Origin of the sequence: Saccharibacillus qingshengii (genome assembly GCF_013185195.1) — a bacterium.
Taxonomy (GTDB): domain Bacteria; phylum Bacillota; class Bacilli; order Paenibacillales; family Paenibacillaceae; genus Saccharibacillus; species Saccharibacillus qingshengii.
Window position 1 is genome coordinate 1 of the sequence record NZ_JAAZWC010000009.1, and the last position, 57,671, is coordinate 57,671.

Consider the following 57,671-nt stretch of genomic DNA (forward strand, 5'->3'; position numbering starts at 1 on the left):
TTCTACACGAATCCGGCCATGAGCCCTTTTTGTATTCAGTTCGAGGTGTTGCACTTCATTTTACAATCCGTCACAAATAAAAGATTTTTTCTTCTCCTATACACGTCACTTCCTTGATTGATTAGCACAATGTCCTGCCGTAACGAGATATAAAGCTCCAGTAGGTGGCAAAGAAGAGTATGAAAGAACAGTAGTTTAAGCAGATGGGCCAGACGGTGAAGAAGTTGGCAGCATAATTAAGGGGTTAAAGAAAAAGTCAAAAAACCGATTTCAAAGACATTAATGTCAAAGAAAGCGGTTTTTTGAGGAAAAATTTAAGGTTGAATTTCTTCTGCTTTCAGACTTAAAAAAGCTCCATGCTCAGGGTTATATCCTTCAGCACTAAATCCGGCGTTTATTATTATTTCTCCATTTTGCTTGAAAAATTGCTTGATCTGAGTTTGAGATGATTGAAGAATGATAGTTTGAGTTTGCCACTCATTTGATTTTAATAAACTCCTTTCTTCTACAGTAGAAACACCGATAGGGCCGCCGATTTGCTTGCCATCAATTTTTAATTCGGCAGTGAAAAGGGGATCTCCATGACTGATTGTAATTTCCTGCTCTTCTCCTGTATATCGAATACTCGCTTCTAAGTCAAAAGTGTTGCTTGTATCTTCGAGTCGTGCAACAATTAATCGTATTTCAAAGTTACTGTCCGCTATTTGTTTAGTAGCCGTGATCTCGTTTTTGCCCTCAACGACCGAGTCAGGGGCACTATTTATAGAAGAACAAGCAGTTAGTAATAAAACAAAAAAAAGTAAGAAAAAAAATCGGTTTTTCACTTGTACACCTCAGATTAAAAAAACATTTTATACCCACAAAAAAACAGAGAGAATAGAAAAGCCTTACGAGAAATTTGGAATTGTTTACAAGGCAAGTAACAAGGTAACTTCAAACGAAATTAATTTAGTAGTAAGGAAAATTTTCTTTAGGGAGTGTACAAGGTCAACCTTAAACCGTTCATTGCTCTTTCAGCATGAGTATATAGCATATAATTAGTTGGGAAACCATCCCTTGCACCTACAATTCCTTTAAGGGCATTCCCATAAAAAACTGTACCTCCGCTATCTCCTTCTTCACAAACTGTGCTGGATTGAAAATAACTTCTTTGGAGTGCTGTATAGTAAACATCTTTTGCAAGTAAAGTTCCTGTAGTAGTTCCTGTAGTCCTTCCAGATTTACTGACTACTTCTCCGCTATAACTAGAGGATAAAGCTTGTACCATGTTTAAGCGTTCAGAAGTTCCTGGATTCGGACCCGAAGTTTCATACACAGTATTGCTCGGATTGAAGTTACTTGTATTGATACGAATAGCTCCGGTATCTGCATAGTATCCCATATAAGTTAAAGCCATAGGACCAAGTAATTTGCCTCCTTGATAATAATTAGTTCCTTGACTCGCACAATGTCCTGCTGTAATAAGATATAAAACTCCAGTAGAAGGGGACTTAGCAACTGCCCCAGCAGAACAAGCACTGCCGGTAGGAGATGCTTCATTTATCTCATGACCACCCATTATAAATCCTGTATAAGTGTTTCTTGCAGTCAGAGTAGCCCCGCCTAAATCTTCATCAAACTTTAAGGGGAAATTCGAAAAAAAAGATTGAATATAATTTTTTTGTTGTTCGGTCGCTTCAGGGATTGACACTACAATCTTTTGATTTACAAAATCGCTAAACACTTTTGTGATCTTTATACCTTCTTCTTCAAAGGAAGGTATCTTCTCGATCACCAAGCTTGCATAGGATTGGAGTTCTTCTTCAGAATATTGTACGGCTTTAAATTCAATTTCTTCAGGCTGAATTAAATCTCCACTTTTAAGTGTAGAAACATTTACCTGTGCAAGCAGATCGTCTTCGACATTCTCGTTTGTTTGAAAAACGTCTTCAGGGTTTGATTTAATTGTATTTTGTTCTTTATAGGTCACAATAATTTTGTGTTCAGGATCTTGCTGAATGTAAATACCCGCATAGGAGCCGCCAAGTTCAGAATTTTGAAGAGATTTTTCGAATTCTGGCAAAAAATCTTTTTCGACTTGAATTCTTCGATCCATTTCGGCTTCCTCGCTTTCTGTCAGCAGAACGCCATATTTTTCAATAGAAGATTCATTAGTCAGTTGAATAAAAGATTGAGGCTGATCCGGAAAACCAAACTCTTTTCTGAATTTTTGATTTAGGTCTTCTTGAGAAATGGATGAAGCGTCTTCTGCGTAAGTATAATTCTGTAAAGTGACCGAAGGGATTAGGAGCGCCAACAAAGTTAAACAAGTGAAAGCTTTGATAAGACAATTCTTTTCAATTTTATCATTGTAACCTCCGTGTTTATTGATTTTAATTTTATTTTCTTTCGGACTGTTCATCTTTTAAGAAGAAAATCGCTTAAAAAGACTCATGACAAACTTTTCATTATTTTAATATTTTTTTGTAAAACCTCCCTTTTTGGAAAAATTATCACATGAAAACAGTACCATATTTTTTTTTTTGAAAAGCATATTAGCAAACTGAGAATTTGGCGCCGTGATACAGGTTTATGTGGCTTAAAAAGTAAGAATCGGAACTGCAGCGGAATAGGGGAAAGCCGCTTTCACAGGCATCATGCCTGCGGAAGCGGCTTTTTGGTTGTTTGCGGAACAGGGAGTGAGGAAGGCTTGATCTTATCGCGGGATTTCTTCGGCTTTTAGGCTCAGGAAGCTTGCGTTCTCAAGTTCTTCATCTGAAGAATCGAAGTAGGCATGCAGCGTAATCTTCCCGTCTTTTTTATAAAATTGTTTGATCTGTGTCCGTGAAGACTGGATTGCGAGATTTTCGGTTATCCACTCTTTTGCTTTTAATGGAGTGGAAAGCCCGACCGCAGAGATGGATATCGGTCCGCCGATTTGCTCGCCGTCTATGCTTAAAGTAGCAGCAAATAAAGGATCGCCATGGCTGATTATGACTTCCGGCTGATCCCCCGTATAGCGTATGCCGGCTTCCAGCGTAAAAGTATTATCTTCTTCTTCGATCCGGTCGACGACCAAGCGAAGCTCGAAGTCGCTCTCCTTGATCTGCTTGACGGCGGTGAACTTGTCGTTGTCTTCGGTAACCGAATCCGGCGTACTGTCGGTAGAGCAGGCGGACAGAAGCAGAAGCAGCAGGACGGTCGGCAAAACGATGCGCTTTTTCATCAAATGCCTCCTTATGTTGGGCCAAGCGTTACTTCATAGACGCTTCCAAACGCCAAAGGTTGAGCCAATCCGCGAAGAATTCAAGGAAAAGTTCTCATCTGCCCGAAAAAATCGGTCAACCAGCGAATCAGCTCCCGCTGCGCGCCGGTAAGGAACCGGTCCGCGTAATAAGTCAGTTCCAGATGCCGTACCGGTTCTTCTCCGGACAGGGGAACGGCGACGATCTCCGGGTAGCCTTCGCCGTTTTGCCCGATCAGTCCGGCCGGCTGCACCGTCGCGCCGATCCCGGCGGACACGAGCTGCAGCAGCGAGACGGCCGAGTCGGTCTCCATCACCGTCGACAACTCGAATCCCTGTTTGCGGCAGGTCTCGTCGACCAGATCGCGGCCTACATACCCTTTGGGATACATGACCAGCGGGTGACTGCGCAGATCCGCAAGCGTAATCCGCTTTCTTCGGGCCAGTTTGCTGTCTGCGCGGACGAACAGGCAGTACGGCTCCGATCCGAGCGGAATACGGGTGAGCCGATCGTCTGCCGGTCCCTGGAGTCCGATGCCCAGATCGACCTTGTGACCAAGCACTTCTTCATGCGCAAAAATGGTCGAGATCACCTGAAGGCGCGTGTCGGGATATTTGGTCTTGAACCGAACGAACAGCGGCACGAGGCGGAAATCGAGGTCCGAAGGCAGCGCCGCGAGGCGAATCTCGCCCTGACTGCCCGAGCGGAGTTCGGTTGCCGCCGTTTGGATGTCCATTTCCGCCTGCAGCATCTTGGTGCCATAGTGCTTCAGCATTTTTCCGGCCTCGGTCGCGACGACTTTTTTGCCGATCCGATCGAACAAAGGGATACCGATCTCCGCTTCCAGAACGCGGATCTGCTGGCTTAACGTAGGTTGGGAGATGCCCAGTTCTTCGGCCGCCCGGGTGAAATGCAGCTGCTCGTACACGGCCAGAAAATAGCGAATGCTGCGCGTATCCATGTTCGGAAATCGCCCCTATCATAGTTTTTAACTATCATTCTAATAAGAATAATAGAATTGATCAATGATAGAGGCCTGCCTATACTGAAATCGATCCGAATAAATAGGGAGGTGAGACGATGAAGAACTTTTATACGCTGCTGGCAATCGGGATTGCCGCTCTGAACCTTAGACCTTTGATGACATCCGTCGCTCCCCTGTTGGGCACGATTCAGCGGGAGCTTGGAATGAGCGGGGCGGCGGCCAGTTTGCTCACGACAATCCCCGTTCTCTGTATGGGGTTGTTCGCGCCGCTTGCGGCCAAGATCGGCGACCGCCTCGGGTTGGAGCGAACGATCTGGGCTTCTCTCCTGCTGATTGCCGCCATGACCGGCCTTCGGGGCGCGGGGAGCTCTGTCGCTCTGCTGGTCGTAACGGCGGTCGTCGGAGGGATCGGGATCAGTCTGGCCGGGCCGCTGCTGTCCGCTTTTATCAAAAAGAGTTTCCCCCAAAGGCCTGCCGTTGTCAGTGTCTATTCCGCTTCGATGACGGTCGGGGCGGCACTGGCCTCGTCATTGTCCGTGCCGGTGTATGAGCGGAGCGGAGGGCACCTGAATACGGCGTTGGCCTGCTGGGCGGTTCTGGGCTTTGCGGCGGCGGCGCTCTGGTGGAGCTTTGCCCGGCGAGGTGCGCCCTCGAAAGGACGGGCGCGCTCCGTACTGCCTCTGCGCAATCGCAAAGCGATCCGGCTGACCTTGTTTTTTGGCTTGATGGCCGGAATCTTCTACTCGGTGACCGCCTGGATTGCCCCGATTGCGATCGATTTCGGCTATCGGCCGGATCAGGCTGCGGTATTCCTGAGCCTCTTTACGATCATCCAGATTCCGGTATCCTTGATCGCGCCGGGCTTGGTATCGCGATTAGGCAGCCCGAGACCGGTATTGATCGGCTGCGGATTGTTGGAACTGGCGGGCATCGGCATGCTGCTGCTCGGACTGCCGATACTTCCGGCGGTCATCGCACTCGGAATCGGAGCCGGGGGACTGTTCCCGCTGGCCCTGATGCTGCCGATCGCGGAAGCGCGCACACCCGAAGAAGCCGGAGGCTGGTCGGCTATGACGCAGGGCGGCGGTTATATCCTCGGGGCAATGGGTCCGCTCTCGATCGGTGCTCTGCACGATGCTTCGGGAAGCTTTACGGCAGCGCTGGCGGTTCTGATGGTTGCGATTGCGGCGATGATCGCCGTGCAGTGGGGACTGGGCGGAAGCAGAAGTTAAAAGGCGGCGGATTTCGCTTTCTTCCACTTCCGGACTTTCCCTCGAAAAGACCCGAACGGCGCGGCCGAGTTGATATGAATCCACCGGGCCATCGGCCAGTTGGGGTTCTCTCCGGTCCAGCGCCGTTTTCCTTGGACCAACAGCTCTTCGTCGCTTAATCCGTCGATCCACGCCAGCCACTGCGCTTCCGCCTGGGCGAACCTTGTTCGCAGTTCCGCCAGCGAGTAGGTTTCGTACTGCCGGTAAAAGTCCGCGTACATCTCGCCGAGCCGGTTCCATTTGTATCCGGGCGCAGGCATTGTCGGGACGCCGCCGGCGAGTTCTTCCGCTTCCCAGCTTTGTATCAGCGCCAGCCATCCCAGCTGATAAGCCAGAATCTCGGCCGGCGTCCGGTCGACATCCGGCAGCCGCAGATCTTTGTCCGATTCGGCGATTTCGTCGTATTCGGCATCCAGTTTGAGATAAGCGGTATGGATAGCGGCGGTCAGCGCTTCTTTTGACACGTATACGTAACTTGGCATAGAGGCCCTCCTTTTTCTTCCATCTTTCTTCATTATAGGCCGGCAAAATGGACAGCGCCTTGTCCGTTTTGCGAACGGAATAACGGCTGTGTTGACAGCGGATTCGGAAAAGGATTAAGATATATATAAAGCTTAATCGTAATAATTACGATTAAATAACTTATGAGAGCGAGCGTGAATTCATCCATGAGCCAATTCCCTACCCAGCAGACCGACAAAGACTCCCGTATCCCCGTCACCGTCCTCAGCGGTTATCTGGGTTCCGGCAAGACGACGCTGCTCAACCATGTGCTCAACAACCGGACCGGGCTCCGAGTCGCCGTGATCGTCAACGATATGAGCGAAGTGAATATCGATGCGGATCTGATCCGGGGAGGCGGCGGACTGTCGCGGATCGACGAGAAATTAGTCGAGATGTCGAACGGCTGCATCTGCTGCACGCTGCGCGAAGATCTGCTGACGGAAGTGGAGCGGCTGGCGGAAGAAGGATGCTTCGACTATATCCTGATCGAATCGACGGGCATCGGCGAGCCGGTGCCGGTCGCGCAGACATTCAGCTACGTGGACGAGGAGAACGGCATCGATCTGACCCAGCTGACCCGTCTCGATACGATGGTAACGGTCGTCAATGCGGCCGAGTTCTGGAACGACTACCAATCGCGCGAGAAACTGCGGGACCGCGGGCAGGAAGTCGAGGCGGAGGATGAGCGGAGCATCGTCGACCTGCTGGTCGAACAGGTGGAGTTCTGCGACGTGCTGATTCTCAACAAATGCGATCTGGTCGAACCGGAAGAGCTGGACCGACTGGAACAGGTGCTGCGCAGCCTTCAGCCGACGGCGAAGTTCATTCGCTCGGTTAACGGGCAGGTCGATCCGGCGGAGATTCTGAACACGGGACGCTTCGACTTCGAGCGGGCGAGCGAATCTGCGGGCTGGATTCAGGAGTTGATGAAGGAAGAACATACGCCGGAGACGGAAGAGTACGGCATCCATTCCTTTGTCTTTAAAAGAAAAGTACCGTTCCATCCCGAACGCTTCGGCCGCTGGCTGGGACGTTGGCCGGAAGCGGTCGTACGTTCCAAAGGCATCGTCTGGATGGCGTTCGACAACCGCAAAGCGTATTCGTTCAGCCAGGCCGGAAGCTCGAAAGAATTCACGAGCGCAGGCATGTGGGTCTCGGCGCTGACGCCGGAGGAGCGGGAGTTCTATTTCGGCGAAGGCGAATCGCTGGAGAATTCCCCGGATTGGGACGACCGCTGGGGCGACCGTGTGACGAAGCTTGTGCTGATCGGCATCGGCATGGACCGGGAAGCGATCGAACGATCGCTGGATGCGGCGCTGTTGACGGACGAAGAGCTGGAGCAGGATTGGAGCCGGCTCCCGAATCCGTTTAAGCCGGTTACGGCTTAGGCGGTTCAGAAGGTCTTGGCTCCCGGATGTTCAATTCCCTCGCTTGGTGTTAATGAAGGGAAGAGACTTAAGCGGCGGGGAGCGAAGAGCCATGAACGGATACCGATTCGTTAGCGACTGGATGCTGGAGACGAGTGCGGAAGAATTGTGGAAACTGATCGAGGAACCGGAACGGGCGGATTGGTGGCGGGGCTGTTCGATCTGCAAGCTGAAATCGGGTACTTCCGGCGACGGGATCGGGGACGAATATCTGACCGTGATCCGGACGCGGATGCTGTACAAGCTGTCTTTTACCGCGCGGATTGTGGAGAAGCGCAGTCCGCATCTGATCGAGCTGTGCGCGGACGGTCATCTGGAAGGCAGCGGACGGCTGGAGTTCGAACAGATCGGCGCCTGCACCCGCGTCCGCTACACGTGGGAAGTACGGACGAAGAAACGCTGGATGAATATGTGGGCGCCTTTTTTTCGTCCGGCGTTCGTTTGGAACCATAACCGGGTGATGGCGGACTGCCTCGAAGGGCTGACGCAGCGTCTGGGCATTCGATCGGTGCAGCCCGGAATGGCGGAATAAGTGACGGGAGAACCTTTTCTCGCCAAAAACAAAAAAAGAGCCGGAACAGGTGCATATCCGCACTTGTTCCGGCTCTTTCCGTTACTCTGCCGCCATACTTGACGTTAAGCTCGCCGCCACGATCTCCGGCAGTTCGGCTTTGTACGCTATGTAAGCTTCCTTGCTGATCTGGCTGTCGGCCAGCCTCTGTTCCAACTGCTGTTCCAGCTCCCGCACCTGCAGGGCGATCAGCTGCTCTTCGCTGCCTCCGCCGAGTGCGGCAATTTCGCCCAGCGACAATCCTTCGTACATCCGATTGTACACCTGCTGCTCATCCTGCGCGCCAAGCGCGTACAGGAAAGCGTCTTTGCTGCCGACGGTTTCGTCGCTCGAGGCCGGAGGCGTATCGCGATAGACGGCTTCCGCTTCGACTTTGCCGCCGCCGAGGCTGCTGCCGAGCGTGATACCGAGAGCCAGGGTGCCGACGATCCAGATCCGTTTGAGATTGATACGATGCTTGGCAGGCAGTTCGGATTTTTTTAATGTTTTCATGGAGTTGCCTCGCTTTCTTGAATGGGTTGCGGCATAGATGCCGCTATATGGAAGTCGTCCGTCTATGTGCGGTGTGTGAGGTGTTTGAAGCTTCCGTCTATCCTTACTATAACCGCCGAATATTAACCCAAGCTTAACGGGAGGTAATTTTTTGCACAGACGATAGCAAAAAAAAGAAAGTTTCTGCGGCGGACAGCGGGGTACTAATAAGAAGAAGAGGAGGGATGGTTATGTATCCGGACCTGCAAGGAAAAACGGTGATCGTGACCGGAGCCGCATCGGGCCTCGGCAAATCGATCGCTCTGCGGCTTGGCCGCGAGAAAGCGAACATCGTCATCAACTACCACAGCAACAGCGAAGGCATTGAAGACATGGTGCGGGAGATCGAACAGGCGGGCGGCCGAGCCATTACCGTTCAGGCCAGTTCCTCGGAAGAGGAAGGCGTCAAAAAACTGATCCAGGCCGCGCACGATACGTTCGGCGGACTCGACATCATGATCAACAACGCCGGCAAGGAAAACGAAGTCGAATCGCACAAACTCTCGCTCGACGACTGGAATCAGGTCATCAATCTCAATCTGACCGGCTATTTCCTCGGCAGCCGCGAAGCGATCGCCTATATGCTCGAACACGGCATCAAAGGCACGGTCATCAACATGTCCAGCGTGCACGAGATCATTCCATGGCCGCACTTCGTGCATTACGCGGCCAGCAAAGGCGGGGTCAAGATGATGACCGAGACGCTTGCGCTGGAGTACGCGCCGCACGGCATCCGGGTGAATTCGATCGGACCCGGTGCTATCAACACGCCGATCAACAAGAAGAAATTCGAAGATCCCGAGCAGAAAAAGCAGGTCGAGAGCATGATTCCGATGGGTTATGTAGGCGAACCCGAAGAAATTGCCGCCGTTGCGGCCTGGCTCTCGTCGTCGGAATCCAGCTACGTGACGGGTATCACGCTGTTTGCCGACGGAGGCATGACCAAGTATCCTTCTTTCCAAGGCGGAAAAGGGTAACGATCGAACAGTACCGGGTATGAATGAGGGGGAAGCGGAAGGGGTCTTGAACAGGGCAGCCCTTCCGCTTCTTTTTATTCGCAAACCGCGAAGGAGGAGTAGGCAATGAATCCGAAATGGTGGAAAGAAAGCGTCGTTTACGAAATCTATATCAAAAGCTTCATGGACACGAACGGCGACGGGGTCGGCGATCTGGCCGGCATTTTCTCGAAACTCGACTACCTGCAGGAACTCGGCGTAGATGTGCTGTGGCTGGCTCCGATCTTTGATTCGCCCGATCATGAAGGCGGTTACGATATTCGCGATTACCGGGCAGTCATGGACAAATTCGGCACGATGGAAGACTTCGAACGGCTGCTGGAAGACGCGCATGCACGCGGCATGAAGATCATGCTGGAGATGCCGCTGAACCATACGTCCAACGAACATCCGTGGTTCCGGGAATCGCGTGCCTCCAAGAAGAACGACAAGCGCAACTATTATATCTGGCGCGAAGGCCGCGGTTCCGGGTTCCCGAACAACTGGGGCTCCTACTTCGGCGGTTCGGTCTGGGAGTTCGAACCGGAAACGGAAGAATACTATATGCATCTGTACAGCCACCGCCAGCCCAATCTGAATTGGGAAAACGAGCGGGTGCGCGAAGAAGCGTATCAAATCGTCAAATGGTGGGCGGACAAAGGCGTGGACGGCTTCCATTTCAACTCGATCGCCCATGTGGTCAAGACCGAAGGGCATGACGATGAAGAGACGGGGAATTCGCAGCATCTGCCGGTCGAGCGGGCCTATCAGATGTTCTCGAGTCTGGACAAAGTGAACGGAATCGTAAAAAGACTGCATGACGAAATCGGTGCGGAGTACGATATCGTCGCGATCGGCGAAGCGGCGGGGCTCGATCCGGCGCAGACGCTCGATTCGATCGGCGACGAGCCGGGCAAAGCGAATATGGTACTCAACTCCGACCATCTGCTGCTCAGCCATTCGTCGCAGGGCATCGGGCGCTGGACGAACAAATCGTGGACCCTGCTCGATATCAAGAACGCGATCAGCCATTGGCAGACCGTGCTGCACGGGCAGGGATGGAACGCCAACAATCTGGCGGACCATGACCAGCCGCGTTCCGTGTGCCGTTTCGGCCATACGGGCGAATACCGCGAGCTGTCCGCGAAGATGCTGGCGACGCTGCTGATGACGCTCGAAGGCACGCCTTTGATCTATCAGGGCGAAGAACTCGGCATGACCGGCGGCGTATTCCATACGGCGGAAGACTTCCGCGACGAAGAAACGCTGAACTTCCTGGATCATGCGCGCAAGAGCGGCATGGACGAAGAAGAAGCGCTCAAGATCGCAAGGCGCAATACGCGCGATGCGGGCCGTACGCCGATGCAGTGGGACGCTTCTGCCGGAGCCGGCTTTACGACCGGCGAGCCGTGGATGGGCATCGCGCCGGATTACGAACAGGTCAACGCCGAAGCGGCCCTGGCCGATCCGGATTCGGTCTTCCACTACTACAAGAAACTGATCGAGCTGCGCAAAGTCAGCCGGACCCTGCTCTACGGCGAATACCGCCTGCTGCTGCCGCTCGATACGGACATCTATGCGTTCACGCGCACATTCGAAGACGAGACGCTGATGGTTGTGCTGAATTTCTTCTCCGGCACGCCGACGTTCAAATGTCCGGAACGCCTGTGCGAACGTCCGCGCGAATTCATCTTCGGCAATTACGAGCCGGGCGTGACGCAGGGAAGCGACTTCGAACTGCGGCCTTACGAGGCGGCGATTTATCGGTTGGGATAGAAGCATGCCAGAGATCGATAGGAATGACAAACAGGGCTGCCCCGAATAGCTGGGGCAGCCCTTGACGTGCGCGTTTCGAATCTTTTTACTTGTCCAAGCCCAGCAGGGTACGCCAAGCGGCTTCGATCTTCTTCGCGCCGGCTTCGGCCGACTGCTGACCGGTCAGGATCTGCACGAGGTTAGGCGTGAAGTCTGTGAACATCTGCGCGCCTTCCGGAATCAGCGGTCGCGGTTTGGCAGCATCGAGCTGAACTTTGAAGCCCTGCACGATCGGGTCGGACATGAGCTGCTCGTCTTGATAAGCGCTGTTGCGCGAAGGCAGCGATTTGAGTTCTTTCGTATGCAGAAGCTGCGATTCCGTGCTCGTGAGATACCGAATCAACGCATAGCTTTCTTTTGGGTGCTTGCTGTACTTGGAGATGACCAGACTGTGGCCTCCCGCCGGCGAGCCGGTATCGCCTTTCGGCCCTGTCGGAATGACCGCGATGCCCAGATTCGAAGCGTCTTTGAACTGGGCTCCCGCCAGCAGGTCGGAGACTGCCCAAGGACCGTTGATCATAAAGGCCGAACGACCTTCCTTGAAGTCGGACATCATGACGTTGTAACTGTCCGAGAAATCCGGATAAGGCTGCGCGGCCCCGTCTACGATCAGATTCCGCATGAATTTCAGCGCTTCGACCGAGGCCGGCTGAGCGATTTCGACCTGCCGATCGTCCGTCATGGTTCCTCCGCCGAACGCCCAGATATAAGGCAGGGCATAGAAAGAGTTATCGGATACGTAAATGCCGTAGCGATTCGCCGTTTTCAACGCTTTTGACATCGTTTTTAATTCTTCCATCGTCTTCGGCGGTTGGGCAAACCCGTTTTCCTGCAGAAGCTTCTTGTTGTACAGGAGCGCCAGAGATTCCATGACCGTCGGCAGGCCGTACAGATGGCTTTCGAATTCGTCGGAACGAAGCGCCGAAGGCACGAAATCTTTCCGGTCTTCCGCGGAAATCATATTTTCGATCGGATACAGCAGCCCCAGGCTTGCCAGTTCGGGTACCCAAGAATTGTCCGAACGGAAAAGGTCCACCGGCTGGTCGCCCAGCAAAGCGGTCTTGAAGCTGTCGGAAGAAAACGATACGGCTTTCACGTTGACTTTGATATTCGGATTCTCCGACTCGAACATCTTGATTCTGGATTGCACGAGCTCCGCTTCCTTGCCGTCGTAAGAACTGTAGAAGGTGAGTTCCACCGGAGCGCTGCCGGAACCTGCGGACAGATTGGAACAAGCGCTGAGCAGCAGCAGGGCTGCCAGCAGAAACGATAATTTTCTCATATAAAGTCTCCTCGGAATGTTGAAATAGGCGGCTTTGCGGACGAAAGTTCGCCCATCACAAACTGAACTGGCCGATCAGCGACTTCAGCTCGTCCGACAGATCAGCCAACGAGGTGGCGGAATCGGCGATCTCTTCCATCGAAGCGCGCTGCTGCTCGGTCGAAGCGGCCACGCTTTGCGTGCCCGCGGTCGTTTCCCGCGAGATATCCGCGATCAGCGAGGTGCCCGACACGGCTTGTTCCGCGTCCGTCAGCATGCTCACGGTAGAGTCGGTCACTTCCCGTACATCCGTTTTGACTTTTTCGATCATGCCGATAATGTCTTCGAACGAGTCGCCGGCGACTTCGATCAGATCGATGCCTTTGCGAACCTCCTGGGTTCCGTATTCCATCTCCGTGGCAGCCGAGCCGGTCGCCTGCTGAATGCCCAGAACCAGACCGTGAATCTGGTCGGCGGACAGACGCGACTGTTCGGCGAGCTTGCGGACTTCGTTCGCCACGATAGAGAATCCGCGGCCCTGTTCGCCGGCGCGGGCGGCCTCGATCGCGGCATTGAGCGCCAGCAGGTTGGTCTGGCTGGAGATCTCTGTAATCAGCTGCGTGGCTTCGCCGATCTGCGCGACCTGCCGTCTCAGCCCGTCGACCACTTCGCCCAGGCGTTGGTTGCTGTTTTCGATGACTCGCACCTGACGGATCGCGTTGGTGAGATCGCTTTTTCCCTGCTCGGCGGACGAAAAAGTGGTCTCGACCGTTTCCATCACGGCTTCGCTGTTTCTCGCGATGTTCTGCACTTGATTCGAGATCCCCGTAATGACGGACAGGTTATGTTCGACCTGATTGGCTTGACGCTCGGTGCCTTCCGTAATGTTCTGCATCACGTCCGCGATCTGCTTGGTCGCCGAACTGGTCTGTTCCGCGCCGGCCTGAAGCTGCACGGAAGACGCCGCTACCATATGCGAGACCTGATCGGCACTGCTCAAGACGGAACGCAGCGAGTCGGTCATCGCGGAGAAAGCCCGGGTCAGATCGGCCAATTCGTCGTTGCCCCGAACCGCCAAAGACGTTTCGCGCAGATCGCCTTTCGTCGCCGAATCGGCAACCCGGATCAGCGGGCGAATACGGGAGATCAAGTAATTCGACAGCAGGTAAGCGATCAGCACGGACAAGAGTACCGCCAAGCCGACCAGTACGTAGCTTGCGATCCGTATTTGCAGACGGGCTTCCTGAATTTCCTGTTCGTAACTTTCGATTTTCGCCTGCTGCTCTTCGACGAAAGACAACAGGGAAAACGCCACGGGATCGAACGACTGCTGCGTGTATTTTTGCTGGGCTTCGGCTTTTTGCCCGCTGTCCGCCAGCGCCATCAAAGCCTGTTTATCCGCGACGGTAGCCGACCACAGCGTATTGAACTTTTCGATTTGCTCGATGCCGGCCGGATCGACGGTCGCTTCTTTCAGCCGTTTCAATTCGGTGTCCAGAAAAGAAACCGTCTCGTCGAAACGCGACTTGAAGCCGCTTTTCAAATGGTCCGGCGCCAGCAGGTAATGCGCGCCTTCGTCGTTGGCGGTTCGCGCGAACAAATTCAGCCGCTGCACGGTCTCCATCCGTTTATTGGTCGCTTGGATCTCGTCGTTCAACCGGGTAATGCGCTGGTTCATCAAGTTCGTAATGCCGACCGTGGCCACGAAAAGAATGATGATTGAAGAAAAACTAAGAAGCAGTCTGTTGCGAAGCGATAACTTCAAAATCGAACCCCCCCATTAACTGTATATAGATCAGTATTTGCCGATTAGGCCAAAGCCCTTCTATAGTTATCGGATACTTTTCTGCTATTTTGTATAGGGAAAACGTTTGCACATATATTTAATATAAATATTAATGATTCACATAAGAATTGACTTGTACGGACATGCGTGATACATTGGGTGCGTAAAGGTTCTTCCGCCCGTACAACCGGGTAGCGGCGCAGGAAACGGCCCGTCCGGATTTGCGGTTCGACAACTAGGTTTTGTCAACGTGATAAGTAAGATTGCGTGCCCTCGAACGGACCTGAAGCGTGTACGCTTGAGAGCACGCAATCCTTTGATGAAGAGTTGACAAAACCTTAAATGTAAGCGTTCTATCGGGATGGGCCTTCATCATATTTTTGCAGAAGGAAAGGATGAATGAACCGCATGACAGCATCTAACCTGAAAGCCAGAATGATCGTCGACAAGTCGTTCCGCATCTCCGAGATCGACGAACGGATCTACGGATCGTTTATCGAGCACCTCGGACGCGCCGTGTACGGAGGCATCTACGAGCCTGGACATCCGACATCCGACGAGTACGGGTTCCGCGGCGACGTGAAACAGCTGATCCGCGACCTGAGAGTGCCGATCGTCCGTTATCCGGGCGGCAACTTCGTCTCGGGCTACGATTGGGAAGACGGCGTGGGACCGGTCGAAGACCGTCCGCAACGCCTCGAACTGGCATGGCGCACGCTTGAGCCGAACTATGTGGGAACGAACGAGTTCATGCGCTGGGCCAAAGACGCCGGCACCGACGTGATGATGGCCGTCAACCTCGGAACGCGGGGGATCGATGACGCGCGCAATCTGGTCGAATACTGCAACCATCCGGGCGGCAGCCGCTACAGCGACCTGCGCAAAAGCCACGGGTTCGCGGAGCCGCACAAGATCAAAATGTGGTGTCTCGGCAACGAAATGGACGGACCGTGGCAGATCGGGCATAAGACGGCGGAAGAGTACGGACGCCTGGCGCTTGAGACCGGCAAAGCGATGCGGCTGATCGATCCGGACATCGAACTGGTCTCCTGCGGCAGCTCCAGCACCGGCATGCCGACTTTCCCGTCGTGGGAAGCGGACACGCTGGACCATACGTACGAAGTAGCAGACTTCGTCTCGCTGCACCAGTACTATGGCAACCGCGATAACGATTCGGCGAACTATCTGGCGCGCGGGATGGACATGGACCACTTTATCCATACGGTCATCTCGACGACGGACTTTATCAAAGCGAAGAAACGCAGCAAAAAAACGATGAAGCTCAGCTTCGACGAATGGAACGTGTGGTACCACTCCAACGAAGCGGACGCGCAGATCGACCGCAATCCGTGGAGCGTGGCACCGCCGCAGCTCGAAGACGTCTACAACTTCGAAGACGCGCTGCTCGTCGGCAGCATGCTGATGACGTTCCTGCGCCGCGCGGACCGCGTGAAGTCGGCCTGCATGGCCCAGCTCGTCAACGTTATCGCGCCGATCATGACGGAGAACGGCGGACGTTCGTGGAAACAAACCATCTATTATCCGTACCTGCATGCTTCCGTCTACGGCCGCGGCGTCTCGCTCAAGCCGGTCGTGGATTCGCCGAAATACGATGCGCAGGATTACACGGATGTACCGTATCTGGACACCGCCGTTGTGCATAACGAAGAAGAAGACACGCTCACGATCTTCGCGCTCAACCGTCACCTGACCGAAGCGCTCGATCTGACGTGCGACGTGCGCAGCTTTGAAGGTTATGCGATCGAAGAACATATCGTGCTCGAGAACGACGACCTCAAAGCCGTCAACACGGCCGACAGCGAGAAGGTCGCTCCGCATAACCGCGGCGCTTCCGAGCTCAAAGACGGCATCGTAAGCGGACGTCTGGCCAAAGCGTCGTGGAACGTGATTCGTCTGCGCAAGCGCGGCTGATTGCTTGAAGCAGGGTAGGAAGCAGGGAACATGCCGGCAATCGTTTCGGAAAATGCGAAGCGCTGCGGGCATATTCCCGTTGGCCTGCACGGGTAAATGTTCTACGGCTCACATTTTCAGATTCCCCGCTTATTTGGCTCGACAGGAGCGGCTGAACTGTTTTTACAAAAAGGAAAAAAGGCACAAAAAGGTACACGTAGGCGCAAGGCTCTTACACTTGCTCCCATCAAACGATTAAAGGTACGTACAAGTTAACATAATATCCTTTAGAGGATCGCCGAGGAGGTTTTTTTATGACAAAAGCATCGGTAATCGTGAACGCCGACGTGACGCTTGGCAAGATCGACCGCAATATTTACGGACAGTTTGCGGAGCATCTGGGGCGCTGTATCTACGAAGGCATGTGGGTCGGGGAAGATTCACAGACGCCCAATATCGACGGAATCCGCAAAGACGTGCTGCAGGCGCTCAAGAATCTCAGCATTCCGGTTCTGCGCTGGCCGGGGGGCTGCTTCGCCGACGAATATCATTGGAAAGACGGCGTAGGCCCGCGCGAAGGACGCGCCCGGATGGTCAATACGCACTGGGGCGGCGTGGTGGAGAACAATCATTTTGGCACGCATGAGTTTTTCCGGCTGTGCGAGCTGCTGGAGACGGAACCGTATATCTGCGGGAACGTGGGCAGTGGATCCGTGCAGGAGATGAGCGAATGGGTCGAGTACATGACGTTCGACGGCGAATCCCCGATGGCGAAATGGCGTCAGGAGAACGGGCAGGAGAAGCCGTGGAAACTGAAATATTTCGGCGTCGGCAACGAAAACTGGGGCTGCGGCGGCAATATGCGCGCGGAGTATTACGCCGACGAATACCGCCGCTACCAGACGTATTCGCGCAACTACGGCGACAACAAGCTGTTCAAGATCGCGGGCGGGCCGAACGTCGACGATTACCATTGGACGGAAGTGCTGATGCGCGAAGCGGGCCGCCACATGGACGGGCTCAGCCTGCATTATTACACGATGGAAGGCAGCTGGGAAGAGAAGAAATCGGCACTCGGCTTCGACGAGAACGGCTGGTTCGAAGTGATGAAGAAGTCGCTGCACATGGACGAGCTTATCACCCGCCACACGACGATCATGGACAAATACGATCCGGAGAAAAGAGTGGCGCTGATCGTGGACGAGTGGGGCACGTGGTTCCTGAGCGAGCCGGGCACCAATCCGGGCTTCCTGTACCAGCAAAATTCGCTGCGCGACGCGCTGGTCGCCGGATTGCACCTGCATATTTTCCACAACCATCACGAACGCGTCAAAATGACGAATATCGCGCAGATGGTCAACGTGCTGCAGGCGATGATCCTGACCGAAGGCGACAAAATGCTGCTCACGCCGACGTATCACGTGTTCGAAATGTTCAAAGTGCATCAGGATGCCGACGTGCTGCAGATGGCCGTGGAGACACCGGATTACGAGCTGAACGGCGATTCGATCCCGCAGGTCAGCGTATCCGCTTCGCGCAAAGACGGCGATGTGCATATCAGCTTGTGCAACGTCAGTCCGACGGCAGGCAGCAGCCTGACGCTTGACCTGCGCGGCATCGGAGCGGAAGGCGCCGTAAGCGGGCGCGTCCTGACGGCAGGGCGCATGGACGCGCACAATACGTTCGAGCATCCGGACACGATCGCGCCGCAGGCGTTCGAGAACTTCAAGCGCGAAGGCAGCAGCCTCAATGTGGAACTGCCGCCGATGTCGGTTACGGTACTGACGATCAAAGGCTGAACGGACGATTCAAGCGCGGGGAATCCAAGGCGTGCGATGCAGCAGGAAGGCCGGCGACGAAAGCGCCGGCCTTCGGGCGTTAACGCGCAGCGCCAACGTTTACTCGCTTGATGCGAAAGAACGTACGGTGCGAGGGAACCCGCAGCATAGGGAGGAGCGATCGCAATGAAGCACCATGCTTACGCGCAGACACCGCCGCTCGGCTGGAACAGCTGGGACTGCTACGGCGCGAGCGTCACGGAAGAAGAGGTGCGCGGCAACGCGGACTATATGGCGGAACATCTCAAAGCCCACGGCTGGGAATACGTCGTCGTCGATATTCAATGGTACGAACCGGGCGCGTATTCTTCGCGCTACCGGCCGTTCGTGCCGCTCGAAATAGACGAGTATTCCCGTCTGATGCCGGCGGCGAACCGGTTTCCTTCTGCGGAAGGCGGCAGGGGATTCCGCGAGCTGGCGGACTACGTGCACGGGCTCGGCCTTAAGTTCGGCATCCATATCATGCGCGGCATTCCGCGTCAGGCGGTGCATGCCGATACGAAGATTCTCGGCACGGACGTCACCGCCCGGCAGATCGCGCATCCCAATTCGATCTGTCCGTGGAACACGGACATGTACGGCGTCGATCCGGCCCAAGAAGGCGCACAAGCGTATTACGATTCGTTGTTCGCGCTCTATGCGCAGTGGGGCGTCGACTATGTCAAAGTGGATGATATCGCCGACTCGCGGCTGTACGGCTACCATGAAGGCGAAGTCGAACTGATCCGCCGCGCGATCGACGGATGCGGCCGCGACATGGTGCTGAGCCTGTCGCCGGGACCGGCGCACGTGGACCGGGCCGAGCATTTGATCGGGCATGCCAATCTGTGGCGGATGACCGACGATTATTGGGACCATTGGTTCCTGCTGCGCGGCATGTTCGAGCGCTGCGAAGCGTGGGCGCCGTACGTCGGTCCGGGACATTTCCCGGACTGTGACATGCTGCCGCTCGGACGGATCGGCATTCGCAGCGTCGACGGCGGGGACGAAGACCGCCTGACGCGCTTTACGAAGGACGAGCAGGTCACGATGATGACCCTGTGGAGCCTGTTCCGCTCGCCGCTCATGTTCGGCGGCGAACTGCGCAGCAACGACGAGTGGACCCTGTCGCTGCTCACCAACGACGAAGTGCTGGCCGTCTCGCGGGACGGCCATGAACCGCGCCCGCTGCCGCGGCGCGCCGGAGATCCGGACGGTGTCCGGATCTGGTTCTCAAGCCGCCCGGATGGCGGCTTGAACGTGGGCCTGTTCAATCTCGGCGACGAACCCGCCGAGATCGTATTGGCCCCGGGCGAGATCGTGTCCGCGCCGGATGCGCGCGTCCGCGATCTGTGGGCGCGGCAGGATCTGGCCGCGCCGGAAGGGCTGCTGCGGGCGCAGCTCCCGCCGCACGGCAGCCGCCTGCTGGCGGTGACGGCGCCGCAGTAGCGCCGCCGGATATCGCAGCCTTGGCCGCGTGCCTGCTGCGGCGGGACTTCCAAACCCGTAGGCCCGCTCTTCCCGCTGCCTACGGCTGCGGCGCGGAATGCCCGAAAGCACAGTTCCAACCTTCCGACCGCCCCCGGGCGGGCGGAAGGCTTTTTCGTCGTGCTTTTTTTTCTGCGCCACCGCCTTTTTTTATTCAAAATTGTTCGTTTTCCTTTTAAGTGCGAGCCCTGCCGGGTAAATGTTTCACACTGCCTATATTCTTTTTGAAAGCAGCTTCATATTTTTCCGTAACCTTGGATTCCGATTCACGCCTATACCCACACTCGACACTCAGAAAGGGGAATCCTCCCAATGCTGCAACAATCCGTACGACGCGAACAAGAATATCCGCAGCAGTCCTCCGCGCAGCACGAACCGTGGAAAGAAAAAGTCGTGTATCAAATATTCCCCCGCAGCTTCCAGGATTCGAACGGAGACGGAAGCGGCGATCTGCCGGGCATCGTCTCCCGCCTGGACTATATTCGCTCGATCGGGGTCGATACGATCTGGCTGAGTCCGGTCTATGAGTCGCCGCGTGTCGATCAGGGCTACGATATCCGCAACCACCGCGAGATCGATCCCCTGATGGGCACGATGGAAGACTGGGAAGAACTGCTGCGGGAGATGCATGCGCGCGGCATGGACCTGTGGATGGATCTGGTACTGAACCATACCTCCGATCAGCATCGCTGGTTCCGGCAGTCCCGCAGCTCCACAGACAATCCGTACCGCGATTACTATATCTGGCGTCCGGCCGAGCCAGGCGGCGAACCGCCGAACAACTGGACCTCCTACCTCGGCGGCAGCGCCTGGGAATACGACGAAGCGACGGGCGAATATTATTTGCGCCTGTACAACAAGCGGCAGCCCGACCTCAACTGGGACAATCCCAAAGTGCGCGAGGAGATCCAGGGATTGGTCCGCTACTGGCTGGACAAAGGCGTGGACGGCTTCCGGCTGGACGCGATCAATGTCGTCTCCAAAGACCACCGGCTGCCCGACACGGACGAGAGCAAGCTCGAAGGCAGCGGCTACAAGCATTTCAAGAACGATCCCCATGTGCACCAATATCTGCGGGAGCTGAACGAGAAAGGTTTTTCGCATAAGGAAGGCACGGTCACGGTGGGCGAAGCTTCGATGGTCTCGATGGAAGATGTGGCGCGCTACACCGACCCCGATCGCAAGGAATTGAGCATGATCTTCATGATGGAGTCGCCGAGCATCGGGACCGATCCGAACGACTCGTTCAAGGAGCGGGAATGGAAGCTGCCGGAGCTCAAAGAGATCGTGGCGAGATGGGAAAAAGAACTGCTGAACCGGGGTTGGTTCGGATTGTTCGCGAGCAACCACGATCATCCGCGCATGGTGTCAAGCTTCGGCCATGACGGAAAGTACCGCGTCGAATCGGCCAAGATGCTCGCCACGCTCGTGCATACGCTGTGGGGCACGCCGTTCATTTACCAGGGCGAGGAGATCGGCATGACGAATTCTCCGTTCGAATCGGTGGATCAGCTGGACGATCAGATGGCGCTGCATTATTACGACTCCCGGACGAAGCGCGGCGAAGATGCCAAGGAAGTGGAGAGCCGCGTGCTGGCCGGTACCCGGGATCACGCGCGGACGCCGATGCAGTGGACCGACGAAGAACAGGCGGGCTTCACAAGCGGGGAGGCCAAGCCGTGGATGCCGGTCAATCCCAACTACCGCGGGATCAACGTGCAGGCGCAGGAGAACGACCCGGATTCCATTCTCAACTATTACCGCAAGCTGATTGCCTTGCGCCGCGAGCATGCCGACGTGATCGTCCACGGCGAATACGCGTCGCTGCTGGAAGAACATGAGCAGGTGTTTGCCTACGTGCGCCGGAACGAACAGAGACAAGGCCTGATGCTGCTGAATTTTTCGGAAAAAGAAGCGGAGTTCGAACTGCCCGAAGATATCGGCGTCTGCCTGGAATCGGCGTATCGGCTGCTCGGCAATTATCCGGCGGAGGAGGGAGCCGAAGAGGCGGACATGGGAAAAGACAGCCTTTCGCGCACAAAAGGCAATGTCGTTCCGCATGTGCTGCGTCCGTACGAAGCGCTCATTATCGGCGGGTTGAAGCCGGCTCCGTAATGAAGAGAAGCCTTTTTTTGCGAATCCCGACGCGCATGGATGTACCGCGGGCGGATTAATGATATAATTAGCATCGGAATTCAGGAGATAAGTTCAGAGGAGGCATTCAACCATGGCAAAGGTATTGATTTTCGGTCATAAGAATCCGGATACGGACACGATCGCTTCGGCAATCGCGTACGCGGAATTGAAAAAGCAGCTCGGCGTGGACGCAGAAGCGGTCCGTCTGGGCGAAGTGAACGGCGAGACGGCTTACGCGCTGAAGCATTTCGGCATCGAAGCTCCGCGCCTTGTAGAGACGGTAGCGGATCAGTCCGAAGGCGTTATTCTGGTCGACCATAACGAAAGCCAGCAGAGCGCGGCGGATATCGCGGACGCTCATGTGCTTGAAGTTATCGACCACCACCGCATCGCGAACTTCGAGACGGCTCACCCGCTTTACTACCGCGCCGAACCGGTTGGCTGCACCGCGACAATCCTGAACAAATTGTACAAAGAGAACGGCGTCGAGATCCGCAAAGAGATCGCGGGCCTGATGCTGTCCGCGATCGTATCGGACTCCCTGCTGTTCAAATCGCCGACCTGCACCGAGCAGGACGTGGCGGCTGCCAAGGAACTGGCGGCAATCGCCGGCGTGGACGTTGACGTATACGGCCTCGACATGCTCAAAGCCGGCGCGGACCTGAGCGGCAAAACGGCGCAGGATCTGATCTCCATCGATGCCAAGGAATTCACAATGGGCGGCAGCAAAGTCGAAATCGCGCAGATCAACGCGGTCGACGTGGACGAAGTGCTGCTGCAGCAGGCTGAACTCGAAGCCGCGCTCAAGGAGAAGATCGTCGACAAAGGACTGTCCCTGTTCGTTCTGGCGATCACGGATATCCTCAACAATGACTCCGTCGCGATCGCGCTCGGCAGCAAGACCGATGCCGTGGAGCGCGCCTACGGCGTGACGCTCGAGAACAACAAAGCGCTGCTCAAAGGCGTCGTCTCCCGCAAATCGCAGATCGTACCGGTACTGACGAAAGCTTTCGAAGAAGCGTAAATCTCGATTAACCCTTGTCTATCCGATTGGCAAAGAGCGGCGTGCCACACGCCGCTCTTTGCTTTTTTTTATAACGGACAGCCTGCAGTTGATTTGAACGCCTCCACCTTCCCCCGGCTGCCTGGTCTGTGTCGATTCCGCTTTTCCCGCAACCGCTCATCGCCTATACTGAACAAAGCAAGAACCATACGCAGACAGCGGCCGTGCGCACTCGGGAAACGGTTGACGAACGAATAAACAAATGAATGGACGACGAATGAAAGAATCGAGGAGATTGCTTATGCTGGGGTTTGAACGCCGGGAGAAGATTATCGAATTTTTGCGCCGGGATCAAAAGGTTTTTGTAGCCGCCTTGAGCTCGCTGTTCGAGGTAACGGAGGAGACGATCCGGCGCGATCTGGAGAAGCTGGAGAAGGAAGGCATCGTCACGCGTACCTACGGCGGAGCCGTACTCAATATTCACACCAACGAAGATTTGTCGTATCAGACCCGCCATACGACGAATCTGCCGGAGAAGAACGAGATTGCCCGCAAACTGGCCCGGCTCGTCTCCGACGGGGATACGCTGATGGCCGATCCAAGCTCGACGGCATTCGAAGCGCTGCGGGAACTCGGGAATACCAAGAAAAATCTGACGGTCATCACCAATTCCAGTATTATTTTCGCGGAATATGTCAAGCTTGGCCATACGGTGATTTCGACCGGAGGTACGCTGCGTCCGCATTCCAATTCGCTGGTCGGTGCCGTAGCGAACGAAACGGCGTCGAAATATGTGGTGGATACGGCGCTGTTCAGCTGCAAAGGCCTATCGGCCGAATACGGCGTGACCGATTCGAACGAGCCGGAGAGCGAGTTGAAGAAAGTCATGCTGAAGCAGGCGCGCAGAACGGTGCTGCTGGCCGACCATACGAAGTTCGACAAGGTGGCATTCGTGAAGCTGTTCGATCTGAGCGCTGTCGATTATCTCGTCACCGACCGCCGTCCTTCGGATGAATGGATGGAGCGTCTGGAGCGAAGCGGCGTCGAAGTGATCTACTGATCCGAAGCGCGTGCCGTCCTCTAGGGCGCCGGGAGCAAAGGTTAAAGCGCCTGGCTCCGCATGCAAAAAGGCCGCCCGTGTCGTCGCAAGACGCCGGGCGGCCTTTGAAGCTTAAAGCTTGGAGTGTGAAGGTCACACCCTGAAGTATTCAGGAACCCAGTTTGCGTTCCTCCAGACCGAGGCTGTAGAATTCTTCGGCCGCCACCGGTCTGCCGTAGTAGAAACCTTGGGCGGTGAAACATTGGAGCGTACGCAGCAGTTCGATCTGATCTTCGTGTTCGATGCCTTCCGCAATGATGCGCAGACCCAACTGCCGGGCCATGGTGACAATCATCTCGACGATCGCCAGGCTGTTGGAATGGGTAGCAATTCCTTTGATGAACGAACGGTCGATCTTGAGACAATCGATCGGCAGCAGATGCAGATAGCTCAGCGAACTGTAGCCCGTGCCGAAATCGTCCAGACTGACCGAAATCCCAGCCTGCTTGAAGCGCCCGAGAATAGAGATAACCTGCTCCTCGTTGTGCATCATGGCGCTCTCGGTTACTTCCAGTTCGAGCAGCCGGCTGTCGAACTTCAACTCTTCCAGCGTGGAGAGTACGCTCTCGACGATATCGGTCTGCATCAGATGAATCTGGGAGATATTCACGGCTACCGGAATCGGAGCCTTGCCTTCGCGAATCCACTGCTGCATCTGCAGACAGGCGGTGCGCAGCACCCAGCGCTCGAGCGGGACAATCAGCCCGCTTTCTTCGGCGAGGGAGATGAACTTCAGCGGAGGAACCATGCCGAGCTTCGGATGGTTCCAGCGTACCAGAGCTTCCAAACCGACCAGAATGCCGGTGCGGATATCCACTTTCGGTTGATAGAACAAGACCAGTTCGCCCTGTTCGATCGCCGCCTGGAGATCCCGCTCGAGAATCAGGCGTTCGCGGTTCTCGATAGCGCGGCTGTGGTCGAAGAAAGCGAAGCGACCGCCTCCGCGGCTCTGGGCATCGAAGCGGGCCAGATCGGCATGCTTGAACAGCGCTTCGCCGTCCTGCCCGTCTGCGGGGAACACGGCTATGCCTATACTTGTGGTCAAGGTGACCATCTGCTGACCGATCCGGAACGGAAGTGAGAAGCCATCGCCGATCTGCTGCGCGGCAGACACCGGATCGAATCCGTGAGGCAGAACCGCCATGAATTCGTCCGCTGTCGAACGGGCCAGCATGCTTTCTTCGGGCAGGACGTTCTTCAGTTTCTGCGCCGCATGCCGAATCACTTTGTCGCCGAACTCGTGACCGAACAAGTCGTTCACCTTCTTGAAGCGGTCAAAATCGATAAAGAATAAGTGAAAAGAGAATTTCGTGTCGCCGCGGGTCAATTCGTCGACGTACTCGCGCATGTATTTGCGGTTGTTCAAGCCGGTCAGCTCGTCGTGATACGCAAGGTGACGGATCTTTTCCTGAATTCTTTTGCTGTCGGTAATGTTCTTGGCGATACTGTACGCACCGGTGAAACGTCCGTCGATCAGAATCGGCAGTGAAGTCAGAATCAAATGCGTCGATTCTCGTTCCGGAATGCGGAACTCCACTTCGATCTCGTCCGAAGTGCCTCCCATCACCTTTTCGTAATGGGCCAGAATCTTGTCCTGCTGTTCGTGCGTGGACCATTCCGTCAGCATATGCAGAGCCGTTCCGTCCGGAAGCCGGTCGATCATCTCCTGGGCGCGGCTGTTCATATCCAGAATGCGCCCTCCTTCATCCAGTGCCAGAACCGCATCCGGATTATAGGCGAATAGAGACTTGTAATGGGTTTCTTTCTCGTGCATTTCCCGGTACCGGTTCTCCGAGTCTTCTTCGCGGTAGCGGTCGGTCAGAATCACAAGACCCGCCGCTACGGCAAACAGCAGCAGGTAGGGAGCCAAATTGTCGGGAAGACCAGGTCCGAATTCAAGATCGATCGGCATGGCCGACAGAGTCATGACGGCCGGAATAATCGTCGTGGCGACAGCCGAGAAGAGCAGCCCGGCTGGCGGAAAACGTTCGAAAACCCGCCCGGTTCTGCGCGTGACCAGCATAGCGAGACGAATAAGCGGGAAAAGCGCGGAAAAAAGGCCGATGGCGGCTGCCAAAAGCACTTCTGCGCGCAGATCGACACTTCCGAAGATCAGGTAGACGTTCGAGTAATTGAAAGCCAGAATCATCAGGGTCAGCACGGCGGCGCTGCCGGACAGATGAAGCGATCCTTTCCACCCTCCCGCATCGCTCGCCAGACGGAGCGCCAGCAGGCAGATCAGAAGGCCGGCTGCCGAAGGAAACATCAGATGCAGCACTTCATAGACCGCAAATTCTGTCGGAAGCACGGACAGCGTGCCGAACAATACCGTTCCGCCAAAGCAGGCGCCCATAATCAACAGGCGGGGAAGACGTTCCCGGCTGAGCAGGCCGCGCAGGGAATGGATGCCTCCGACAGTCAATACAGCAATCATGAGACAGGCGGCAATCGAGCACACAAGTCCCGCCGCCGCGAAATATTCGTTTAGGATAATCGGTTTGGCATAGGAGTTCATTGTTATTCAACTCACTTTGTTTATAGGTTCCTTCTTTTCTATATCGACGAGAAGGCCGCGAACCGATAGACCGAACCCCTTTGCGGCCAAATCTTTTTTCGACGAAATCCGACAATCAAAAAGGGTTTGGATTCGAAAAAAATAAATGTATACTATTGGTAAATGACCGCGCGCGGAAAATCGGCAGTATTTGGGCCGCCGAAGCGGAATATGCGGCAGAACGAGGGGAACTGAAATGAGCAAGCAGCCGGAACAGCAACATACACTCTTCGAACGAATCTATAGGCAGTCTCCGGTCGGTATCGCCGTGCTCGTGGTGGGCAGCGGGCGTCTGCTGTACGCGAATGCCAAATTTGGCCGGATTCTCGGCTTGCGGTCCGAAGATTTGCAGGATGCCGAGTTCATCGGACTGCTGCAGAGCGACGCGGCGCCGGAGTCGGAGCGAGCGGATGCGGAACTTCGCGCGGCGATCGCGGATCCGCAGGCATCGCAGGAGTTCGAACGGTTGTACAGACGGCCGGACGGCAGCTCGGTTTGGATTTCTTTTCATATGGCCGTACTGGAACCGGAACCCGGCGACGTCGAGGCGAAGATTCTGCTTCATTCGCTTGATATGACCAATGAGCATAAAGATCGGGAACGGCTGATGGAGAGCAGCGACGCCTATCGCGTCCTTACGGAGAGTACGAGAGAACTGGTCACGCAGACGACGATGGACGGGATCCTGCTGTATGCTTCCCCGTCCGTGAAGACGCTGATCGGGTACGCGCCGGAAGAGATGATCGGTCGGCACCGGTCTGAATTCTATCATCCGGAAGAGCTGCAGGCGACTTCGAATCTGTCGATCGAAGATGCACAGGGCCAGATTTTCATGCGCCGGATCCGGCATAAGGATGGACGCTATCTCTGGTTCGAGACGATGTTCCGGGTGCTGCGCGGGCGCGTGGGAGAATCCGATACGATCATGGGCGTAGGCCGGGATGTCACGACGCGCAAGATGTACGAGGACATGCTCGACGAAGTGCAGCGCATTGCGCATATCGGCTCCTGGGAATGGAATCTGGCGGAAGGACGCCTGCATTATTCCGAGGAAACGATGCGCATTTTCGGCAACGAAGTCGTACAAGACGAGAGCTATCCCCATTCCCTGCTGCAAATCATTCATCCCTCGGACCGGGCCTTTGTGGAGAATTATGTGACCGATATGCTGGCAGGCAAAGCCGGACCGATCATCAAGTACCGGATTGTCCTGTCCGACCGGACGGTCAAGACGATTCAGGTTCGGCACGAGCTGTGGCACAGTACGAACGGGGAAGTGCTGCGGCTGATCGGAATGACCCAGGATGTGACCAAGCAGTCGATCATCGAGAACCTGATCCGCGAGAGCGAGCAGCGCTACAAATCGCTGTTCGATTATAATCCGTCCGGGGTCTACGCGTACGATCTGGAAGGTCGCTATGTCACGGTGAATGCCAGCCAAGAGAATCTGACGGGTTACAAAGAGAGCGAACTGATCGGACTGTCGATCGCGGAGCTTGCGGTGCCGGAACATCGCGGGCGGATCGAAGCGGGGTTTGAAGGAGTGAAGCGCGGAGAGGCGCAGACCTACGAAGTGTGTCTGATCCGCAAAGACAAAAGCCAGGTCGATGTCAGCGTGACGAATACGCCGATCATCGTTGATGAACGAATCGTGGGCGCCTACGGAATCGCCAGCGATATTACCGAGCGCAAACGCCATCTGGCGCAGATCGAGAAGCTCAGCTACGAGCATACGCTGATTCTCAATTCCGTCTCCGAAGGGATTTTCGGAACCGATCTGAACGGGAACGTGGTCTTTATCAATCCGGCAGGCGCGCAGATGTTGGGTCGTCGTCCGAGCGAAGCGCTGGACAGTTTGAACTTGTCTTCGATTCAGCAGACGAGCCAGGACGGGATCCGCTACGATCCGTACGACTCGCCGCTGATGCATGCGCTGCGGACAGGGGAATCGCATCAGGATATCGATTCCGTCTTTTGGCGCAGCGACGGTTCCAGCTTTCTCGCTTCGTACCGGGTAACGCCGCTTTACGATCAGGGCGAACGCAAAGGAGCGGTTGTCGTCTTTACCGATATTACGGGCGAAACCGAAATTATCCGGGCCAAAGAGTCGGCGGAACGCGCAGACCGGGCGAAGTCCGAGTTTCTCGCGATCATGAGCCATGAGCTGCGTACGCCGATGAACGGCGTCGTGGGCATGACCACGCTGCTGGGCGAGACGGACCTCGACGAATCGCAGCGCACTTATGTCGATATCATCGCCCAGAGCAGCGAGAGCCTGATGCATATCCTGAACGAAATTCTGGACTTCAGCAAGATCGAGGCCGGCAAAATGGTGTTGAACAAAGAACCGATGCAGGTTCGGCATCTGCTGGATCAGGCGATCGATCTGTTCACGCCCCGGGTACTGGAGAAAGGGTTGATTCTGACGGCCCAGGTTGCTCCTTCCGTACCGGAAGTGCTGATCGGAGACGCGGTGAAGTTTCGTCAGGTGCTGGTGAATCTGATCAGCAACGCGATCAAATTCACGGACGAAGGCGGAGTCGCGATTACGATCGAGCCAGGATTCTTCCAGCACCCGAACGGATTGATGCTGGAAGTGTCGGTGCGCGATACCGGAATCGGCATTCCGCCGGACAAGCAGAACCTGCTCTTCCAGTCGTTCTCCCAGATCGATCCGTCGATCAGCCGCCGATATGGCGGCACGGGACTCGGCCTCGCGATCTGCAAGAAGCTGATCGAGCTGATGGACGGTTTTATTGGAGTCCAGAGCCGGGAAGGGGAAGGATCGAACTTCTACTTCACGCTTCCGCTCAAGATTCCGGCCGAAGAGTTGAACGAGTCGAACGGCGCTGCAGCCGAGTTGGAACGGATGCAGCAGTCCCGCGAACAGCAAGCGGAGGATGCCCAATCGGGTTCGGCTTCTTCCGCTGGTAAGCTGTACGTGCTGATTGCCGAAGACCATCCCGTCAACCGCCGTCTGCTGGAAGAAATGCTGACGAAGTTCGGGTGCGTCTGCGATCTGGCAGTAAACGGGAGGGAAGCGGTCGAAGCGGCCCTGCTCCGGCGGTACGACCTGATCTTTATGGATATTCAAATGCCGGAAATGGACGGCCTGGCCGCCGCCCTGCGTATTCGGGAGCATTACGGAGACGAAGAACCGGTGATCGTGGCCGTGACCGCTTTTACGGAACGGGAAAACCGCGAAAGCTGCCGCAAAGCGGGGATGCAGGATTTTATCGGTAAGCCGCTGTTTGCCGCGGAGGTCGAATCGCTGGTTGAAAAGTGGAAAAGAAGGATCGCCCGCACAGGCGTGTGAAGCCGTGCCGCACAGCCGCTCCGCGAGCCTTTTCGAAGGCTTGCGGGGCGTTTTTTGCAATCGGCGTCCGGATTTTGCCGTCCGGGAAAGCCTCTAAATGTTCGGGGCGGATTAAAGTTTGCCGACGGCGTCGCGCTTCCCCCCTTTTGTGGGTAATGATGCTTAATCGATAACCGGCAAGGGAGGAAGAACCGTGAAGAAAAAGCTGCTGATTACCGGTGCGTCCGGCAAGGTAGGCTGGAGTGTCGCGGAGAAGCTTCGGGAGAGCGGACATTACGAGATCGTCGCAACCGATCTGGAAGAAGATCGGCAGCGCGGCATTGTGCCGCTCGATATGACGGATCCCGAGGCGGTCCGGGAAGCGGCGCGGGGGATCGATACGATCCTGCATATCGGCTGGGCGGAAGACCGGGAAGATTTTCTCGGCCGGGTCCTGCCTGTCAATGTAACGGGCGCTTACCATATTTACGAAGCGGCCCGGGAATGCGGAGTCGGCCGGGTAGTGTTTGCAAGCTCCAACCATGCGACCGGATTCTATTCGTCGGAAGAACGGGTGGAGCCGGAAGATCCTTACCGTCCCGACAGCTTCTACGGCCTGAGCAAATGCTATATCGAGCTGTTGGGACGCCTGTATGCCGACAAACACGGGATTTCCTCGATCAATATCCGGATCGGCAATTATCCCGGGAACCGTCCGCCGGCTTCGAAGCGGGCCATGAAGATCTGGATCTCCGAGCGGGATCTGGCTTCCCTGTTTGCCTGCTGCGTCGAAGCCGATTCATCCATCGATTTTCTCAGTTTGTACGGAACTTCCGCCAATACCGAAAACTATTACGATATCGGCTACTTGAAAGAGCTGATCGGCTACGAACCGCAGGATGATGCGGCTGCTCTGCGCGAGGAAGCGCTGCGGTTGTACGGCGGATTAAAAGACGACGAACTGCCGCTTCAAGGCGGGGGAATGACTCGCCAATAGGCGAAGCGAGGGGGAAAAGCGATGCGATGCATACAATGCGGGGCAGAACTGTCCGCAGACAGCCGGTTTTGCAGCAGCTGCGGGGCGAAGCAGCCGGAGGCGGCGGTCTATCCGCAGGCAGAAGAGCCTGTGGAGCGAAATACGGCGGACCGTGTGCCGGAGCCGGAGAACCCGGCTTCGTCTCCGAACCGCCCGGAACAAGCCGGAGAATCGTTTCCGCCTGCGGAACGGACCGCACAAGCGCAGCCGGAAGCGCGCAGTGTTCCGCGGGCGGCCGACACGGGAGACCAAGAGGCTGCCCGGCAGCGCGGCGGCTATTCGCAGGCCCGGGAAGCACCGGTTCCCCCGCCTGTCGAAGAACCGATAGCCGTGCGGCTGACCCAAGGAGCCGTCACGCGCGAAGCGGACACGTTCCGTTACGGTACGGACGAAGAGGAGCCGCCGCAGATGCGACCTGTTTCTTCGCCCGCCCAGACTTTCCGTCAGCCCCTGCCGGCGAGCGATCCCGGGAACCGCGCGGCTTCCCAGCCGCCCGGACGTACGGCCGGCCGGCCGGAACGCCGAAGAAGCGTTGGGGCCTGGATTGCACCGCCTCTGCTTGCTGTGTGTGCCGCCGGAGCGCTGCTGTGGCAGGTGAATTACGAACGGGAGATCCGTACCGAAACGACGGAAATCCAGCGTTTGGCAGCCGATGCCGCGCTCGGAGGCAATTACGAGATCGCCGAATCGCGGCTGAAGCAGGCTATGGCGAAACGCCCGGACGATTCGGGGATCCGGTTCGATCTGGAGACGGTGCAGAATATCCGCCGGCTGGATGACCGCCTGAGCGAAGCCCAGCGTCTGCTGAGCACGGCGGATTCCTCCGGCGCTTCGGCAATCCTGACCGAAGTGGAGAAGGAGCTTGCCGGATTGAAGAGCGGCGCATACGACCGGATTCGGGAGAGGCTCGGCAGAGTCCGCGAGAAAGTGGAATTGGTCGGAATCCGCAGCGATGCGGAAAAGGCCGATACGCTGGACGAACTGACGGGACTTCTGAAGACGGCGTCCACTTATCCGGCCGTGGACAAAGAACCCGTGCTTGAGCTGATCAACGACCGAATCGTGGAAGTGGGCGGAGACGAAGCCGAGCAGGCGATCGCGAGCGGCAGCTATTACGAAGCGGCGGCGGTGGTCGACGAAGCCCGAAGCTACGTCCCCCAAGCGGAACGGCTGATCGAGCTCGAGAAGCAGATCTCGTCGCTGGCCTCGGAAAGCGAACCTGTCGATTCGGAACTGCTCTATGTGTCGGGTTCCGAGCTGTCGGCGGGAACCGGCGAGCTGACACTGGACGGCTTGAAGCAGCGCACCTCCGGAGAAAAGCTTCTCTTCTCGGGAGTGCTCCGCAACGCTTCGGACCATCCCATGCACGAGCTGCTGATCGAATTCCGGACGTATGACGCCAAAGGCACGTTTCTTGGGGAGGACTGGACCGAGGTCCTGCCAAACGTTCTCGAACCGGAAGATACCGCTTCGTTCTCGGCCAGAGTCGAGGCTGCGGGAGACGGAGCGACCGTCATTATCGATTCCGTGAGTTGGTACAGAAAGTAGAGGGGGAAACGGCGTTGAAAAAACAAACGTTAATCAGCGTGATCGTCAGCGCTTCCGTTCTGCTGGCCGGTTCCGCGGGTTCTTACGCCATTCACCGGAGCTATTCGGCCCATGGCGGGAACGGCGCACTGCTGGCCGAAGTCCCCGCAAGCGCCACTGCGGCGTCGGCTTCGGCCGGGACCGATGTTTCCCCGGAGGAACCCGCCGACGAAACGGCGGCCTTGGGCGAAGAGCAGAAGCCGGAACCCGATTCCGATACTCCTGCGGACAAGGGGCAGGGCGGCGAAGAAGATGGACGTACGCTAAAAGAAATCATCTCTTCCGTCGGCGAAAAAGTCGTGATGATCGAGACGTCGGACGGTTCGATCGGTTCGGGGTTTCTGTATAACGAACAGGGCGATATTCTGACCAATGCGCATGTGGTGGCCGGGTTCACCGATGTGACGATTACGACATCGGGTTCCGAAGAGATGGCCGGAACCGTCATCGGAATCGGCGAAGAGACCGACGTAGCCGTCGTTCGGGTAGAAGATCTGGCAGGCGTGGAGCCGCTGGAGCTGAAACTGAATGCGGAAGCGGAGATCGGCGACGAAGTGCTGGCGCTGGGCAGTCCACTGGGGCTGCAGAACACGGTCACGACGGGAATCGTCAGCGGGGTGGATCGGACTTTCGATATTGAGCCTTATTATTATGAAGGACTGTATCAGATCTCGGCGCCGATCGCTCCGGGCAACAGCGGCGGGCCGTTGGTCGACCGGACGACCGGACAGGTACTCGGCATTAACTCGGCGGTAACGGACGAAGGCGGGATCGGGTTCAGTATTCCGGTGGTGAATATCGTCGATTCGGCGCGGGAGTGGTCGGAAGATCCGATGGAAGTGCTTCCGGAACCGGAGTACGGTTACGACGATTCGGTTGTGCCCGAAGACGATTCCGGTTCCACGGACGAATATACGGATGAGTACAGCGACGAGTACACGGACGAAGAAGCTTCCGAAGGTACGGAGCTGGAATATGCGGCGGAAGACGTGCTGTATGCGTTCTATGACGCGGTATCCCTCAAGGATTATCGCACCGCTTACGATCTGCTGGGACCCAAGTGGCAGGCCAAGCAGTCGTATGAGAAGTTCGCCGCCGGCTACCAAGATACGCTCGGCGTATATCTGGATTACTGCGTAGGCGTCGAAAACGCGGACGGCACCGTCAGCGTGTACGTCTCGATTACGGCCGACGAACGCGGCAAAGACGGAGCGGAAGCTTCCGCCGTGGTCTACGACCTGCTCTATCAAGTCGGGTACGGATCGGGAGACGCTTCGGAGGTTCTCCAGATCTTGAGCGGGGAATCGCAGTACGAATAAGCGGGTTCGCCGGAATACCGGCACCTGTCCATATCAAACGAGGAGGGCATGCACATGGCGGATATCGAGAAAAAAGGAAACGGATTTGTGATGATCGAAGACGGACAGGAAGTAGGCAAAGTGACGTATATGCCAAGCGAAGAAGGCATCCTGATGATCGACCATACGTTTGTAGCGGAATCCATGCGCGGTCAAAAAGCGGGCGAGAGGCTGGTCGAGCGTGTCGTGGAACTGGCACGCGATACGGGAGCGAAGATCGATCCGGTCTGTCCGTTTGCGAACGCGCTGTTCCAGCGCAAGCCGGAATACGCGGACGTTCTGGCCGGTAAGTAAAAGGCTGACCGGCAGCTCTGCTCTGAACGGAACCATAGTCAAGCCATAAACGGACGCCGGCAAACTGCGGCGTCCGTTTATTTGCGTAGGAACGCTGCAGGCTGCCCGGCCGGAAAAGGGTTTTGCGAAATGTTCACAAATTAAGTTGCAAACAATGTTGACTTTATCATATAAATAGAATACAATTTGATTGTAAGCAATTGAATATGGATTCGGAAAAACACAAATCGAACAGAAAAAGGAGATCATTCACATGAGCGCATTGTATACCGCAACAGCAACAGCAGTAGGGGGCCGCGACGGCAAGGTTACTTCTTCGGACGGCATCATCGACATCAGCCTGAAGACGCCGAAAGGCCTTGGCGGCCCGGGCGGAGACGGAACCAACCCTGAGCAGCTGTTCGCTGCCGGCTACACCGCCTGCTTCGACAGCGCACTGAACATGGTCATTCGCATGCAGCGCATGAAAGAAGTGACCGGTACAAGCGTAACCGGCGACGTGTCGATCCTCAAAGACGCAGCCGATAACGGCTTCAAGCTTGAAGTGACGCTGAACGTAAGCATCCAGGGCGTTGATTCTGAAACGGCTCACAAGCTGGTTGAAGCGGCTCACCAAGTATGCCCGTACTCGAAAGCGACTCGCGGCAACATTGATGTGACTCTGAATATCGTCTAATCTATAAATAAAGGTCGGATGCGGCTGCGAAGCTTGGCATCCGAACCGTCGGCGCTTCCGTCCAGCACGGAAGCGCCGATGCCGGTTGAAACGGATACGGGAGGCCGGAAGTCTGCGGCCTTGCGGGAGGGCGAGACATGCGGCAGGTCAAGGTAGAGATTCAGCCTTACACCCAGTGGGAGACCGGTATCCGGTCTCCCGCTTCCGCATGCGGTCCGGCAGCGATTGCCGGGCTGGTGCGGTTCTGGGAACGCCGTCTGGCCGAGCGCGGCGGAACTCCGTTCGCCCGTCTGCCGGCTGAGCCCGCCGAGGCGGTCAATGCGATGTACGCCGCCTGCTTCGGAACGCCGATCGGGATGAGCGCCCCCGTTCTTGCCCTCGGCCTGCGCCGGCAGATCAAGATGAGGCTGCGCCAGAGCGGTCTGCCGGGCTTTCCGGTGACGCGCCGTCTGCACGGCTTCGAAGCTTACCGGGCGGAGATCGACGCGGGCCGCCCTGTGGCGGTCAAGTTCGACAAATGGTTCTCCCTGCGCTGGAGAGACCGTCCGCTCTTCGACTACCATTGGACCGTCGGCTGCGGTTACCGGATCGAAGACGACGGCACGGAATATCTGATCGTGCACGATGCAGGCACTCGTCACCGCGGCGGAACCTATACCGCAAGCCGTGAGCGGCTGGTTCCTTATGCGCCGCATCGCGAAGTGCTGACCCTGGTCGCTTTTCGGATCGAAGAAGAGACGACCCGGTGAGCAGGCGCAGCGTCTCAACGTCTGCATACCGCTCAAAAAGGACAGTTCCGAAGCCGTACCTGCGGCTTGGGACTGTCCTTTTTTTGCTGAGCGAACCGATGAATCTTTGCCCGGGAGGAAAATATGGCCTGCTCCCGGGCGATTCGGGCAAGAACGACGGTTATTCCCCCGGGTTATTCGCCCGACTTATCCGTGCTCTCGGCTGCCCCTGTTTCGGCGGCATCCTTGTCCTTGGCTGCGCCTGTGCTAGAAGCTGCCGCATCGGCTGTCGCTTCCGCCGGAACGGCAATCTCGCCGACCGCGTTCTGTGCGGAATACGCGCTGTCCGAACCTGCCGTGATGTGCAGCGACTGCTTGTTCACCTGCAGCGTCGTGTCGACTTTGACGCTTGTGGACGTCAGCTGGTTCGATTTCCGGTCCACGACAAGGCTGTAGCTGACTTTTCCTTCGGAACCGCCTTCGAACAGCGAAGAGAGCTCGGAAGACTGCTTCGAGTCGCCGAGCTGGCGTCCAAGCGCCTGTTCGATCAGCGTGCTCGCCTGTTCGCCGCTCGCTTCGTACGTCAGCGTATAAGCGGCATCGTCTTCGGCCAGCTTAAGATTTTCCTTATAAGCGCCGAGTTCTTCGATCAGCGGAGCCGGATCAAGCATCTCCGTCGTAATCGAGACTTCTTCTTCGGCTCCTTCGAGGCTCTGCGTACTCCAGGCGCCTGCGGCGTCCTTGGTGTGCAGCTCGCTGCCGACCGCATAGATCTCGGTCGTACCCTGCTGTCCCTGGGACAAGGTATCGATCTTCAGCCCGTATTGGGCTTCCGGCTTCGCGATGACGTCTCCGGAGATATCGATAGCCGTTTCCATCGGATCGGGCGCTTTGGCACCTTCGGCCGCCGGCTGTTCGACCGTATAGTTCGTTTTCGATTCGATCTTGTAGCTTTCCAGCGCCTGGGCTTCTTTGAGAGCCAGATCGTAGACCGAAGCGGCGGTTTGCGTCGTTTCGCCGGACGGCTTGCTTTCTTTTTCCTTGTCGGTCGCTGCGCTGTCCGCCGTGCAGGCTGCCGAGAACAAGAGCAGCGAGAGGGCGCTGATTTTCAGCGTATTGGCCAGGTAATGCCGATTGCGGTTTTGTTTTGCCGAGTACATGATGATCCCCTTTCGACTTGTGCGATACTTATTACCTTACCATTTTAGGCTCGCGAAGTAAAAAGTTGAAGCTTTTCCCGAGGGTTTTTTGGGCAGGGCTTAATATTTCAAATTGTTGTCACTTAACATTAAAGCTTTGGCGCGATATAATGGTAAACGACAAATTCGAAGGAGAATGCGCCCTTATGAGCTCACCCAAGGAGAACGACAAGTACCGTTCGACCACGAATCGCAGCTTTGCCGGATTGATTATTACCGTATCCGTCGTTGCCAACATTATCATCCTGCTGCTGTTCTTCTCGCCGATCGGCTATCAGGGCAGTGTAGATTTCAACCTGACCATTTTCCCGCGTTTGAACGCCATTTTCAACAGCTTCACCTTCATCTTCCTGGTGTCGGCGCTGATCGCCATCATCCGCAAGAACGTTCCGGTCCACAAAGCTTTTATCATGGCCGCTTTTGTCTCGACCCTGCTCTTCCTGGTGTCTTATCTCACGTTCCACTACATTTCTCCGGAAACGGCGAAATACGGCGGAGAAGGCATTCTGCGCCCGATCTATTTCTTTATCCTGATCTCGCACAGCATTCTGGCCGCTCTGATCGTGCCTCTGGCACTGTTCACCGTAGTCTTCGGCTGGACGATGCAGGTCGAGAAGCACCGCAAGATTGCCCGCTGGACGATGCCGATCTGGCTGTATGTCAGCTCGACGGGCGTTATCGTGTATCTGTTCATGGCTCCGTATTATTGACCGATTCCGAAGATGGTAGGTCTGCTCGGAAGAAGAAGCGTATCCGCGTTAAGCGGATACGCTTTTTTTGATAGTTGCCGATGTCAGGTCAATTATGGTATAAAACATGACAATATCTATCGCTCACCCCAATTATCATCCCAATGCCTTGAGGCGAAAAGGAGGAAGTTTTATGCCGAACAATCTGTTGGAGGAACTGCTGCACAACCTGCCAAAAGTCGATCTGCACCTGCATTTGGACGGAAGTATCCGCGAATCGACCTTGTGGGAGATCGCGGCGCAGCAGGGTATAGAGCTGCCTGCCGCCCGGGCCGAAGACTTAACTCCTTTCATGAAGGTGACAGGAGAATGCGGAAGTTTAGTTGAATATTTGGAAAAATTCGATTTCGTGGCAGGTTTTCTCCATCAAGCAGAAGTACTGGAGCGGATTGCTTATGAAGTGGTGGAACAGGCTGCGGAGCAGAACTGCCGGTATATCGAAGTCCGCTTCGGTCCGCAGCTGCATCGGTCCGAAGGATTGAGCTGCGAAGAAGTGATCGATGCGGTGCTGCGGGGACTGCGGCGGGGAGAAGCGGACTTCGGCGTGACCGCCCGCGGAATCGTCGCCTGCCTGCGCCATCATTCGCCGCACCGGAATATGGAAGTCATCGAGGCCGCCGCCGCTTTCCGGGAGCAGGGATTGGCGGCTGTCGATCTCGCAGGCCCGGAAGCGGCTTTCCCCGCCCACCTGCACCGTGCCGTATTCGAATACGCCCAGCTGCTGGATATGCCGGTAACGATTCATGCGGGCGAAGCGGGCGGCGCCGACAATATTCATGAAGCGATTGTGCGCCTGGGCGCTTCCCGGATCGGACATGGCGTGCGGCTGCGCGAGAATCCCAACGTGCTGAATCTGGTGCGCGAACGGCAGATCGTACTCGAGATGTGCCCGCTCAGCAATTTCCAGACCAAAGCCATGGAGAGTTGGGAGACGTATCCGATCCGCGAGTATTTCGATGCCGGCCTGAAGCTGACGATCAATACCGATAATCTGACCGTATCCGATACGTCGCTGGTCAAGGAGTACACGGTGCTGATCGAGAAGTTCGGCTTCACGCCGTCCGAGATCGCCTCGCTGATTCTGAACGGGGTTGATGCGGCATTCTTGCCGGCTGCAGACAAGGAACGTCTACGCGCCGAGTTCCTGCAGGCGTTCGCTCTGCTGGGGCTGCGGCCGTCGGCAGCTCCTTCTTCGATATCGGCCGCCGGATAAACGGAAAATGCTGCGGGAAAGATCACAATGAAGCGCTTTCTTTTGATGTAGACTGGGTAGACAAACCCCAGTCGGATGTATTCATCAATAAGGAGGCGCTTTGTCATGATTAGGCGGAAATGGCGCAAACGGGCGAAATGGAAAACGCTTCTGCTTGGACTGGTTGGCATGATCATGCTGACAGGCTGCACGGTTCGGGAATCGATGGCCGAGCAGCAGATTTACGGCAGCAACGAGCTGATTGCGCAGAGCGGAGACCGTTACAGCTTCGATTTCCGGGAAGGAACGATCGAAGAAGGGACCGCAGCGTTCGATTTCGGACAGTTTACCGGCAAGCAGACGCTCTGGACGGTAGATGCGCCCGAAGCCGCCCAGGTTACGCTGGAACTGGCATTGGGCATCGACAACGGCAAATGCAAAGTCGTCCATATTCTACCGGGCGGGGATGTGGTGAAACTGGCCGATGCCGGGGCGGAAGCGGACGGGGAACCGATTATTCTGGATCTGCCCAAAGGCGAGAATGTCATCAAACTGATCGGCAAAAAAGCCTACGGCACCGTGCGGGCCGAATTCGCCGACACGGAAGCGGTAACGATCCGCTCGGCGGCAATCGAGACCGATTCCGCACACTGAAGGGTACAGGGCAAGAATCCCGGTCCCGGGTTCGCCGCCGCGGCAGATTCGGGATCGGCCGCCCGGGTGAACTGCGCCGCCTAACGATACCGCGGCAGTTCGCGTGAATAAGAAAAAAGGAATCTCCACGGGGAGATTCCTTTTTTTGCGGCCGCGTGACAGCTTGTGCGGCTTATTCCGGTTCTATTAGGCTTTCGCCCCTTCAAAACGCATGATGCGTTCGAGTTTACGCGTGATTTCTTTCTGCCATTTCTTGTCGCCGACCTGAACGGCCACGTTAAGCAGAACCAGGTAATCGTCGAAGTTGAGATTCACTCTTGAAGTCGATGGTTGCATACGAGGGTGCGCTCCTTTGAAGTCAAATCGCCGTGCAGGAATGATAATCATTATCACATCTTCTAATTCCTATTATCCATACTTTTAAGTAAAATGCAACGAGCGATTCAGCAAAAAAAAGAGAATTTTCATTATAATCCTTTAAATTTGACGGAATTGCGTCGGTGGAAAAGCCGGAGCTGCGTAACGAAAAGTCTGCCGGATACGTTTATAGGACAAACAGAGGAAGCGGCGCTTCCGGAGAGGGGGAGCCTTTGCTTCGCAATCATCGAACTTTTTATTGGATTTTCGCGGGATTGGCCGTCGCTGCGGCTGCCTGCTGGATCTTCAATCTGGCTTATTACCGGGAAGGGCAGCTGGAGAAGCCTGTTTTTCTGACCCATTATATCGAAACGGAGAACGATGAAGGTACGCTTTTCGATCTGTATGTGCTGGAAAATCTCGAGGAGGAACAGCAGATCGCGCAGATTCGGATTCCCGGATTGGAACGTGCGCAGATCGCCGTATCTTCGCGCAGTTCATACCGGAATCAGGAACTGGTTAAATATACGGTCCAATTGGCGGGGGAGTCGGCCGACGATGTCCGCTTTACCGCGCGCAGCTCCGATTGGCCGCTCGTATTCAAGCAGATTGAAGTGGATTACGCGGACGGCACACGTTCGACCGAGAATATCGGAGAAATCCATCTGTATCCCCGTCCGTCCGCTGAGCCGGTATTGACGGTTCCCCAGAGTATGTCATCGAACGGGCAGGAGGGCCAATCGACGCTCCAGGCGGAAGAAGACCTGCGAATTACCGGCGTGGATACGGGATTCGAAGTGGGACTCGGCAGCCGCTTGGAGTTGTATTGGGGCGACGAAGTCGGGGAGTGGGACTTCGATCAGCCTTTGGAAGAATGGGGGCGCGGTTCACTGCTCGGGGAAGCGAAATTTCCGATGGAACTAAAAAAAGGCGGAACGACGAAATTGGGTTACCGCTTCCTGGACCAAGCCGATGACGATTGGGCAACGGTGTACCGTCTGATGCCGCGGATCCGGACCGAGAGTTCCGATGGAACTTCCCGTATCCTGTCCGTGTTTGTAGACTACGCGCCTTATCCGGATGAACAGCAGATTCGGCGGTTCATCAAGGAGAGGAGAGAGGAATCATGAAAGCGGCTTTCGGCAATATGTTCTGGGGCATGCTGATTGTGCTGCTCGATATCCGGATCGGCTTCGACCTGCTGATCGACCCGGTCGGGTATCTGCTTGTCGCTTACGGGATGTCCCGAATAGACAAGGCGATCCCGCTGTTTCGTGTCGGCAAATGGATCGCAGTGCTGCTGGCGGCGGTATCGATTCCCGCTGTATTCGACCCGGGAACGGTCGGAGGCGGTTTTCAGGCGCTGTTCGAAAGCCGAACTGTGGAAGCCGGCTCTTGGTCCGATATTTGGCTGACCAGTCTGCTGGGCGATTTCGCCCTGATGCTGCTGATCTATCTGCTGTGCGAAGGCATATGCCGGCTGGCGAAGCAGCAGGGCGAGGCGGGCCTGGACCAACAGATGCAGGGAGCCTGGTGGCTTTATTTTGTCTCGAGCGCTCCGATGATGATCTTGTCCCCGTTCTTGTTGAACTTCGATATTCCGGGTCTGTTCGCGATTTTGTTGGGGGTGGGGTTTGTCGGACTGATCGCTTTCGTGCAGCTGCTGCACGGATTTCGGCGGGCGGGCCGGGATCTGGACGAAGCGGACCCGCAGCATCGGCTGGATATTCGGATCTAGTACCTTCTCAACTCTTAATCACAGGTTTACGTTTCTCTGAAACGCACACGCTTCTGGTGCGATTCAGGGGAGCGTATTCCTACCTTTAGTGTTGACAAGGTACTAGGACTTTGTCAACTCTTAATCCGAGGTTTACGTTCCCTTCAAACGCACATGCTTTAGGTGCGTTTGAAGGGGGTGTAACCTTACCTTTAGCGTTGACAAGGTACTGGCGGAGAAGCGATGCACAAGATACACGGAAGCTATCCGCCATAACAGCAACAGCCCTGAATTTGTCCGGATGGACAAGTTCAGGGCTGTTCTGTCTTCCGCAGCCATGCGCCGCGGATTAGACTTCTATCCGCGGGAATTCGGCTGACCGCCTATCAGGCTATCGGGACAACTTGGCCGATGCCGCTTGATCGATCAGACGCGAAGCTCGATCGCGAAGGTGCGAATCTCATACGGCTCAAGCGTAAAGCCGATCGGCGTTCCGGCCTGCCGGTCGCCTTGCGGCCGCTCCAGCAGGTCGCATTCCTGCCAGGAAGCGATCGTCAGATCGCTGGCGAGCGTCAGACGCCGACGGCTGCCGGAGAAGTCGTGCACGCGCACGATGACGGAACCGCCGTCTTCGGAGCGCTTGACGGCCGAGATCATGGCCGTCGGCCGCTCGGCGAAGCCGCCTGCACGTTCCGCCGCGTTCTCCAGGCGGAACATCGACAGGGCCGCCCGAGCCGGCGCGCCCGGGGAGACGCGCAGCGGATCGTTGAGCGCCCAGGCGCTCGGGACCGTGCCGCCGGCCAGCCAGTCGCCGGCGTGCGGCAGCAGCGAATACGTAAATTCGTGCGCGCCTTGGTCGGCTTCGGTGTCCGGATGCTGCGCGCACTTGATCAGCGACAGCCGCATCACGTTGTCCTTGATGTCGTAGCCGTATTTGCAGTCGTTGAGCAGGCTGACGCCGTAGCCTTTGTCCGACAGGTCGGCCCATTGGTGGCCGACCGTCTCGAAGCGGGCCATATCCCAGCTTGTGTTCCAGTGCGTCGGCCGCGTGACGTTGCCGTACTGCACGTCGTACGTCGCTTCGGTCGCGCGGACCTGTACCGGGAACGAAGCTTTGAGCAGGACGCGGCGTTCATGCCAGTCCGCCGTCGTCTTGAAGTCGATGCGGCGGTCGTGCGCGTAGAGCGTCAGATGCTGCTCAATGCGCGAAGCTTCCGTCTCCCAGACGAAGGAGATCACGCAGCGCAGCGGACCGTTCTCGATTACGGAGATGTCCGTCAGATTGTAGAGCTCCCACGATTTCTGCTGGTAAAAGAGATCGACGTCCCAGGCTTCGTGCGCCAGCGGCTTGTCTTCGAACAGCTGCAGGACGTTGCCGCGCTGACCGGAAGCCAGCACTTCGCGGTCTTCGTCGCGGTCGTAGATCCGCGTCAGCTGGCCGTGTTCGTTCCAGTCCAGCTCATAGAACGGCGTCGAGACGCCGCTCTGGCGCGGCGTGAACGGTCCGGCCGGTTCCGCCGATGCCGGATTGGCCGATCCGCCCGGCTCGAACGTCAGCTCCGCATAGCCGAGCGCAGGGACCGCCGAAGCTTCGACGAGCCAGCTGCCGTTTGCAACCTGCGCGTTCAGCGGCTCGCCGAGATGGTTTTTCCAGACGCCGCCCGGTGACTGCCCTTCAGGACTGCCTGCATGGACGCCGTCTGTGTCCGCGGTCGGAATCTCGATCAGCCCGCTCTCCGCCCACGGCGAAGAGTTCCAGACCGTATAGCGTCCCGGCGCAGGAGACGAAGCGTTCACGCCTGATGTTCCTTCCAAGGATTCCGGGCCGCGCACGTCTGCCGCCGCTTCCCTCTTGGAGGCCGCCTCGTTTTCTTGGCTTTCGATCTGCACTTTGCCCGCCAGCAGCCCCTGCTCGGCGGCGCTTCGGGCTTGCAGCCCCAGCCGCTGCGCTTCCGCGTATTCGATCGTGCTGTCTTCGTACACCTCGCGAATCGACGAGCCCGGGATGATGTCGTGGAACTGGTTGCGCAGGATGATTTTCCAGCCTTCGTCCAGCTCTGTTTTGGCATACAGATTCCAGTCTTCCGCCGTCACGGCATGCAGCGCGCTCAGCCATTCGCTGCTGCGGTACAGCAGTTCGAGCTTGCGGTTCATGCGCTTGTTGTACGCCTGGCTCGTATAGGTGCCGCGGTGGTATTCCAGATACAGCTCGCCGTCCCAGGTGTGCACGTAGCTGTCGGTCTGCTCGACCGTCTCGCGCAGTTCCCGGAAATAATCGCCGGCACTGCCGGTCTTCATCTTCGGCAGGCCCGGCATCCGGTCGATCCGGCGGCGCATCTCCAGCATGTTCCGGTTCACCCCGCCGCCTCCGTCGCCGTACCCGTAGGAGAACAGCAGCTTCTGGTTCATCTCCTTGTCGCGGTAGGCGTCCCAGCTGCCTTGAACCGTCTTGGGCATGATGTTGCCGTTATACGTGTAGAACCACGAGCCCGGACCGGACCACGGTTCCGTCGTCGTGATGAAGTGCGTCAGGATCTCCGTGCCGTCCATCCCGCGCCACATAAACGTGTCGTGCGGCATGCGGTTGTATTGGTTCCAGCTGATCTTCGTCGTCATGAACGTGTGGATACCGGATTTTTTGAGAATTTGCGGGAGTGCCCAGCTGTAGCCGAACACGTCGGGCAGCCACAGGTAATCCGACTCGACGCCGAATTCTTCCCGGTAGAACTTCGTGCCGACCAGGATCTGCCGCACCAAAGACTCGCCCGACGTCAGATTGCAGTCCGCTTCCAGCCACATGGCGCCGCCGGCTTCCCAGCGTCCTTCCGCCGCCCGCGCCTTGATGTCCGCGTACAGCTCGGGATAATCGGTTTTGACGTAATCATAGAGCTGGGGCTGAGTCTGGAGAAACGTATACTCGGGGAACAGCTCCATCAGGCGCATGACCGTCGAGAACGAACGGGCCGTTTTTTCCCGCGTATGCTTGAGCCGCCACAGCCACGCCACGTCGATATGGGTATGGCCGACCGCCGTGATCTCGACCGCCGAATGCTTCTCCATCCCGTCGATCGCGCCGGACAGCTCATCGCGCGCTTCGCGCAGCGACTCGTAGAAAGCGTCGGAGCCCGGCGCGTTCCAGTCGATCCGCAGCAGCGAACGGTCCGCCGCCTTGAGCAGCTGCGAGCGTTCCGGCAGATTCTCGGCGAGCACCGCCACCGTCTCGGAAACCGCCAGCAGCGTGTAATAGTAGTCGTCCGCCGCTTCGTCGAGCCAGCACACTTCCGCGATGCGGATACCGTGCGTCTGGTCGCGCTGCACGCCGCCGCCTTCGAGGCCGGACCACAGGCGCAGCGTCAGGGGCACCGCGGTGCCGGCCGTTTCCTCGTTGAAAAAGACTTCCAGGTGATTGGAATCGACGCCTTGGTAAGGCCTGCCGTGCAGATAGAAGAGCGATTCGAAACCGGAATTATTGCCTCCGCCGGTCTCGCCCAGATCGAAACGTCCGAGGATGCGGCGTCCGGCCCATTCGCCCGGCACGTCCACTTCGGCGTGGAGCCACAGGTACAGGTCGCGTCCGCTCCACGTGTCGCCAATCTTGAGCGTACCGTCGTAATCGGCCGGAGCGGGAATCTCGGGATTGATCTCTTTGCGCGTATCTTCCATGGAGCGGAACGCCGGGATCGGCATCCGGTCGCGGTAGCGGTAATCGGCCAGCTCGTGTAGGCGGGAACGCAGTTTGGCTTCGGTCAAAAACATAGGAAAAAACCTCCTTGTAGTACCCTTTCAACTCTTAATCACAGGTTTACGTTTCTCTGAAACGCACACGCTTCTGGTGCGATTCAGGGGAGCGTATTCCTACCTTTAGTGTTGACAAGGTAGTAGGGCGCTTAGATAAACGCTCGGGTAGTTGGGCGATTGTCAAACGGCCGGAGGCGGGCAGGTCTGCGACAAGACCGGGGATCTTCGCCGTTTACGCGTAAATGTGCCGGAGTTTGCAGAAGCTGAAGCGATCTTGGGGGATCATCAAGGCCATTATAAGCGGAAGTGGGACTTTTTTTAAAGCGGAATTCGCGACAAAAATGACCAATATTGCGACATCGACACAAATGGGTTTGCCGCCGGCAAACGCCGGTGGTACACTGTGCGCAGAAAAGAACGGACCGGACGATCAACCCTTGAGCCGGCGGGAAGGGGAGCGGTATGCGCGCTGTTCGCAGATTTTACCTGAATCATCTGAAGCGGAAAATGTTCAACCGGATCGTGCTGCTGTACTCGGTGGCGGCGGTGGTTCTGTTCGTTTTTGCGGCGGGACTGATGTACCAGTACCAATACCAGCGGACGATCCGCGAAGAGACGGATGCCAATCTCAAGACGACGCATGTGCTCAGCCTCTACCTGAACCGGCAGTACGAATATATGCAGAATCTGCTTCGGCAGGTGTACAGCGACGGCACGGTGAGCGACGATATGATCTATTTTCTGAATCATGATTACGAAGACTATCTGGGCTACCGGCTTAACGTATTCGCGGACAGCCAGGGTTCGAGAAGCCGTACGTTCGATCTGGCCGTCAAAAATTATATGGAGCAGGATGCGTCGGTCCGCAGCGTGTCCGTGTACAGTTATGCGCGGGGATTCTCGATGTATGTGGGGCGAAGCAGCCGCAGGATTGATTTTGAAAGCGGTTCCGACCTGCCGTGGCGCGAGTGGGCCGCGAACGGCCGATCGGGATTCTGGAGCGTGCCGCCGGGCGGCGGCATACCGGAAGGGGAAGTGCCGGGGAACGGCGGAGTAGGCGAAGGAGCGATCGGCGGTGAGCAGGAGAGCGCGGCAGCGGAAAAAAGGGATGCCGCAGGCGGCGTGAACGCCGGACCTCTTCCCGGAATCCCGCCGGACGGGGCCGGGCTTGCAGAAGCAGAAGCAGATAGCGCAAAAAGCTCCGGAACTGCGCCGGACAAGCCGAAATCCGGACGCTATATGTACGCCCGCGAACTTCAGGACCCGTGGACGCTTCGGCGAATCGGGATGATGGTTGTCGAATTCGATTCCGCGAAGCTTGAAGCCCTGCTGCAAAGCCAAGCGCCTGCCGCCGGAGGTCAGGTACTCGTATTGGCGGCGGACGGGACGGTGCTCTACGATTCGGAAGCCCGCTATACGGGTGAGGTCTACCCGTATCGGCCGGATGAATCGGACGGCGCAAGCGAAGCGGGAGGCGATCTGCCCGGCGGAGCGTTCCGGACGAACGAGCTGAGCGTGGCGGGATCGGGTCTGTCCGTACTGGGAGTCGTATCGGGTGCGGCCGTCGACCGCAGCATGGCCGGGCTGAGCGGCGCCCTTATTCTGGGGACGCTCCTGTTCGCGGGTGCCAGTCTGGGCCTTGCAGCCGGTATCATCCGCTCGCATTCCAAGAAAGTCCAGCGGATTATCCGCTCGATGGGCCGGATCGGCGCCGGCGATCTGTCCACGCGGATCGAGATGCCCGGCGAGGATGAGCTGCAGCAGATCGCCCAGCGCATCAATGCGATGTGCGAGCGTCTGGAGACGTATATCGATAAAGTGTACACCTCGGAAATTCGGCAGAAAAACGCGGAGCTTGCGCTGCTGCAGTCGCAGATCAATCCGCATTTTCTGTACAACACCCTGGAATCGATCCGGATGAAAGCCTATTCGATGGGCGCAGAGGATGTCGGCAAAATGATCTACAGCCTGTCGGTTATGTTCCGCAGTCTGGTCAAGAAGAGTACGATCGTCACCGTGCGCGAGGAGATCGAGATCTGCTCGATGTATCTCGATTTGTTCCGGATCCGCTACGAAGGCCAACTGCAGATCGGGATCTCGGTGGCGGAAGAAGCGGCGGACTGCCGTATGGTCAAGCTGCTTGTCCAGCCGGTGGTGGAGAATTACATTCTGCACGGTTTCCGTCCGCTGGACGAAGACAACCGTATCGAAGTCCGCGCGGAGGCCGCAGCCGGGCGTCTGAAGATCGCAGTCGAAGACAATGGAACCGGAATCGCGCCGGAACGTCTGGCCGAGATTCGCCTCATGCTCGAAGGAGGCGCCCCGGCTCCCGACAAAGAGCATCGTTCGATCGGCCTTATCAATGTACACGAGCGGATCCGGATGAACTACGGCGAAGAATACGGGGTATCCGTGGAGAGCACGGAAGGAACCGGAACAACGGTGAGGATGGTCCTGCCGGCCGAAGGTTGAACGGAGAGTGGCGGAGGAAGTAGACGGCAGGCAGGCGTAGAGGTACGCGTTGTGGGGAAATGGAAAATCGACGGCGAAAATGCACGGCGAAAGACAATCGGTGACCGAACAGATGAGCGAGAAGCGGCGAGATCCCAACGGCGAGATGCCAGACCGTTAACTTCATCATTTAACTGCATAAGAACCGTTATTTGCTTGAAAAAGAGCGAATCCAGCGTATTAACTGCAGGACAACCGTTATTTCGAAAAGGTAGGGCTGATTTGTTCGCTTTGGCAGGAAATAGCTGTCGGTGTGCCGTTATTTCGGGGACAGGAACGGCTGCTTTTAAAATAACTGCTTCTGGGACGTTATGGGATTTGCGGAGTGTACAAGAAAGGATGGGACGGGTATGCGTACGGTATTTTTCGTCGACGACGAGCCGCTGATCGCACGGGGAATGTCGTCGATTCTGGATTGGGAGAAATACGGGCTGCAGCCCTGCGGCCAGGCGGGGGACGGGGTGCAGGCGCTGGAACGTCTGGGGGACACGGGCGCGGATCTGGTGATCACGGATATCATGATGCCCCGAATGAACGGACTGGAGCTGATCGCCGAACTCAAAAAGCATCATCCGAACATGCGCTTTATCGTGCTCAGCGGCTACGAGGAATTCGAGTATGTCAAAGTCGGTATTCGGCTTGGCATCGAGAACTACATCCTCAAACCGATCAATATCGAAGAGCTGCAAGCGACTGTTCGCCGGATCGGCGAAGTGTGGGAGCGCGAGGAAGCAAGCCGGGTCCGGCAGGAAGAAGACCGCCGGGTCCTGCGAAGCAACGTGCTCGTCCGATGGACGCAGGGCGAGATCGGCCGGGAAGAACTTCTGCAGCGGGCGGTGCTGCTGGAGATTCCGACCGACTGCGGCGAGTATCGGGTCGATGTGATCCGGGTGCTGGTAGGTGAAGGAGGCGCCGAGTCCGCCGCGGGGGACGCCGTCGAGCGGCAGGCGGAAAGAGGAGCCGGGCGGGCCGGGCTGCCCGCCGCGGGGGACGCCGCCGAGCGGCAGGCGGAAGGAGAAGCCGGGCGGGGCGGTATGCCCGCCGCGGGGGACGCCGCCGAGCAATGGGCGGAAGGAGGAGCCGGGCGGGCCGGTATGCCCGCCGCGGGGGACGCCGCCGAGCAATGGGCGGAAGGAGAAGCCGGGCGGGGCGGTATGCCCGCCGACAGCGCCGCTGTGCGGCCTTCGTGCCTCGCCGAAATCTGCGAGGCGCTGCTTGCCGCCGCCGAGCCGGGCGCGGCGGCGATCTGCTTCGCGGATGCCGACGACGATATCGTCTGCATTCGCTGTCGCAGCGCGGCCGGAACGCCGCGCCAAGCGTCTTCCGGCGCTGCGCTGCCGGAAGACGACCCGGTGGCCGAGGCTGCGCGGGAGCTCGGCCGACGGGTCGGAGCCGCCGTCTGGCTGGCCGGCGGCGGATCTTCGCCGGACATGGCCGGCGTGCACGCCAGCTTCGCAGAGGCGCAGGCCCAGCTGCGCCGCCTGCTCCCCGCGGGGGAGCGGCAGCTTTGGATCAGCGGGCCGGATACCGCGCCCGAACCGCAGGGCTCTTCCCTCTCCTGGGAAGAGCGGCTGCTCGGCGGCGCTGCGGAAGCCGCCGAATGGCTGCCCCGCCGCGAGCCGGTGAACACGGCCGTACGGCTCATGCTGGAATCGGTCCGCACGGACGGCGCAGCCGAACCCGCGGAGCCGGATTACGGCGGCCTCTACGCGCCGCTCCAGCGTATCCGTACGCTGGAAGAACTGCGGCGGCATGTCCGCCTCTTTCTTCGCGGAGACTCGGCGGCAGGTGCCGGACAGGCCGCGGCGGGACCCGCGCACAGCGCGCATGTCGCTTTCCTGCTGGAGCAGATTCGCGACCATTACGCGGAAGAACTGTCGCTCAAGACGCTGTCGCAGCGGCTCGATCTGCACCCGAACTATCTGGGGCAGCTGTTCCAGCAGGAGACCGGGGGCAATTTCTCGGATGTACTCAACCGGCGCCGAATCGACCGGGCGACGGCGCTGCTGCTGCATACGAACCGCCGAACCGCCGAGATCGGGGCGGAGGTCGGGTATACGGACAATTCGTATTTTTACAGGCAGTTCAAGAAATATACCGGCCTGTCGCCGACCGAACTGCGCAGCGCTTACGGAGGCGACGGCTGATTTGGGCTTGCCGGCCGCTAACGGATCGTATATCCGTTAGCGGCCTTTTTCGCGGCTGCCCGAAGATTTAACGGAACGTAGAGACGCTTAGAAGCCAAAAAGGGTCGGAAACGCGCCCAAAACCCCCGCGTTTCTCGTCTAAGCGTCTGCTCGTTCCGTTAAAAATTTACCGTCGCTCAAATCCCGTTCTAAGCGCCGCCTCGTTCCGTTAGCATCCGGACCGGGTGTGCGATCGCGCGGGCCGTTAGCCGAAGCCGCTTCCGGCGCGCATCTGCCACTCCGCCGCTTTCCCGAAGCCGCTTCGAACGCCCCTGCCACTCCGCCGAGCCCCGAGGCTGTTCCCTGCCCATGCACCGCTCTCCCGAAGCCGCTTCCGGCGCGCATCTGCCACTCCGCCGCTCTCCCGAGGCCGCTTTGAACGCGCCCCTGCCACTCCGCTGCTTTCCCGAGGCCGCTTCGAACGCGCGCCTGTCACTCCGCCGAGCACGAAGCTGTCCCCTGCCCATGCACCGCTCTCCCGAAGCCGCTTCAGCCGTGCCCCTGTCACCCGACCGCTCCCCCGAGGCCGCTTCGAACGCGCGCCTGCCACTCCGCCGAGCACGAAGCTGTTCCCTGCCCATGCACCGCTCTCCCGAAGCCGCTTCGGCCGCGCCCCTGCCTGCCCGCCCGCCGGGTTCCCGGCAGCCGCTCCCGCCGAGCCCCTTCCGCAGTCCTTTCCCGCCCCCAAAAGGGGCTTTTCTTTACTTTGTCCACCTGAATCTAACATTATTCAACTTGTTGGAAGATAGCGCTTTCAATCACAATAGAAAGTGTCGAAGGCGGGTGGCGAGACGGGAGGCAGGCGATAGGTACAGACGCTTGTCCGCCCGGAGCGAAAGCGATCTTGGGGGATCCGACCGCGCCGCGCACACCGCCGTTTACAAACGCCATGTTTCGAGGAGGAATCATCTTGACGGCCTTTTGGAAAAAGATCGTGCGCAACCGGGCGCTGCTGCTGCTTGTTCTTCCCGGAACGGTCTGGTTCCTGATCTTCGCCTACCTGCCGATGTTCGGTACGGTGCTGGCGTTCAAAGATTTCCGGATCAGCCCGGACGGATTTTTCGCAAGCGTTCTCAACAGCGAGTGGGTCGGATTCAAGAATTTCGAATATCTGTTCCGGACCAGCGACGCCTATATCATCACCCGCAACACCATTTTGTATAATGTCGCGATGATTATCCTGGGATTGGTCAGCGCTGTCGCTTTTGCGATTCTGCTGAGCGAACTGCTCAACAAGCGGATGGCCAAAGTGTATCAGACCGGCATGTTTTTGCCTCACTTTCTGTCGTGGGTCATTATCAGCTATTTCGCTTTTACCTTCTTGAGCCCCGACAAAGGCGTGCTGAACCAACTGCTGACCGCGCTCGGCATGGAGCGGATCAGCTGGTATTCCGAACCGGCCTACTGGCCGCTTATCCTGCTGTTTGTCGGCATCTGGAAAGGAATCGGCTACAGCAGCGTCATTTACCTGGCGGCGATCACCGGTATCGACAAGTCGTATTACGAAGCGGCGACGATCGACGGCGCGCGCAAATGGCAGCAGATCCGCTACATCACGCTGCCGCTGCTGCGCCCGCTGATGATTATCCTGACGATCCTGGCGATCGGGGGCATTTTCCGCTCCGACTTCGGGCTGTTCTATCAGCTGCCCAAAGACTCCGGTGCGCTGTATCCGGTCACCAACGTCATCGATACCTTCGTGTACCGCGGGCTGATGAATATGGGCGATATCGGTATGAGCACGGCGGCGGGTCTGTATCAGTCGCTTGTCGGCCTGATCCTGATTCTGACGACGAATTACATCGTCCGCCGAATCGACCGCGACCAGGCCATCTTTTAGAAAAGGAGGATTGGGCCATGGCACAAACGTTCATCAAACCCAGGGAAGCCGGCGAAGACCGTCGCGGACGCAAGAAGCGCGATTACAACGCCATCACTCCTTTTTGGAACGTGATCTTCAATATCGGGGTCGGGCTGTTCGCCTTCTCCTGCGTCTTCCCGTTTCTGTTCGTCATTATGATCTCGCTGACGGACGAACAGACACTTGCACTGGAAGGCTTCAGCTTGTGGCCGAGCGAATTCAGCACCGCCGCTTACCGTTACGTGTTCCAGTCCGGCAATGAGCTGCTGCTGTCGTTCGGCGTCACGCTTGCGGTCACGGTCATCGGCACGCTGCTGACGCTTGCGCTGGTGACGACGTATTCGTACGCACTGTCGCGCCGCAGTTTCGAATTCCGCGGATTCTTCAGTTTTCTGGCTTTTTTCACCATGCTGTTCTCGGGCGGCATGGTGCCGGGCTACATCGTGATGACCCAGTTTCTGCATCTGCAAAATACGATCTGGGCGCTTATCCTTCCGTTGTCGCTCAGTGCGTTCTCGATCATCGTGATGCGCACCTTTTTCCAGACGACGGTACCGGACGAAGTGGTCGAATCGGCCAAGATCGACGGGGCGGGCGAGTTCCGGGCTTTCTTCAGTATCGTGCTGCCGATCTCGCTGCCGGGGATCGCGACGATCGGGCTGTTCAGCGCACTGGGGTATTGGAACGACTGGTTCAATGCCCTGCTGTACTATAACAATCCCGATCAGACGCCGCCGCTGCAGTTTCTGCTGATGCAGATCGAGAAGAACATGGATTTCCTGACCAAAAACGCGCAGTACCTCGGGAACTTCGACGCCGCCGCGGGTCTTCCGACCGAGACGGTTCGTATGGCGATGGTCGTGCTGGCCACGCTGCCGATCGTGCTGGCGTATCCGTTTTTCCAGCGGTATTTTATTCAGGGCCTGACGGTCGGTTCGGTCAAAGGCTGAACGGATCGGTGAACCCGATGTTTGTTGGACAAGGATTCGACGGCTCAACGGGACTTCCGGTGCGTCAAGCACCCGAACGTTCCGTTCGCGCCGAATCATGATAGCGTTACCATTTTGAATACGGAGGGGTCTGTTATGTCAAAAAGAAAAACGCTGCCGCTTGCGCTCGCTTTGATGCTGATGATATCGGTGCTGGCGGCGTGCGGCGGAGGCGGAGCCGCGGACAAAGGAGCACCGGCCAAAGAATCCGAAGCGGTGCAGAGCGACGGAACCGTGGATGTCTCGAAGCTCGATCCGGTCACGCTTAAGCTGTACCTGATTGGTCCGACGCCGAACGATCTGCCGAAGGTCCAGGAAGAGATGAACAAATACTTAACGGAAAAGATCAACACCAAACTCGATATTTCGATGATCGATTGGGGCGACTACACGCAGCGGATGCAGGTTATTACAAGCTCCGGCGAAGATTACGATATCGCGTTCACGAGCGCCTGGGCGTTCGATTACCTGCCGAATGCGGCGAAGGGCGCGTTCCTGCCGATCAACGATCTGCTCGACCAGTACGGCCAGGGCATCAAGGATACGATCGACCCGCGTTTCCTCGAAGGAAGCAAAGTGAACGGAGTCAACTACGCGGTACCGAACCAGAAAGAACTGGCCGGCCAAGCCGTATGGCGCTTCAACAAAAAGTATGTGGACAAATACAAGCTTGATCTGGACAGTGTGACGACGCTCGAAAGTCTCGAACCGCTGCTCAAGACGATCAAGGAAAGCGAGCCGGCCGATATTACGCCGCTGGCGGTGCCGAAATCGTTCAAGCCGCCGCTGCCGTTCGACTTCCTGATCGGCGACGAGATTCCGATCGGCATGTACCTCGATACGAAAGACAACAAATATGTCAACGTGCTGGATACGCCGGAATTCAAGCAGGCCCTGACGACGATGCGCAAATACTATCAAGCCGGCTACGTCCGCGAGGATATCGCCACGCTTGAAGGCATCGACAACATGAAGACGGGCAAATGGCTGGTCGACAAAGAGATCACGCAGCCGTACGCCGATCTGCTGTGGTCGAGAAGCGCGGGCTACGATATCGTCAGCCGCCCGATGCAGCAGCCGGTCATCGCGACGGGTTCCGCCGCAGGTTCCATGATGGCGATCTCGTCGTACTCGAAAAACCCGGAGCGCTCGATGATGTTCCTCAACCTGCTCAATACCGATCCGGTGCTGCGCAACATGATCCAGTACGGTATCGAAGACGTGCACTATAAGAAGCTCGAAGGCAATTACATCGAAGATCTGCCGGCCATGTCGGAAAATTACGCCATGCCGGGGTTCGCGCTCGGCAACCTGTTCCTGACCTACCTGCATGAAGGCGATCCCGAAGACAAATGGGAGCAGTTCGAAGCGTTCAACGAATCGGCGCTGGTCGCTCCTTCGTTCGGCTTCAACTTCGACACCGCGCCGGTCAAGACGGAAGTCGCTTCCGTGACCAACGTCGCCAAGGAATTCATTCCGGTGCTGTTCACCGGTTCGGTCGATCCGGAAGAATACCTGCCGAAAGCGCAGCAGAAATTCAAAGACGCCGGAATCGACCGCGTTATCGCCGAAGCTCAGAAGCAGTATGACGCCTGGGCGGCGGAGCAGGGCAAATAACGGCATACGAACAAGGAAGAACAGAACGACCGTAACCGCTGCATGACGTTAGAGCAAGTCGGCAGCCGCGCTGCAGAGGCCCGTCATTTCGTGCTTTTTTCGCCAAACGGAGAGAGAAAGAAACGAAATGCGGCGGCTTCTGCAGCTTTTTGCCGTTCAGCAGGCAGCTGCCGGGCTATCAAGGACACCGACGCATTCCGTGATGCTTTACGCTTCAATCCGATTCATCCAATACGCCTACCGGGAGGAACGACACTCGATGAAGATGCACACACGCAAGCCTGATTGGACAGCGAAGACCGCTTCCCGCACCGATTCTCGGCCGCAGCAGAGCCCGCCGACCGCCGGCCCGTCCGCTTCACCTTGCGAATCCCCGTCCGTTCGGAGCCCTTTCCGCATGTGGCGCCGGACGCTCGGCACCGCCGCCGTTACGCTGCTGGCGGTTACCGCGCTGAGCTTTGGCCCGCAGGCGGAAGCCGCCCAGCCTTATTCGTCTTATTGGTATCCGAATACGCTGCTGGAATGGTCGCCTTCGTCCGACCCCGACGCGCCGTTCAACCGCGGCTCGATTCCGCTGCAGAATAAGCGGATCCAGGGCGCACCGGTCAATCCGAATGCGGACCCCGACGCGCAGGTCATCGCCCTGTCGGCTATGTATCCGAGTACCAGCGGCGCTCCGTCGCAGGGGTCGGAATCGTTCCATACGTATGCCTTCGGCTTCTGGCAGTATGTCGACAAACTGGTCATGTGGGGCGGATCGGCGGGAGAAGGCGTCATCGTGCCGCCGAGTGCCGATGTGATCGACGCGGCGCACAAGAACGGGGTGCCCGTATACGGCACCGTCTTCCTGCCGCAGACCGAGCACGGCGGCAAAATCCAGTGGATGCGCGATATGCTGAAACGGGATGCGTCCGGGAAATTCCCGGTTGCGGACAAGCTGGTGGAATCGGCGCGGTATTACGGCTTCGACGGCTGGTTCATCAATCAGGAAACGCAGGGAGGGACGGCGCAGGACGCGGCGGATATGCAGGACTTCCTGAAGTATCTCCAGCAGATCAAAGACCCGGGGATGGAGATTCTCTGGTACGACTCGATGATCGAATCCGGTCCGATCCGCTGGCAGGGCGCACTGAATACGCAGAACGACGGATTTTTCCAGCAGAACGGACAGACCGTCTCGGACGCCATGTTCCTGGACTTCCGCTGGCAGTCGTCAAGTTACCTGCCGGGCTTCCGTTCTTCGCCGGCCGCGGCGGAGGCGCTCGGACGCAGTCCGTACGATCTGTTCGCCGGTGTCGACGTGGAAGCGAACGGGAGCAACGGCCGCTATAACTGGCCGGAGCTGTTCCCGCAGGGCGGCGCTCCGATGTCGCTTGGCTTGTACCGGCCGGATTGGGCGTTCAAAACGTCGCAGAATCAGGCGGAGTATCTGGAGAAGGACGAGAAGTTCTGGACGGGACCCGCGGGAGATCCGAGCCGCTCGGCGGCGATCGATCCCGCCAATCCGTACGCCTGGCGGGGAATCGCGGCGGATATTGCGGATAAGAGCGCAGTGACGGGTTCCGAGTTTATGACGCACTTCGGAACGGGCAACGGGAAAATGTTCGCCGTTAACGGCGAAGTGGTCCGCGAACGGGAATGGAGCAACCGCAGTATCCAGGACATCCTGCCGACATGGCGCTGGATGACCCGCACCGAAGGCGGCGGGCAGGCGCTGGAACCTTCGCTGGACTTCGAGCGTGCCTATTACGGAGGCAGTTCGCTCAAGGTCGCGGGCAATCTCTCCAAAGGCTCTTCGACGACCGTGAATCTGTACCGGACGCAGATTCCGGTGGACCGGACGATGGAAGTCTCGGCGGCCGTCTACGGAATCAACCGCAATGCCTCTGTCCAGATCGGTGTCTCGTTCACGGATTCGCCGAACGACTATGTCTTCCTGGAACCGAAAAATTGGCAGTCCGCGGGCAAAGACAAGTCCTGGCAGCGCGGCAGCGTCAAGCTGAACGCCTACAAAGGCCGCACGGTGGCGGGCCTTGCGCTGAAGTTCGAAGGCAAAGCCGCAATTACCGGCTACGAAGCCCATGTCGGCGAGCTGTCGCTGCGAACGGTCAGCGATGCCGCCCGCAAGCCGGCCGCCGTCACCGGACTGACCGTAACGGAGAGCGATTTCCGGGATGGCATCTACGGCGATGCCCGCTTGAAATGGAATGCGCCGGCCGCCGGCGAAGCGGCGGCGTTCTACCGGATCTACTGCGAACGGGCAGACGGCAGCCGCGAACTGGTCGGCGAGACGCCGAATACGGTCTATTACGTACCGGAACTGCGCCGCGCGGACGGCGAGGACCGGACGAAGCTGGTCGTCGCGGCGGTCAACCGCCACTACGAGGCAGGCAAGGAGAGCACGGCCTCGATTCAGTGGCCGGCCTATCCGGCGCCGCAGGCGAACTTCGAAGCCGACCGCACGCTGATCGCGCCGGGAGCAAGCGTGCAGTTCACCGACCGGTCGTCGGAAGTGACCACCGAATGGAAGTGGAGCTTCCCGGGCGGAGAACCCGCTTCGAGCACCGAACGCAATCCGAAGGTGGTTTATCCCGAAGCCGGCGAATATGAAGTGACGCTGGTTGCGAAGAACCGGGTCGGCGAAGACACCCTGCAGCGGAAGATGATTACGGTGACGGACGAAGCGGCTGGCGGCGTATCCGATCTTGCGCGCAGTGCCAAAGCTTCGGCGTCGGGCTTTACCAATGCCGGAGAAGCTCCGCCGATGGCCGTAGACGGCGACGACAAGACCAACTGGTGCGCGGTCGGCGAAGGTCCGCATACCCTGACGCTTGATCTGGGCTCCGCCCGAAAGATCAGCGAGTTCGTCGTCAAGCACGCGGAGACCGGCGGCGAACCGGCCGCGTTCAATACGCGGGCGTTCACCATTCGCGTAAGCGGCGACGGAGAGAACTGGACCGACGCCGTGAACGTGACCGACAACGCTGCCGGTCTGAGCAAACATGCGATTCCGCTGACTTCGGCCCGCTATGTGCAGCTTGTCGTGGACAAGCCGACGCAGGGCGGCGATACCGCGGCGCGGATCTACGGGTTCGAGGTCATGGGGCTGAACGCAGCCGAATGATCGTACCTTCACGACATTTCATTTAAAATCGCCAAAAAGCGGTCCGGCTGTTAAGCCGAACCGCCAGGCTGTCGAGAAAGTCCCATTCGTGTGAAAAGCTTGTCGGCTGCGGGAGAAATTCGTTTCGGTCGCGTGTTGAAATCGGGGAAAAAGATTGGATTTTAGAGGAATTTCCCCGATTTCAAAGGCGAACTATAGCATAAGCTTCCGAAGTGCATTTCTTCGAAATGCTTTAGCTCCTACACTGAATTTCTCCCTTCGCCTCCTCGCTTCACTTGGAAGCAGACTTTCTCGACACGTGGAGCGGTCCGGCTGTTAAGCCGGACCGCTTTTTTTGTGCTTTGGCGAGCGCTGCGCTTTTATTTCGACAGCCATACCCGCATCATGGAGAACAATTTTTCGACATCCAGCGGTTTGCTGATGTA

At 57.3% G+C, this 57,671-nt stretch carries 42 protein-coding genes (1 of these 42 running past the window's edge); 29 read left to right on the forward strand and 13 right to left on the reverse strand.

The window, feature by feature from the left end:
• Window positions 1-314 precede the first annotated feature (314 nt).
• The 4 genes from HRQ60_RS09610 to HRQ60_RS09625 form a co-directional block, all read right to left on the reverse strand.
• Entirely contained in the window at window positions 315-824 is a 510-nt protein-coding gene (locus HRQ60_RS09610; RefSeq protein WP_172195601.1) for a hypothetical protein, read from the reverse strand.
• 146 nt (window positions 825-970) lie between these two features.
• Window positions 971-2,401: a S1 family peptidase gene (locus tag HRQ60_RS09615; RefSeq protein WP_172195602.1), complete on the reverse strand. Its 1,431-nt coding sequence runs from the start codon at window positions 2,399-2,401 to the stop codon at window positions 971-973.
• A gap of 294 nt (window positions 2,402-2,695) precedes the next feature.
• Window positions 2,696-3,205, reverse strand: coding sequence for a hypothetical protein (locus tag HRQ60_RS09620; RefSeq protein ID WP_172195603.1), 510 nt, complete (start codon window positions 3,203-3,205; stop codon window positions 2,696-2,698).
• A gap of 80 nt (window positions 3,206-3,285) precedes the next feature.
• The gene (locus HRQ60_RS09625) at window positions 3,286-4,185 is read right to left on the reverse strand and encodes a LysR family transcriptional regulator (protein WP_172195604.1); all 900 of its coding nucleotides are present in this window, start codon (window positions 4,183-4,185) and stop codon (window positions 3,286-3,288) included.
• A gap of 119 nt (window positions 4,186-4,304) precedes the next feature.
• Here HRQ60_RS09625 and HRQ60_RS09630 point away from each other — a divergent pair, with 119 nt between their 5' ends.
• Window positions 4,305-5,441, forward strand: a complete 1,137-nt coding sequence (locus tag HRQ60_RS09630) for an MFS transporter (protein WP_172195605.1) — start codon at window positions 4,305-4,307, stop codon at window positions 5,439-5,441.
• Here HRQ60_RS09630 and HRQ60_RS09635 read toward each other — a convergent pair.
• Window positions 5,438-5,962 (reverse strand): ClbS/DfsB family four-helix bundle protein, encoded by a 525-nt coding sequence (locus tag HRQ60_RS09635; RefSeq protein WP_172195606.1) that lies wholly within the window; start codon window positions 5,960-5,962, stop codon window positions 5,438-5,440. The genes HRQ60_RS09630 and HRQ60_RS09635 overlap by 4 nt on opposite strands.
• Window positions 5,963-6,148: 186 nt before the next feature.
• On the opposite strand from HRQ60_RS09635, the gene HRQ60_RS09640 reads away from it, so the two are divergent.
• Together HRQ60_RS09640 and HRQ60_RS09645 are read left to right on the forward strand one after the other, a co-directional pair.
• Window positions 6,149-7,372, forward strand: coding sequence for a GTP-binding protein (locus HRQ60_RS09640; RefSeq protein ID WP_172195734.1), 1,224 nt, complete (start codon window positions 6,149-6,151; stop codon window positions 7,370-7,372).
• A 91-nt stretch (window positions 7,373-7,463) separates the two neighbouring features.
• Window positions 7,464-7,943 carry an SRPBCC family protein gene (locus HRQ60_RS09645; RefSeq protein ID WP_172195607.1) on the forward strand — a complete coding sequence of 160 codons (480 nt, stop codon included), beginning with the start codon at window positions 7,464-7,466 and terminating at the stop codon, window positions 7,941-7,943.
• A gap of 81 nt (window positions 7,944-8,024) precedes the next feature.
• Here HRQ60_RS09645 and HRQ60_RS09650 read toward each other — a convergent pair whose 3' ends face one another.
• A complete protein-coding gene (locus tag HRQ60_RS09650; RefSeq protein ID WP_172195608.1) occupies window positions 8,025-8,474 on the reverse strand; it encodes a hypothetical protein in 450 nt (149 codons plus the stop codon).
• A 230-nt stretch (window positions 8,475-8,704) separates the two neighbouring features.
• Here HRQ60_RS09650 and HRQ60_RS09655 point away from each other — a divergent pair, with 230 nt between their 5' ends.
• Complete coding sequence (locus tag HRQ60_RS09655) at window positions 8,705-9,490, forward strand: glucose-1-dehydrogenase (RefSeq protein ID WP_172195609.1); 786 nt, start codon at window positions 8,705-8,707, stop codon at window positions 9,488-9,490.
• A gap of 105 nt (window positions 9,491-9,595) precedes the next feature.
• Entirely contained in the window at window positions 9,596-11,284 is a 1,689-nt protein-coding gene (locus HRQ60_RS09660) for a glycoside hydrolase family 13 protein (RefSeq protein WP_172195610.1), read from the forward strand.
• 85 nt (window positions 11,285-11,369) lie between these two features.
• Here the strand turns inward: HRQ60_RS09660 and HRQ60_RS09665 are convergent, their stop codons facing one another.
• On the reverse strand, window positions 11,370-12,605 hold the full coding sequence (locus tag HRQ60_RS09665; RefSeq protein ID WP_172195611.1) for an extracellular solute-binding protein: 1,236 nt from the start codon (window positions 12,603-12,605) through the stop codon (window positions 11,370-11,372).
• Between the two features lie 55 nt (window positions 12,606-12,660).
• Window positions 12,661-14,349: a methyl-accepting chemotaxis protein gene (locus HRQ60_RS09670; RefSeq protein WP_172195612.1), complete on the reverse strand. Its 1,689-nt coding sequence runs from the start codon at window positions 14,347-14,349 to the stop codon at window positions 12,661-12,663.
• 429 nt (window positions 14,350-14,778) lie between these two features.
• Between HRQ60_RS09670 and arfA the strand changes: the two genes are divergently transcribed.
• The 6 genes from arfA to HRQ60_RS09700 all read left to right on the forward strand — a co-directional run bounded on the left by arfA (window position 14,779) and on the right by HRQ60_RS09700 (window position 23,785).
• Window positions 14,779-16,302 (forward strand): arabinosylfuranosidase ArfA, encoded by a 1,524-nt coding sequence (gene arfA, locus HRQ60_RS09675; protein ID WP_172195613.1) that lies wholly within the window; start codon window positions 14,779-14,781, stop codon window positions 16,300-16,302.
• Between the two features lie 293 nt (window positions 16,303-16,595).
• The gene (locus tag HRQ60_RS09680; RefSeq protein ID WP_172195614.1) at window positions 16,596-18,080 is read left to right on the forward strand and encodes an alpha-N-arabinofuranosidase; all 1,485 of its coding nucleotides are present in this window, start codon (window positions 16,596-16,598) and stop codon (window positions 18,078-18,080) included.
• A 165-nt stretch (window positions 18,081-18,245) separates the two neighbouring features.
• Window positions 18,246-19,547, forward strand: coding sequence for a glycoside hydrolase family 27 protein (locus HRQ60_RS09685; RefSeq protein ID WP_172195615.1), 1,302 nt, complete (start codon window positions 18,246-18,248; stop codon window positions 19,545-19,547).
• A gap of 351 nt (window positions 19,548-19,898) precedes the next feature.
• Window positions 19,899-21,701, forward strand: coding sequence for a glycoside hydrolase family 13 protein (locus HRQ60_RS09690; protein WP_172195616.1), 1,803 nt, complete (start codon window positions 19,899-19,901; stop codon window positions 21,699-21,701).
• Window positions 21,702-21,813: 112 nt separating this feature from the next.
• Window positions 21,814-22,746, forward strand: coding sequence for a manganese-dependent inorganic pyrophosphatase (locus tag HRQ60_RS09695; protein ID WP_172195617.1), 933 nt, complete (start codon window positions 21,814-21,816; stop codon window positions 22,744-22,746).
• A 280-nt stretch (window positions 22,747-23,026) separates the two neighbouring features.
• Window positions 23,027-23,785, forward strand: a complete 759-nt coding sequence (locus HRQ60_RS09700) for a DeoR/GlpR family DNA-binding transcription regulator (RefSeq protein ID WP_172195618.1) — start codon at window positions 23,027-23,029, stop codon at window positions 23,783-23,785.
• Between the two features lie 148 nt (window positions 23,786-23,933).
• Here the strand turns inward: HRQ60_RS09700 and HRQ60_RS09705 are convergent, their stop codons facing one another.
• The gene (locus tag HRQ60_RS09705; RefSeq protein ID WP_172195619.1) at window positions 23,934-26,339 is read right to left on the reverse strand and encodes a putative bifunctional diguanylate cyclase/phosphodiesterase; all 2,406 of its coding nucleotides are present in this window, start codon (window positions 26,337-26,339) and stop codon (window positions 23,934-23,936) included.
• 235 nt (window positions 26,340-26,574) lie between these two features.
• Here HRQ60_RS09705 and HRQ60_RS09710 point away from each other — a divergent pair, with 235 nt between their 5' ends.
• The 7 genes from HRQ60_RS09710 to HRQ60_RS09740 all read left to right on the forward strand — a co-directional run bounded on the left by HRQ60_RS09710 (window position 26,575) and on the right by HRQ60_RS09740 (window position 35,373).
• The gene (locus tag HRQ60_RS09710; RefSeq protein ID WP_172195620.1) at window positions 26,575-29,694 is read left to right on the forward strand and encodes a PAS domain S-box protein; all 3,120 of its coding nucleotides are present in this window, start codon (window positions 26,575-26,577) and stop codon (window positions 29,692-29,694) included.
• Window positions 29,695-29,887: 193 nt separating this feature from the next.
• On the forward strand, window positions 29,888-30,670 hold the full coding sequence (locus HRQ60_RS09715) for an NAD-dependent epimerase/dehydratase family protein (protein WP_172195621.1): 783 nt from the start codon (window positions 29,888-29,890) through the stop codon (window positions 30,668-30,670).
• 21 nt (window positions 30,671-30,691) lie between these two features.
• Window positions 30,692-32,257, forward strand: coding sequence for an FxLYD domain-containing protein (locus HRQ60_RS09720; protein ID WP_172195622.1), 1,566 nt, complete (start codon window positions 30,692-30,694; stop codon window positions 32,255-32,257).
• 14 nt (window positions 32,258-32,271) lie between these two features.
• Entirely contained in the window at window positions 32,272-33,615 is a 1,344-nt protein-coding gene (locus HRQ60_RS09725) for a S1C family serine protease (protein ID WP_246281251.1), read from the forward strand.
• Between the two features lie 54 nt (window positions 33,616-33,669).
• Window positions 33,670-33,948: a GNAT family N-acetyltransferase gene (locus HRQ60_RS09730; protein WP_172195623.1), complete on the forward strand. Its 279-nt coding sequence runs from the start codon at window positions 33,670-33,672 to the stop codon at window positions 33,946-33,948.
• A 253-nt stretch (window positions 33,949-34,201) separates the two neighbouring features.
• The gene (locus tag HRQ60_RS09735) at window positions 34,202-34,624 is read left to right on the forward strand and encodes an organic hydroperoxide resistance protein (protein ID WP_141448126.1); all 423 of its coding nucleotides are present in this window, start codon (window positions 34,202-34,204) and stop codon (window positions 34,622-34,624) included.
• Window positions 34,625-34,761: 137 nt separating this feature from the next.
• On the forward strand, window positions 34,762-35,373 hold the full coding sequence (locus tag HRQ60_RS09740) for a hypothetical protein (RefSeq protein WP_172195624.1): 612 nt from the start codon (window positions 34,762-34,764) through the stop codon (window positions 35,371-35,373).
• A gap of 173 nt (window positions 35,374-35,546) precedes the next feature.
• On the opposite strand, the gene HRQ60_RS09745 is transcribed toward HRQ60_RS09740, so the two are convergent.
• A complete protein-coding gene (locus HRQ60_RS09745; RefSeq protein WP_172195625.1) occupies window positions 35,547-36,512 on the reverse strand; it encodes a DUF6612 family protein in 966 nt (321 codons plus the stop codon).
• Between the two features lie 185 nt (window positions 36,513-36,697).
• On the opposite strand from HRQ60_RS09745, the gene HRQ60_RS09750 reads away from it, so the two are divergent.
• The 3 genes from HRQ60_RS09750 (at window position 36,698) to HRQ60_RS09760 (ending at window position 39,146) form a co-directional block, all read left to right on the forward strand.
• The gene (locus tag HRQ60_RS09750; protein ID WP_172195626.1) at window positions 36,698-37,261 is read left to right on the forward strand and encodes a DUF420 domain-containing protein; all 564 of its coding nucleotides are present in this window, start codon (window positions 36,698-36,700) and stop codon (window positions 37,259-37,261) included.
• 172 nt (window positions 37,262-37,433) lie between these two features.
• A complete protein-coding gene (gene add, locus HRQ60_RS09755; RefSeq protein WP_172195627.1) occupies window positions 37,434-38,513 on the forward strand; it encodes an adenosine deaminase in 1,080 nt (359 codons plus the stop codon).
• A 105-nt stretch (window positions 38,514-38,618) separates the two neighbouring features.
• Window positions 38,619-39,146 carry a hypothetical protein gene (locus HRQ60_RS09760; RefSeq protein WP_172195628.1) on the forward strand — a complete coding sequence of 176 codons (528 nt, stop codon included), beginning with the start codon at window positions 38,619-38,621 and terminating at the stop codon, window positions 39,144-39,146.
• Between the two features lie 186 nt (window positions 39,147-39,332).
• Here the strand turns inward: HRQ60_RS09760 and HRQ60_RS09765 are convergent, their stop codons facing one another.
• Window positions 39,333-39,482, reverse strand: coding sequence for a hypothetical protein (locus HRQ60_RS09765; protein WP_172195629.1), 150 nt, complete (start codon window positions 39,480-39,482; stop codon window positions 39,333-39,335).
• Window positions 39,483-39,736: 254 nt separating this feature from the next.
• Between HRQ60_RS09765 and HRQ60_RS09770 the strand changes: the two genes are divergently transcribed.
• Window positions 39,737-40,633, forward strand: a complete 897-nt coding sequence (locus tag HRQ60_RS09770) for a hypothetical protein (RefSeq protein WP_172195630.1) — start codon at window positions 39,737-39,739, stop codon at window positions 40,631-40,633.
• Window positions 40,630-41,241: a hypothetical protein gene (locus HRQ60_RS09775; protein ID WP_172195631.1), complete on the forward strand. Its 612-nt coding sequence runs from the start codon at window positions 40,630-40,632 to the stop codon at window positions 41,239-41,241. Before HRQ60_RS09770 ends, HRQ60_RS09775 begins: the two co-directional genes overlap by 4 nt.
• A gap of 405 nt (window positions 41,242-41,646) precedes the next feature.
• Here HRQ60_RS09775 and HRQ60_RS09780 read toward each other — a convergent pair whose 3' ends face one another.
• On the reverse strand, window positions 41,647-44,976 hold the full coding sequence (locus HRQ60_RS09780) for an alpha-mannosidase (protein ID WP_172195632.1): 3,330 nt from the start codon (window positions 44,974-44,976) through the stop codon (window positions 41,647-41,649).
• Window positions 44,977-45,420: 444 nt separating this feature from the next.
• Between HRQ60_RS09780 and HRQ60_RS09785 the strand changes: the two genes are divergently transcribed.
• From HRQ60_RS09785 to HRQ60_RS09810, 6 genes are all read left to right on the forward strand, one after another.
• On the forward strand, window positions 45,421-47,430 hold the full coding sequence (locus HRQ60_RS09785) for a sensor histidine kinase (RefSeq protein ID WP_246281252.1): 2,010 nt from the start codon (window positions 45,421-45,423) through the stop codon (window positions 47,428-47,430).
• A 389-nt stretch (window positions 47,431-47,819) separates the two neighbouring features.
• Window positions 47,820-49,616 carry a response regulator gene (locus HRQ60_RS09790; RefSeq protein ID WP_172195633.1) on the forward strand — a complete coding sequence of 599 codons (1,797 nt, stop codon included), beginning with the start codon at window positions 47,820-47,822 and terminating at the stop codon, window positions 49,614-49,616.
• Between the two features lie 949 nt (window positions 49,617-50,565).
• Window positions 50,566-51,495: an ABC transporter permease gene (locus tag HRQ60_RS09795; RefSeq protein ID WP_246281253.1), complete on the forward strand. Its 930-nt coding sequence runs from the start codon at window positions 50,566-50,568 to the stop codon at window positions 51,493-51,495.
• A 17-nt stretch (window positions 51,496-51,512) separates the two neighbouring features.
• A complete protein-coding gene (locus HRQ60_RS09800; RefSeq protein WP_172195634.1) occupies window positions 51,513-52,466 on the forward strand; it encodes a carbohydrate ABC transporter permease in 954 nt (317 codons plus the stop codon).
• Window positions 52,467-52,601: 135 nt separating this feature from the next.
• A complete protein-coding gene (locus HRQ60_RS09805; protein ID WP_172195635.1) occupies window positions 52,602-54,122 on the forward strand; it encodes an ABC transporter substrate-binding protein in 1,521 nt (506 codons plus the stop codon).
• Between the two features lie 259 nt (window positions 54,123-54,381).
• A complete protein-coding gene (locus HRQ60_RS09810) occupies window positions 54,382-57,246 on the forward strand; it encodes an endo-beta-N-acetylglucosaminidase (protein WP_246281254.1) in 2,865 nt (954 codons plus the stop codon).
• Between the two features lie 359 nt (window positions 57,247-57,605).
• Here HRQ60_RS09810 and HRQ60_RS09815 read toward each other — a convergent pair whose 3' ends face one another.
• Window positions 57,606-57,671 carry the end of an ATP-binding protein gene (locus HRQ60_RS09815; RefSeq protein WP_172195636.1) on the reverse strand. The gene runs 2,664 nt beyond the window's last position, so the window shows 66 of its 2,730 coding nt (coding positions 2,665-2,730); its start codon lies beyond the right edge, outside the window; it ends in the stop codon at window positions 57,606-57,608.

Excerpts from the sequence above, each read along its gene's own strand:
- HRQ60_RS09615 (WP_172195602.1), bottom strand. The coding sequence starts at position 2,401 with ATGAACAGTCCGAAAGAAAATAAAATTAAAATCAATAAACACGGAGGT.
- HRQ60_RS09620 (WP_172195603.1), bottom strand. The coding sequence starts at position 3,205 with ATGAAAAAGCGCATCGTTTTGCCGACCGTCCTGCTGCTTCTGCTTCTG.
- HRQ60_RS09625 (WP_172195604.1), bottom strand. The coding sequence starts at position 4,185 with ATGGATACGCGCAGCATTCGCTATTTTCTGGCCGTGTACGAGCAGCTG.
- HRQ60_RS09630 (WP_172195605.1), top strand. The coding sequence starts at position 4,305 with ATGAAGAACTTTTATACGCTGCTGGCAATCGGGATTGCCGCTCTGAAC.
- HRQ60_RS09635 (WP_172195606.1), bottom strand. The coding sequence starts at position 5,962 with ATGCCAAGTTACGTATACGTGTCAAAAGAAGCGCTGACCGCCGCTATC.
- HRQ60_RS09640 (WP_172195734.1), top strand. The coding sequence starts at position 6,149 with ATGAGCCAATTCCCTACCCAGCAGACCGACAAAGACTCCCGTATCCCC.
- HRQ60_RS09645 (WP_172195607.1), top strand. The coding sequence starts at position 7,464 with ATGAACGGATACCGATTCGTTAGCGACTGGATGCTGGAGACGAGTGCG.
- HRQ60_RS09650 (WP_172195608.1), bottom strand. The coding sequence starts at position 8,474 with ATGAAAACATTAAAAAAATCCGAACTGCCTGCCAAGCATCGTATCAAT.
- HRQ60_RS09655 (WP_172195609.1), top strand. The coding sequence starts at position 8,705 with ATGTATCCGGACCTGCAAGGAAAAACGGTGATCGTGACCGGAGCCGCA.
- HRQ60_RS09660 (WP_172195610.1), top strand. The coding sequence starts at position 9,596 with ATGAATCCGAAATGGTGGAAAGAAAGCGTCGTTTACGAAATCTATATC.
- HRQ60_RS09665 (WP_172195611.1), bottom strand. The coding sequence starts at position 12,605 with ATGAGAAAATTATCGTTTCTGCTGGCAGCCCTGCTGCTGCTCAGCGCT.
- arfA (WP_172195613.1), top strand. The coding sequence starts at position 14,779 with ATGACAGCATCTAACCTGAAAGCCAGAATGATCGTCGACAAGTCGTTC.
- HRQ60_RS09680 (WP_172195614.1), top strand. The coding sequence starts at position 16,596 with ATGACAAAAGCATCGGTAATCGTGAACGCCGACGTGACGCTTGGCAAG.
- HRQ60_RS09685 (WP_172195615.1), top strand. The coding sequence starts at position 18,246 with ATGAAGCACCATGCTTACGCGCAGACACCGCCGCTCGGCTGGAACAGC.
- HRQ60_RS09690 (WP_172195616.1), top strand. The coding sequence starts at position 19,899 with ATGCTGCAACAATCCGTACGACGCGAACAAGAATATCCGCAGCAGTCC.
- HRQ60_RS09695 (WP_172195617.1), top strand. The coding sequence starts at position 21,814 with ATGGCAAAGGTATTGATTTTCGGTCATAAGAATCCGGATACGGACACG.
- HRQ60_RS09700 (WP_172195618.1), top strand. The coding sequence starts at position 23,027 with ATGCTGGGGTTTGAACGCCGGGAGAAGATTATCGAATTTTTGCGCCGG.
- HRQ60_RS09705 (WP_172195619.1), bottom strand. The coding sequence starts at position 26,339 with ATGAACTCCTATGCCAAACCGATTATCCTAAACGAATATTTCGCGGCG.
- HRQ60_RS09710 (WP_172195620.1), top strand. The coding sequence starts at position 26,575 with ATGAGCAAGCAGCCGGAACAGCAACATACACTCTTCGAACGAATCTAT.
- HRQ60_RS09720 (WP_172195622.1), top strand. The coding sequence starts at position 30,692 with ATGCGATGCATACAATGCGGGGCAGAACTGTCCGCAGACAGCCGGTTT.
- HRQ60_RS09730 (WP_172195623.1), top strand. The coding sequence starts at position 33,670 with ATGGCGGATATCGAGAAAAAAGGAAACGGATTTGTGATGATCGAAGAC.
- HRQ60_RS09735 (WP_141448126.1), top strand. The coding sequence starts at position 34,202 with ATGAGCGCATTGTATACCGCAACAGCAACAGCAGTAGGGGGCCGCGAC.
- HRQ60_RS09740 (WP_172195624.1), top strand. The coding sequence starts at position 34,762 with ATGCGGCAGGTCAAGGTAGAGATTCAGCCTTACACCCAGTGGGAGACC.
- HRQ60_RS09745 (WP_172195625.1), bottom strand. The coding sequence starts at position 36,512 with ATGTACTCGGCAAAACAAAACCGCAATCGGCATTACCTGGCCAATACG.
- HRQ60_RS09750 (WP_172195626.1), top strand. The coding sequence starts at position 36,698 with ATGAGCTCACCCAAGGAGAACGACAAGTACCGTTCGACCACGAATCGC.
- add (WP_172195627.1), top strand. The coding sequence starts at position 37,434 with ATGCCGAACAATCTGTTGGAGGAACTGCTGCACAACCTGCCAAAAGTC.
- HRQ60_RS09760 (WP_172195628.1), top strand. The coding sequence starts at position 38,619 with ATGATTAGGCGGAAATGGCGCAAACGGGCGAAATGGAAAACGCTTCTG.
- HRQ60_RS09765 (WP_172195629.1), bottom strand. The coding sequence starts at position 39,482 with ATGCAACCATCGACTTCAAGAGTGAATCTCAACTTCGACGATTACCTG.
- HRQ60_RS09775 (WP_172195631.1), top strand. The coding sequence starts at position 40,630 with ATGAAAGCGGCTTTCGGCAATATGTTCTGGGGCATGCTGATTGTGCTG.
- HRQ60_RS09780 (WP_172195632.1), bottom strand. The coding sequence starts at position 44,976 with ATGTTTTTGACCGAAGCCAAACTGCGTTCCCGCCTACACGAGCTGGCC.
- HRQ60_RS09785 (WP_246281252.1), top strand. The coding sequence starts at position 45,421 with ATGCGCGCTGTTCGCAGATTTTACCTGAATCATCTGAAGCGGAAAATG.
- HRQ60_RS09790 (WP_172195633.1), top strand. The coding sequence starts at position 47,820 with ATGCGTACGGTATTTTTCGTCGACGACGAGCCGCTGATCGCACGGGGA.
- HRQ60_RS09800 (WP_172195634.1), top strand. The coding sequence starts at position 51,513 with ATGGCACAAACGTTCATCAAACCCAGGGAAGCCGGCGAAGACCGTCGC.
- HRQ60_RS09805 (WP_172195635.1), top strand. The coding sequence starts at position 52,602 with ATGTCAAAAAGAAAAACGCTGCCGCTTGCGCTCGCTTTGATGCTGATG.
- HRQ60_RS09810 (WP_246281254.1), top strand. The coding sequence starts at position 54,382 with ATGAAGATGCACACACGCAAGCCTGATTGGACAGCGAAGACCGCTTCC.